The sequence below is a fragment of the Achromobacter xylosoxidans genome, assembly GCF_014490035.1.
GTDB classification, from domain to species: Bacteria; Pseudomonadota; Gammaproteobacteria; order Burkholderiales; family Burkholderiaceae_B; genus Achromobacter; species Achromobacter bronchisepticus_A.
The window spans coordinates 6,648,867-6,703,426 of record NZ_CP061008.1 but is presented as its reverse complement, the minus strand read 5'-3'; the positions used below and the strand labels follow the sequence as shown (position 1 = coordinate 6,703,426).

Sequence of the window (54,560 nt, the reverse complement as noted above, 5' to 3'; positions counted from 1 at the left end):
ATCAAGGCGGGCGCTCTGCCCAACAGCCTGCTGAACCAAGACGGCGTGAAGGCCCTGGCCACCATGCCCTCGCGCGAAGAGTTGCTGTCGAAGCTGCTGGGCACCATGCAAGCCCCCATCGCGCAATTCGTGCGTACGCTCAACGAAGTTCCGACCAAGTTCGCCCGTGGCCTCGCCGCCGTGCGCGACCAGAAGGCTGCGGCTTAATCGCCTGCCTTCACGGAATTCGCTGAACGACCGAGCGACACCCAAACCCTGGCATTACCAAATTATTTGGAGTTCTGAAAAATGGCACTTAACAAAGCTGAAATCCTTGACGCCATCGCTGGCATGACCGTGCTCGAGCTGTCCGAGCTGATCAAGGAAATGGAAGAGAAGTTCGGCGTGTCGGCTGCTGCCGCCGCTGTCGCTGTCGCTGCTCCCGCCGCTGGTGGCGCTGCCGCCGCCGCTGAAGAGCAAACCGAGTTCACCGTCGTCCTGACCGACGCCGGCGCCAACAAGGTCAGCGTCATCAAGGCCGTGCGCGAGCTGACCGGTCTGGGTCTGAAGGAAGCCAAGGACCTGGTCGACGGCGCTCCGAAGCCCGTCAAGGAAGCTGTGGCCAAGGCTGACGCCGAAGCCGCCAAGAAGAAGCTGGAAGAAGCTGGCGCCAAGGTCGAAGTCAAGTAAGACCTGCGTCAATTTGCCCGGGGACAGCGCAGTTTGCAGTCCCCGGGCTTTTGCGTTTCCAGGAAACCCCTACTGGGGGTATGCCCTTTACAGGGGGGTTTCCTGGAGTCGTATCACCTGGGGCCGTGGTTGACGGCCCATGCAACCTCGAGTCGGAGTGCTCATGCCTTACTCGTACACCGAAAAAAAGCGCATCCGCAAAAGCTTCGCCAAGCGTGAAGACGTTCAAAACGTTCCCTTCCTGTTGGCGACACAGCTTCAATCCTACCTAACTTTCCTGCAGGCGGATACCGCCCCGTCCGATCGCGTAGCCGACGGTTTGCAGGCGGCGTTCTCGTCGATTTTCCCGATCGTTAGTCACAACGGTATGGCGCGCTTGGAGTTCGTGAGCTATGTGCTCGGCGAACCGGTGTTCGATGTCAAGGAATGTCAGCAACGTGGCCTGACCTATGCCTCGCCCCTGCGAGCCAAGGTCCGCCTGGTGCTGCTTGACCGCGAAGTCAGCAAGCCCACCGTGAAGGAAGTGAAGGAACAGGAAGTCTACATGGGCGAAATTCCGCTCATGACGGGCACGGGTTCCTTCGTCATCAACGGCACCGAGCGTGTCATCGTTTCGCAGCTGCACCGCTCGCCTGGCGTGTTCTTCGAGCACGACCGCGGCAAGACCCACAGCTCCGGCAAGCTCCTGTTCTCGGCCCGCGTGATTCCTTACCGCGGCTCGTGGCTGGACTTCGAATTCGATCCGAAGGACGTCCTGTTCTTCCGCGTCGACCGTCGCCGCAAGATGCCCGTCACGATTCTGTGCAAGGCCATCGGCATGACGCCGGAATCGATCCTGGCCAACTTCTTCGACTTCGACAACTTCGAATTGAAGAGCGAAGGCGCGATGATGGAATTCGTGCCTGAGCGTTGGAAGGGCGAAATGGCCCGTTTCGACATCAGCGACCGCAGCGGCAAGGTCATTGTCGAAAAAGACAAGCGCATCAACGCCAAGCATCTGCGCGACCTGGCTGCCGGCGGCATCCAGCGCATCTCCGTGCCGGAAGACTTCCTGTACGGCCGCGTGCTGGCCAAGAACATCGTCGACCCGGACACCGGCGAAGTCATCGCCAACGCCAACGACGAGATCACGGAAAGCGTGCTGGGCGCCCTGCGCGCCGCCAACGTGCACGACATCCAGGCCCTCTACACGAACGACCTGGACCGCGGCCCGTACATCTCGCAAACGCTGCGCACCGATGAAACCGCCGACCAGATGGCCGCGCGAGTTGCCATCTACCGCATGATGCGTCCTGGCGAACCGCCCACCGAAGAAGCGGTGGAAGCGCTGTTCCAGCGTCTGTTCTACAGCGAAGAAACGTACGATCTGTCGCGCGTCGGCCGCATGAAGGTCAACAGCCGTCTGGGCCGTGGTGAAGACATCACGGGTCCGATGACGCTGACCAACGAAGACATCCTTGAAACCATCAAGGTGCTGGTCGAGCTGCGTAACGGCCGTGGCCAGATCGACGACATCGATCACCTGGGCAACCGCCGCGTGCGTTGCGTCGGCGAACTGGCCGAGAACCAGTTCCGCGCCGGCCTGGTGCGCGTCGAGCGCGCCGTCAAGGAACGTCTGGGCCAGGCCGAGACGGAAAACCTGATGCCGCACGACCTGATCAACTCCAAGCCGATCTCGGCTGCCATCAAGGAGTTCTTCGGTTCGAGCCAGCTGTCGCAGTTCATGGACCAAACCAACCCGCTGTCGGAAATCACGCACAAGCGTCGCGTTTCCGCACTGGGCCCGGGCGGTCTGACCCGCGAGCGCGCCGGCTTCGAAGTCCGCGACGTGCACCCGACCCACTACGGCCGCGTGTGCCCGATCGAAACGCCGGAAGGCCCGAACATCGGCCTGATCAACTCCATGGCGCTGTACGCTCGCCTGAACGAGTACGGCTTCCTGGAAACGCCTTACCGCAAGATCATTGACGGCAAGGTCAGCGAGCAGATCGACTACCTGTCGGCCATCGAAGAAAGCCACTACGTCATCGCGCAGGCCAACGCCGCGCTGGACGAGGAAGGCCGTTTCGTGGACGACCTGGTGGCTTGCCGCGAAGCTGGCGAAACCATGCTGACCGCCCCGGCCAACGTGCACTACATGGACGTTGCCCCGTCGCAGATCGTGTCGGTCGCCGCCTCGCTGATTCCGTTCCTGGAACACGACGACGCGAACCGCGCGCTGATGGGCGCCAACATGCAACGCCAGGCCGTGCCTTGCCTGCGTCCGGAAAAGCCGGTCGTGGGTACGGGCATCGAGCGCACCGTGGCCGTTGACTCGGGTACGACCGTGCAAGCCCTGCGTGGCGGCCTGGTCGACCACGTCGACGCCGAGCGCGTCGTGATCCGCGTGAACGATGAAGAAAACGTCGCTGGCGAAGTCGGCGTCGACATCTACAACCTGATCAAGTACACCCGTTCCAACCAGAACACGAACATCAACCAGCGTCCCATCGTCAAGCGTGGCGACAAGGTCGCCAAGGGTGACGTGCTGGCTGACGGCGCATCGACCGACCTGGGCGAACTCGCCCTGGGTCAGAACATGCTGATCGCGTTCATGCCCTGGAACGGCTACAACTTCGAAGACTCGATCCTGATCTCCGAAAAGGTTGTTGCCGATGACCGCTACACCTCGGTCCACATCGAGGAACTGACGGTCGTTGCTCGCGATACCAAGCTGGGTCCGGAAGAAATCACGCGCGACATCAGCAACCTGGCCGAGACGCAACTGAACCGCCTGGACGATTCGGGCATCACGTACATCGGCGCCGAAGTCAGCGCCGACGACGTGCTGGTCGGCAAGGTCACGCCCAAGGGCGAAACCCAGCTGACGCCCGAAGAAAAGCTGCTGCGCGCCATCTTCGGTGAAAAGGCGTCCGACGTTAAGGACACCTCGCTGCGCGTGCCCTCGGGCATGACCGGCACCGTGATCGACGTGCAAGTGTTCACGCGCGAAGGCATCGTGCGCGACAAGCGCGCCCAGTCCATCATCGACGATGAACTGCGCCGCTATCGCCAGGACCTGAACGACCAGCTGCGCATCGTTGAAAACGACCAGTTCGACCGTATCGAAAAGATGCTGGTCAACAAGACCGTCAACGGCGGCCCGCGCAAGCTGGCCAAGGGCGCCACGATCACCAAGGCATACCTGGCTGATCTGGACCGCTGGCAGTGGTTCGACATCCGCCTGGCCGACGAGCCGCATGCCGTCGTGCTGGAGCAGGCCAAGGAATCGCTGGAGCAGAAGCGCCACCAGTTCGACCTGGCTTTCGAAGAAAAGCGCAAGAAGCTGACGCAAGGCGACGAGCTGCCCCCGGGCGTGCTGAAGATGATCAAGGTCTACCTGGCCGTGAAGCGTCGTCTGCAGCCTGGCGACAAGATGGCAGGCCGTCACGGCAACAAGGGTGTGGTCTCGCGCATCACCCCGGTGGAAGACATGCCGCACATGGCTGACGGCACGCCGGCCGACATCGTTCTGAACCCGCTGGGCGTGCCCTCGCGGATGAACGTCGGCCAGGTGCTGGAAGTGCACTTGGGCTGGGCTGCCAAGGGCGTGGGCCATCGCATCGCCGACATGCTGCGCGACGAGCGCACTGCGCAGGTCAAGAACGTCCGCGCCTATCTGGACAAGGTCTACAACACGACCGGCACCGGCGCGCGCATCGACGAGCTGACCGACGAAGAAGTCATGGAAATGGCCCAGAACCTCAAGAACGGCGTGCCGTTCGCGACGCCCGTCTTCGACGGCGCGACCGAAGAGGAAATCACCACGATGCTGGAACTGGCCTATCCGGACGACGTCGCCAAGCGCATGGCGCTGACGCCTTCGCGTACGCAGGCGTGGCTGTACGACGGCCGCACCGGCGAGCAGTTCGAGCGCCCCGTCACGGTCGGCTACATGCACTACCTGAAGCTGCACCACTTGGTCGACGACAAGATGCACGCGCGTTCGACCGGCCCGTACTCGCTGGTTACCCAGCAGCCTCTGGGCGGCAAGGCGCAGTTCGGCGGTCAGCGTTTCGGGGAAATGGAAGTGTGGGCGCTGGAAGCATACGGCGCCGCCTACACCCTGCAGGAAATGCTGACGGTGAAGTCCGACGACATCACCGGCCGTACCAAGGTATACGAAAACATCGTCAAGGGCGATCACGTCATCGACGCCGGCATGCCGGAATCGTTCAACGTGCTGGTCAAGGAAATCCGCTCGTTGGCCCTGGACATGGATTTGGAGCGTAACTAATGAAAGCGCTACTCGACCTCTTTAAGCAAGTCTCGCAAGACGAGCAGTTCGATGCCATCAAGATCGGCATCGCCTCGCCCGAGAAGATCCGTTCGTGGTCCTACGGCGAAGTTCGCAAGCCCGAGACCATCAACTACCGTACGTTCAAGCCCGAGCGCGACGGCCTGTTCTGCTCCAAGATCTTTGGCCCGATCAAAGACTACGAGTGCTTGTGCGGTAAGTACAAGCGCCTGAAGCATCGTGGCGTGATCTGCGAAAAGTGCGGCGTGGAAGTCACCGTCGCCAAGGTTCGCCGTGAACGCATGGGCCACATCGAGCTGGCCAGCCCCGTCGCGCACATCTGGTTCCTGAAGAGCCTGCCGTCGCGTCTGGGCATGGTGCTCGACATGACCCTGCGCGACATCGAACGCGTGCTGTACTTCGAAGCCTGGTGCGTGATCGAACCCGGCATGACGCCGCTCAAGCGCGGCCAGATCATGTCGGATGACGATTTCCTCGCCAAGACCGAAGAGTACGGCGACGACTTCCGTGCCCTGATGGGCGCGGAAGCCGTGCGCGAACTGCTGCGCACCATCGACATCGACCGCGAAGTGGAAACGCTGCGCGGCGAACTGAAGGCCACCAGCTCGGAAGCCAAGATCAAGAAGATCTCCAAGCGCCTGAAGGTGCTGGAAGGCTTCCAGAAGTCCGGCATCAAGGCCGAGTGGATGGTCATGGAAGTGCTGCCCGTGCTGCCGCCGGACCTGCGTCCGCTGGTGCCGCTGGACGGCGGCCGCTTCGCGACCTCCGACCTGAACGACCTGTACCGCCGCGTCATCAACCGCAACAACCGCTTGAAGCGCCTGCTGGAGCTGAAGGCTCCGGAAATCATCCTGCGCAACGAAAAGCGGATGCTGCAGGAAGCCGTCGACTCGCTGCTGGACAACGGTCGCCGCGGCAAGGCCATGACGGGCGCCAACAAGCGCCAGCTCAAGTCCCTGGCCGACATGATCAAGGGCAAGAGCGGTCGTTTCCGTCAGAACCTGCTGGGCAAGCGCGTCGACTACTCGGGCCGTTCGGTCATCGTGGTGGGTCCGCAGCTCAAGCTGCATCAGTGCGGCCTGCCCAAGCTGATGGCCCTGGAACTGTTCAAGCCGTTCATCTTCAATCGTCTGGAGATGATGGGCCTGGCCACGACCATCAAGGCTGCCAAGAAGCTGGTGGAAAGCCAGGAACCGGTGGTCTGGGACATCCTGGAAGAAGTCATCCGCGAACACCCGGTCATGCTGAACCGTGCGCCCACGCTGCACCGTTTGGGCATCCAGGCGTTCGAGCCGGTCCTGATCGAAGGCAAGGCCATCCAGCTGCACCCGCTGGTTTGCGCGGCGTTCAACGCAGACTTCGACGGTGACCAGATGGCCGTGCACGTGCCGCTGTCGCTGGAAGCCCAGCTGGAAGCGCGCACGCTGATGCTGGCCTCCAACAACGTGCTGTTCCCGGCCAACGGCGAACCGTCGATCGTGCCGTCCCAGGACATCGTGCTGGGTCTGTACTACACGACGCGCGAGCGCATCAACGGCCGCGGCGAAGGCATCTTCTTCACCGACGTCGCTGAAGTGCAGCGCGCCTACGACAACGGCGAAGTCGAACTGCAGTCGCGCATCACCGTGCGCCTGAAGGAACACGAGCGCGATGAGAACGGCGAATGGCAGCCGGTGATCCGCCGTCACGAGACGACGGTCGGCCGCGCGCTGCTGTCCGAAATCCTGCCCAAGGGCCTGCCCTTCACGGTGCTGAACAAGGCGCTGAAGAAGAAGGAAATCTCGCGCCTGATCAACCAGTCGTTCCGCCGCTGCGGCCTGCGCGACACGGTGATCTTCGCTGACAAGCTGATGCAGTCGGGCTTCCGCCTGGCCACGCGCGGCGGTATCTCCATCGCCATGGGCGACATGCTGATCCCGACCGCCAAGGAAGGCATCCTGGCCGAAGCCAGCCGCGAAGTGAAGGAAATCGACAAGCAGTACTCGTCGGGTCTGGTCACGTCCCAGGAACGCTACAACAACGTGGTGGACATCTGGGGCAAGGCCGGCGACAAGGTCGGCAAGGCGATGATGGAACAACTGGCCACCGAGCCCGTGATCAACCGTCACGGCGAAGAAGTGCGCCAGGAATCGTTCAACTCCATCTACATGATGGCTGACTCGGGCGCCCGCGGTTCGGCCGCCCAGATCCGCCAGCTGGCCGGTATGCGCGGCCTGATGGCCAAGCCGGACGGCTCGATTATCGAAACGCCGATTACCGCGAACTTCCGTGAAGGCCTGAACGTACTCCAGTACTTCATCTCGACTCACGGCGCGCGTAAGGGTCTGGCCGATACGGCACTGAAGACCGCCAACTCGGGTTACCTGACTCGTCGTCTGGTCGACGTGACGCAAGACTTGGTGATTACCGAGGACGATTGCGGCACCTCGCAGGGCTACAACATGAAGGCCCTGGTCGAAGGCGGTGAAGTCATTGAACCGTTGCGCGATCGCATCCTGGGTCGTGTGGCTGCCGTTGATATCGTCAACCCGGACACGCAGGAAACGGCCATCGTCGCCGGCACCCTGCTGGACGAAGACATGGTCGACACCATCGACCGCATCGGCGTGGACGAAGTCAAGGTCCGCACGCCGCTGACTTGCGAAACGCGCCACGGTCTGTGCGCGCACTGCTACGGCCGCGACCTCGGCCGCGGCTCGCCGGTCAACCAGGGCGAAGCGGTTGGCGTCATCGCCGCTCAGTCCATCGGTGAACCGGGCACGCAGCTGACGATGCGTACGTTCCACATCGGTGGCGCGGCGTCGCGTTCGGCCCTGGCCAGCGCGGTGGAAACCAAGTCCAGCGGTACCGTCGGCTTTGCCAGCACGATGCGCTACGTCACCAACGCCAAGGGCGAACGCGTGGCGATCTCGCGCTCCGGCGAACTGGCGATCTTCGACGACAACGGCCGCGAACGCGAACGCCACAAGATCCCGTACGGCGCGACCGTGCTGGTTGGCGATGGCGAAGCCGTGAAGGCTGGCGCGCGTCTGGCGACGTGGGATCCGCTGACCCGTCCGATCGTGTCGGAATACGGCGGCGCCGTCCGCTTCGAGAACATCGAAGAAGGCGTGACCGTTGCCAAGCAGGTGGACGAAGTCACCGGCCTGTCGACGCTCGTCGTCATCACGCCGAAGACCCGTGGCGGCAAGATCGTCATGCGTCCGCAGATCAAGCTGGTCAACGAGAACGGCGAAGACGTTAAGATCGCCGGCACCGATCACTCGGTGAACATCTCGTTCCCGGTGGGCGCGCTGATCACGGTGCGTGACGGCCAGCAGGTTGCCGTGGGTGAAGTTCTGGCGCGTATTCCGCAAGAATCGCAAAAGACCCGCGACATTACCGGCGGTCTGCCGCGCGTGGCCGAGCTGTTCGAAGCCCGTTCGCCGAAGGATGCCGGCATGCTCGCCGACGTCACCGGCACGGTCTCGTTCGGCAAGGACACCAAGGGCAAGCAGCGTCTGGTCATCACCGACCTGGAAGGCGTGAGCCACGAGTTCCTGATTCCGAAGGAAAAGCAGGTTCTGGTGCACGACGGCCAAGTGGTGAACAAGGGCGAAATGATCGTGGACGGCCCGGCCGATCCCCACGACATCCTGCGCCTGCAAGGCATCGAGAAGCTGGCGACGTACATCGTCGACGAAGTGCAGGACGTGTACCGTCTGCAGGGCGTGAAGATCAACGACAAGCATATTGAAGTGATCGTCCGCCAGATGCTGCGCCGCGTGAACATCGTCGACGCCGGCGATACCGAGTTCATCCCGGGCGAGCAGGTCGAGCGCTCCGAGCTGTTGAACGAGAACGACCGCGTCACGGCTGAAGACCGCCGTCCGGCCAGCTACGACAACGTGCTGCTGGGTATCACCAAGGCCTCGCTGTCGACCGACTCGTTCATCTCGGCCGCTTCGTTCCAGGAAACCACCCGGGTCCTGACCGAAGCCGCCATCATGGGCAAGCGCGACGACCTGCGCGGCTTGAAGGAAAACGTCATCGTCGGCCGCCTGATCCCGGCCGGTACCGGCCTGGCTTACCACCATGCCCGCAGGGACAAGGAAGCGCTGGAGGCTGCGGAACGCGAAGCCGCCCGCCAGCTGGCCAACCCGTTCGAAGACTCGCCGGTCACGGTGGGCTCGGATGCGGAAACGCCGGCTTCCGACCTGGGCGCCGAGGATTCCGCCGAATAAGCGGAAACACCCGGCAGGGATGCCGCGCGCAGTCCGGCGCGGCATGCCCGGAATCAAAAAGGCCGCTGATGCAAATCAGCGGCCTTTTTTTTGTCTGGCGCAGGGGAAGTTACTTTGGAACCTGTGCCTGCGCGTGCCGGAAGACGGGTCCCCAGACCGGATGGCCGGCTTCGTTGGGCGCCAGTTCAAAGGCGGGGTCCAGGGCCAGAATGCGGGCGAAACTGTCTTCGCACAGCCGCGGATACTTGCTCACGCAGTAGCTGAACGCCTGCAGCTTGTAGGCCTCGATGCGTACGGCCTTGGTGGAAGTGGCCAGGGCGTCGGAGGTGGCGACGCCGCGGATGACTTCTCCGTAGCGGCCGGCGCTATATTTGTCGCGTACCTGCTGCAGCTGGTCCAGGGCTTCCGCGGTGGGAGGCGCTTCCGGCTTTTGGGATGAGACGCCGGCGCAGCCCGCCAGCAGGGCCGATAAGCCGAGCAGACTACTCAGAACGCGAATTTTCATGGCTTCCAAAGGTGTAGAGAGGTTTAGCGGTACGCTATCGTGCCACAGCCTGATGCGCTCGGACATTTTCGGCAATGTCCTTGCGGTGCGGATTGGATAATATTCGCCTTATTCCATAGTTAATTCAGCTGTCGCGCGACAGCGCAGTCCCGATCATGTCTTCTTCCGCCGGCCTCCTGACGCCGCGTGGCCCTTTTTCCGGCGCCGCGCCGCTTGCACTGCGTCCGCTGAGCGCCATCGCCGCCAGCACGGCGGGGGGCGTGCCGGAAACCCGCATCAAGCGGCTTTTGTCCGATCTGCTGCCATCCTTGATGGCGCTGCATGCCCAAGGTGAAATCTGCGGCGATATTTCGCTGGACACGGTGGGCATGGACGAAAACGCCCGTGCCCATCTGGTGCCCGAACTAGTCGTGGCGCGGTCGCGCCGCGCCACCCGCACGCCGACCCCGGGGTTTGCGCCGTTCGAACTCTACACGGATTCGATGGAATGGCCGCGCGGCCCTTGGAGCGATATCTACGCCTTGTGCGCGGTGATGCACGCCCTGATCATTGGCAGCAAGCCCGTCCCGGCGCCCGAACGCCGGGCTGAAGATAGCTACGAACCGCTCGCGTCCCTGGGTTTGCCGAAATACAGCCCGCACTTCCTGTCAGTGATCGACGCCGGCCTGGCCATGGCGCCCGCCGACCGCCCGCAGACGCTGGCCGATCTGGCCGGCATGCTGGGCATCGCCGCGCAGGTCGAAACGGCGCCGGATCCGGTGATTCCGGCACCGGCTTCGCGCGCGGCGCCGGCGGCTGCTGCCGCAGTGCATCAACCCGCCCGCGGGCGCCATCCGCTGCTGGTGCTGCTGCTCATCGTGGCGTTGATCGGCGCGGGCGTATATGCCTGGTTCGAGTCTGGCATGGGCGCGCCCAATGCGCTGATCACCCGGTCCGAAGTGGTCCAGCCGAACCCGCCGGCGGTGCATCCCCTGCCGCCGCCATCGGCGCCGGGCGCCACGTCTGTGGCGCCGCCATCGCTGCCCGAGGTTCGAACCCCGCAGGAATCCGCGCCTCAACCCCCAGTCGCGGGAAGCGCGCCAGCTCAGGGTGACACTCCGGCTCAGCCGGCGCTGCCTGCCGAGGCGTCTGGGACTGCGCCAACTTCACCCGCGACCGCGCCGGCGGAGACTCCCGCCGTGGCCGAAGAGGCTCCCAAACCCAAACCGGTTCCCGTGCAGGTGCGATTGGACATCCGCCCATGGGGCGAGGTCTGGATCAATGGCGTGGCGCGTGGCATCAGTCCGCCGGTCAAGGAACTGCGGCTGATTCCCGGCAAGTACCAGGTGGTGCTGCGCAACGCCGATCTGCCGCCCTACCGCATGACGCTGGAGGTCAAGGCGGGTAAGCCCGCCGTGATCTCGCACGTCTTCCAATAGGGAACGCCGCGGCTACGCCGCGGGCATTTCCTCCGGCGCCATCGGCAGGCGCAGCGTGAAGACCGAACCCACGCCCAGCTCGCTGCTGACCTCGACCGATCCACCGTGGCGTTCGGCCACCGTGCGCACGAATGCCAGGCCCAGGCCCGCGCCGCCAACATCGCCGCGGGTTTCCACACCCACGCGCGAGAACGGCTCGAACAAGCGGGCCAGGTCCTGCGCTGCGATACCCTGTCCCTGATCGCGGATGTTGACGCGCCAGAAGCCAGGTTCCTCGTCGATGCCGCATTCGATCCGCGTGTCCGCCGGGCTGTATTTGATGGCGTTGTCGATCAGATTGCACAGCGTGCGCATGAGCAGGGTCTGATCGCCGCGGACGTAGGCGCCGGGCAGCGGTAGCGCGAGGGTGAGTTCGATGCCGCGTTTCTGTGCCGAGGCCCAGAATTCGTCCACGGCGTCCTGCAGCAGGCTACCCAGATCCAGCTCCACCGCGCTGATCGTCATCGACTCGGCGCGCGTGAGGTGCACGAAATCGTCGACCAGGCGCAGCGTGCGGTTGGCCAGCGCGGCGATGCGGCCCAGGGTTTCACCCTGGCCTTCGGTCGAACCGCTTTCCTGTTTCATTTCGACCAGCGCGAGGATCGAGCTTTGGGGCGCGCGCATGTCGTGCGAGATGAAGCGCAGGGTTTCCTCGCGTTGGCGTTCCGCCTGGCGGATGCGCGAGATGTCCGTCAGCGTGGTGACGGTGCCGGCGAAGTTGCCTTCGGCGGTATGGATGGGGGCGCATTTCAGGATCAGGTCGCGCCCGGCGTGGTCGCGTATTTCCAGGTCGGCGCTCCAGGGCGATGACGCGGCGACCGGGCCTTGGCCGCTGAGCGCTTCGGCGACGCGTTGGCGGGTGGCGGGATCGGAGATGGTCTTCTCGAGCAGGTGCGCGGCCGGACGGCCGACGCGGGGAGGGCGCATGCCCAGCCGCTGGAAATACATGACAGCAGCCTGGTTGCGGAATTGCATGCGGCCGTCCTGATCGAAAACCAGCGTGGCGTCCGGCATGCCGTCCAGGCCGTCAGCGAGGAAGCGGCGCAGGTTGCGCACGCGGGCCAGCGCCCGGCGCAGCTCCCCGACGCGGCTCTCCAGCGACACGCTGGGTCCCGCGCCCTGGGCGCCGGCCTCGTTCAGCACCTGCGGGTACTCGCGCTGCAGGCGGCGCAGTTCGTTGTCCATGTAGCGCAGCGCGGCCTCCTGGCTGCGCCAGCTCCAGAGCGGATAGCACAGCGTCACGCCCAGCAGCGCCGCAGCGGGCGCGAACCACACATAGGCGTAGGCCAGCAGCAGCAGCGCGGTCAGCAGGATGAGGGCGAACAGCGCCAGGCTGACCAGCAGGGCCCGCTTGGGCGACAGCCGCCACAGGGCCAGGCAGGCCAGCAGCACGGGCAGCGCCGCAAACAGCGCGTTGCACCAGGCGGGCGGCAGCCTATAGGCGATGTCGTCGCGCGCGGCGTGCAGCAGGTTGGCGATGATCTCCACCCCCGACATGCCGCTGACGTCATGCGAAACCGGTGTCGGGTAGGCGTCGCCCAGGCCGGTGGCCCAGGCGCCGACCAGCACGTACTTGTCGCGCAGTTCCTCCGGCGACAGATCTCCACGCAACACGGACAGGTAGGACACGGTCCGCGTATGCGCGGTGGGGCCGGCGTAGGGAATCAGGATGCTGCCGTCAGGCGCGGCACGTTGCAACAGCTTTTGCGCGGAATCCGGTTCGCCGCCGACGTCGAGCATGGCCAAGGCCAGATGGTTCCAGCGGCGGTCTCCAAGCCGCGCGGTCAGGGTGGCTTCGCGCACCACGCCATCGGGGTCGATGCGCGCGTTGATGAAGCCTTTCGCGGCGGCGGCCTGCGACACGCCGGGGATGGGTTCGTTGACGGCGGCAGGGCGGTCGAGCCGGTCCAGCACGACCGGCAGGACGGTACGGCCGTGGCGCCGGATGCTGTCGGCCAGGATGCGGTCGTCGTTCGGATTGGCCATGTCCGGCTCGGCGAAGATCAGGTCCAGCGCGACGGCGCGAGCGCCCTGGAGCCGGTCCAGCAGCGCCGCGTGGACCGCGCGCCGCCAGGGCCAGTGGCCCAGCGCCTTGACGCTGTCATCGTCTATCGCGACGATCAGGATATCGGGATCGGCACCGCGTCCGGTCATCGACAAGGCGCGGTCATAAAGAATCTGGTCGAAACGGCCCAGGCCGTTGAAAGCGCCCAGGATGGCGGCAAGCGCCGCCAAAGCCACAGTCAGCCACAGCCCTGAGCGCGAGGTCCGGTCCTGCGGATCGGCATCGGCCATGGGGCGGGCTCTAGTAATCGGTCAGCGTGATCAGGCCGCCCGTGCCGCTGGCCACGCCAGAGCCGTCGGAGGTCAGGAGCATGTTCGCGCCCTCGAAGGTGGCGATCGCGTCGCGCCCGTTCAGGCCCAGGTCATCCACTGCGCGCACCGACACGTAGTAGGTGCCGGGACCGGGCGCCGTAAAGCGGATGTCGTTGCTGGGGAAGCTCGTCGACGATACCGGCAACGCGCCTTCGGCATCGCGCGAAACGCGCACCAGATAGCTCTGTGCGCCGGACACGGGCGAGACGTCGGCGGTCCAGGCGCCGCCGCCCGCCCGCGTGGGCGTGCCCAGCTGCGGCGCATCCAGCAGCGCACGCATGCCCGAGACCACGCCGTCCGAGCCGACCGCCGCGCCGTAGCCCGTGGCCACCGCCACGGGCTTGGCCGGAGCCGATCCGGGGGCGTGGGGCTGCAGCCGCACGCTGCCTTCCAGCACTTCGCTGTGCACGCCTTGTGCGCCGCTTTGCACGCGGAAGCGCGTGCCGCGTACGCCGGTGACTGCGACCGGCGTGCGGATTTCGAAACGGCCCACGCCTTGTCCCGCAGGTGCCACGGACGATTCCACGCCGCCCTTTTGCACCTGGACGACGGAATCCGTCAGCGCGGTGCCTTCGAACTGGCGCAGGCGCGTCAGCTCGACCGAACCGCCAGCCGGCAGCGTCAGCTTGGAACCATCGGCCAGCTCCAGCGTCACGAAGCCGTTGGCGGCGGTGCCGACCGTACTGCCTTCGGCCACGGTGTCGCCAGCCCGCAGGGCCTTGCCGTCGACGTTCGCCTGGCCGCTGACGTGCACGACACGGGCATCGGCGGGCCGCACGGGAATCATGGACAGGGGAATGCGCAACTCCAGCCCGATGGGCAGGGCTTCGGGCGTGACGACCTTGTTCAGGGTCTGCAACTGGTTCCAGTTGGCCGGCTTGTGCGTATAGCGGGTCGCCAGGTCGATCAGCGTATCGCCTTGGCGGATGCGGTAGATGAAATCATCCCCCAGCGCGCCGGCGGGCTGGCTGTGCGCCGGCGCCATCAGCGTGAGGCAGGAAATCAGGCCAAGCAAAGAAAGCGCGCGGCAGCGGCTCATGACTCTCGTTTCTCCAGGGATGCGCGCAGGCGCTTACTGCGGATTGACTGCGATGTCTTCCGGCGAGCTGATCAGCTCGAGCCGGTAGCCCAGCGCATAGGAAGACGTGAGGCGCACGCCATTTTCCGGACGCAGCTGGAGCTTTTGCCGGATGTTCGACAAATGAGTGTCCAGGGTGCGCGAGGTGGCCGGAATTTCCCGGTTCCATACGCATTCGGCCAGCACGTCGCGGGACATGAGGCGGCCGACATTGCGGAAAAACAGCAGCGCCAGTTCGAATTCCTTGGGGGCGAGCGGCACAACCGCGGAATCCAGTGTGATGCTGCGGGCGGCGGGCTCGATGCGATAACGCGCCACGTCGAAGGCATCGTCCGCAGGTTCGGCGATCTGGCTGCGGCGCAGCAAGGCCGCCACCCGCGCCAGCAGCTCCAGGGGGCGCAACGGTTTGACGATGTAGTCGTCCGCGCCGGCGCGCAGGCCTTCCACCAGATCGTCCTCGCTGGACCGATTGGTCAGGAAGATGACTGGGATGCGCGGACCGATATTGGCACGCAGCCACCGCACCACATCATCACCATCGATGTCGGGCAGATGCCAGTCCAGCAGCACCAGGTCGAAATGCTCAGTGCGCAGCGCGGCCAGCAGATCGCGGCTTTGCTGATAACTGGTGCAGTCGTATCCGGCAGTGGTCAGAACTTGCTGGATGCGGCGTGCTTGATCCAGGTCGTCTTCCAGCGACGCGATTTTCATCAGACGTGTTCTCGCGAAGGTTTGCTACGCAAGCGCGCGCTATGGCGCCCTACTGCAAGATGAGAAAGGAATATATAGGTGTAAACGAATGATAACTCGGGAGAGGCCCCGGCTGGCTACGTTATGGCAAGAACTGTCAAACATTGCAAAGTTGACGAATCTTGACTGGAGTTGTTGCGTAACAACGCGCCACACTGTCTCAATCGTTCTCCCCCTCCCTCAGTATGGCGAGGGCGGAGCCGGTCGAGGTTGTTGGTCGGATGGAACAGATATGAATCAATTGCGCATACTTATGATGTCACCGGACGAGGCCGCTCGCGGCATTGCCGTGTCCGCATTGTTGCAAGCTGGTATTTCTGCACGCGGTTGCTCGACGTCTCTCGAATTGTTTGGATTGCTCAACGGCGGCGGCTATGACGTCGTGGTCCTGGATGTCGGGACCTTGGGCGAAATCGGCTACGCCCTGGTGGCGCGTCTGCACGGCTCGTCGTCGATGGGCATCGTGGTCACGGGGCGCGGCATGTCGGTGGATAGCCGCCTGCGCTGCCTGCAAAGCGGCGCGGACGCCTGTCTGCCAGATCCGCAGGATCCGCGCGAACTGGCCTGCATCCTGTTGTCCCTGGCCCGTCGCCTGCCCGCGGGGCAGGAAGCGGCGTCCGTGGGCGAGGCCGCCCAGAACGGACAGTGGGAACTGCGCGACCAGGGCTGGACTCTGGCGGCGCCCTCGGGGGCGACCATCTCCCTGTCCGCCAATGAACGCCTGATCGTGCGCTCGTTGCTGGAAGTCGCGGGCAAGGCCGTGGGCCGCACCGAGCTGGGTGACGAGCTGCAGGTCGAGGGCGGTTCGGTGCGCGCCAGCGGTTCGCGCAGCATCGACGTGATCGTCAGCCGCTTGCGCCGCAAGGCCGAGCTGGCCGGAGTGATGTTGCCGATACGCACGGTCTACGGCAGCGGCTACCTGTTCGCCGACCAGTAGCGCGGGCGGGTACACTGGCCGCCGCGCCAGGCGCCGGCCGCCGCCGGAAAGTCTGCTATCGTTTTCCCGCAGTCGGCCGCGCTCAGTGGCCCCGGTTTTCGGTTCCGCTTTTTGGTGTATGTGGCCCTAATTTCCGCGAGCGCCGCCGAACTGGCGTTCTTCTGCCGGCAATATGCCACGTCGCCTGACTTACAATTTTCTTTGACAGCAAGCCTTTATCTCAGTTATGCTAAAGGGCTTACTGCTTTATTTCGCGCGCAAAAACTGGCCGCGGTAGGGCTCAGAAGTACGGTGTCTGGGAACGGGGTGCGTCACGAGCCTTTCGTCTTCCAAACCACACGGCTTCGCGGCATCGGGTCTTTCCGGCGTCGTCGCTCCACGGCATCCAGCTTTGTGCGTTTTGTCATAGTTTGTTGGCAAGCCCGCTCTTTTACGTATACGAACGTTTGAGGCGGTTTTGCGCGAACTGCCTTCTCCGAAAGTTCACTGCTTGAGGAGACGAGTACGTAAGTACTTACCCAGTGGTACGTAAAAGGGATTTCAAAGGTCATGCCTACCATTAGCCAACTCGTGCGCAAGCCGCGCGAAGTCAGCATCATCAAAAGCAAGAGCCCCGCGCTCGAAAACTGCCCGCAACGCCGCGGCGTGTGCACTCGCGTGTACACCACCACCCCCAAGAAGCCGAACTCCGCTCTGCGTAAGGTTGCCAAAGTGCGTCTGACCAACGGTTACGAAGTCATTTCGTACATCGGCGGTGAAGGCCACAACCTGCAAGAGCACTCGGTGGTTCTGGTGCGTGGCGGTCGTGTGAAGGACTTGCCCGGTGTGCGTTATCACATCGTGCGCGGTTCCCTCGACCTGCAAGGCGTCAAGGATCGTAAGCAAGCCCGCTCGAAGTACGGCGCCAAGCGCCCGAAGAAGGCTTAATAACGAGTCAGCAGTACCCCCGCGTGGCGGAAGTCCGTCACTAGGGAAGTGCGACCGCGCCATCCAGATGATGGGAATGTGCGCGGCACGTAAGGGGTCGTCTCCATGGACGGCCATGGCCGTGTAATGAAACACGGTTCAACTGAACAGACACAAGGAAGCAACAATGCCCCGTCGTCGCGAAGTACCCAAGCGCGAGATTCTGCCCGATCCCAAGTTCGGCAGCGTCGAACTCGCCAAGTTCATGAACGTCGTCATGCTGGACGGCAAGAAGGCCGTCGCCGAGCGCATCGTCTACGGTGCCCTCGAGCAAGTGCAAACCAAGACCGGCAAGGAGCCGATCGAAGTTTTCAGCCTGGCGATCAACAACATCAAGCCGATCGTCGAAGTGAAGAGCCGCCGCGTTGGCGGTGCCAACTACCAAGTGCCGGTTGAAGTGCGCCCCGTGCGCCGCCTGGCCCTGGCTATGCGTTGGCTCCGTGAAGCCGCCAAGAAGCGTGGCGAGAAGTCGATGGATCTGCGTCTTGCTGGCGAACTGATCGACGCCTCCGAAGGTCGTGGCGCCGCGATGAAGAAGCGCGAAGACACGCACAAGATGGCAGAGGCCAACAAGGCCTTCAGCCATTTCCGCTGGTAATTTAAGGACTAACCCACCATGGCCCGCAAAACCCCGATCGAGCGCTATCGCAACATTGGTATCTCTGCGCACATCGATGCAGGGAAAACCACCACGACCGAACGTATCCTGTTCTACACCGGCGTCAATCACAAGATTGGCGAAGTGCATGATGGCGCAGCCACCATGGACTGGATGGAACAAGAGCAAGAGCGTGGCATCACCATTACGTCGGCTGCTACGACGGCGTTTTGGCGTGGCATGGCCAAGAACTATCCCGAACACCGCATCAACATCATCGACACCCCGGGACACGTGGACTTCACCATTGAGGTGGAACGTTCCATGCGCGTCCTGGACGGTGCTTGCATGGTCTACTGCGCGGTGGGCGGTGTTCAGCCCCAGTCCGAAACCGTGTGGCGCCAAGCCAACAAGTACGGCGTGCCGCGTCTGGCCTTCGTCAACAAGATGGACCGCACCGGTGCCAACTTCTTCAAGGTCTATGACCAGCTGAAGAACCGCCTGCGCGCGAACCCCGTCCCCGTCGTGATCCCCATCGGCGCCGAAGACACGTTCAAGGGCGTGATCGACCTGGTCAAGATGAAGGCGATCATCTGGGACGAAGCCAGCCAAGGCATCAAGTTCGACTACGAAGACATTCCGGCCGAACTGCAAGGCGCGGCTGAAGAATGGCGCGAAAAGCTGGTCGAAGCTGCCGCCGAGTCGTCCGAGGAACTGATGAACAAGTACCTCGAGACCGGTTCGCTGGAAGAAGCCGAGATCAACCTGGCCATCCGTCAGCGCACCATCGCCGGCGAAATCCAGCCGATGCTGTGCGGCACCGCCTTCAAGAACAAGGGCGTGCAGCGCATGCTCGACGCCGTCATCGACTACCTGCCGTCGCCTGTGGATATTCCGCCGGTCGAAGGCACCGATGACAACGGCAACGAAGTCCTGCGTCAAGCCGACGACGGCGAGAAGTTCTCGTCGCTGGCGTTCAAGCTGATGACCGACCCGTTCGTCGGCCAATTGACCTTTGTCCGCGTGTACTCGGGCGTCCTGAAGTCGGGCGACACCGTGTTCAACCCGATCAAGGGCAAGAAGGAGCGTATCGGCCGCATTCTGCAGATGCACGCGAACAACCGCGAGGAAATCAAGGAAGTTCTGGCTGGCGACATCGCCGCCGTCGTGGGCCTGAAGGACGTGACCACCGGCGAAACGCTGTGCGATGTCGATTCGCACGTGACGCTGGAGCGCATGGAGTTCCCCGAGCCCGTGATTTCGCAGGCCGTGGAACCCAAGTCCAAGGCTGACCAGGAAAAGATGGGCCTGGCGCTGTCGCGCCTGGCGCAGGAAGATCCGTCGTTCCGCGTGCGCAGCGACGAAGAATCCGGCCAGACCATCATTTCCGGCATGGGCGAACTGCACCTGGAAATTCTGGTTGACCGCATGAAGCGCGAATTCGGCGTGGAAGCGAACGTCGGCAAGCCGCAAGTGGCTTACCGCGAAACCATCCGCAAGACCTGCGACGAAGTTGAAGGCAAGTTCGTCAAGCAGTCGGGCGGTCGCGGCCAGTACGGTCACGTGGTTCTGAAGGTCGAGCCGTTGGCTCCTGGCGGTGGCTACGAATTCGTGGACGCCATCAAGGGCGGCGTGGTTCCTCGCGAGTACATCCCTGCGGTGGACAAGGGCATCCAGGAAACGCTGCCTTCGGGCGTGTTGGCTGGCTACCCGATCGTCGACGTCAAGGTCACGCTGTTCTTCGGTTCGTACCACGACGTGGACTCGAACGAAAACGCGTTCAAGATGGCCGGCTCCATGGCATTCAAGGAAGGTCTGCGCAAGGCCAGCCCCGTGCTGCTGGAACCGATGATGGCCGTTGAAGTCGAAACGCCTGAAGACTACGCTGGCACCGTGATGGGCGATCTGTCCTCGCGTCGCGGCATGGTTCAGGGCATGGACGACATGGTTGGCGGCGGCAAGACCATCAAGGCCGAAGTTCCGCTGGCCGAGATGTTCGGTTACGCCACGAACCTGCGTTCGCTGACGCAAGGTCGTGCCACGTACACGATGGAATTCAAGCATTACTCCGAAGCTCCCAAGAACGTCGCTGACGAAGTCATCGCCGCTCGGGCCAAGTAAATAACCCTCGCCGCGTCCGCCCAAAAGGCGGCGCGGCAAATATCGAAATTTCCTTGAAAGTCAAAGGATAGAGATCATGGCAAAAGGCAAGTTTGAACGCACCAAGCCGCACGTGAACGTCGGCACCATCGGCCACGTTGACCACGGCAAGACCACCCTGACGGCGGCCATCACGACCGTTCTGTCGAACAAGTTCGGCGGCGAAGCCAAGGGCTACGACCAGATCGACGCGACTCCTGAAGAAAAGGCTCGCGGCATCACGATCAACACGGCTCACGTCGAGTACGAAACGGAAGCGCGTCACTACGCGCACGTTGACTGCCCGGGCCACGCTGACTATGTGAAGAACATGATCACGGGCGCCGCGCAAATGGACGGCGCGATCCTGGTCGTGTCGGCCGCTGACGGCCCGATGCCGCAAACCCGCGAACACATCCTGCTGTCGCGCCAGGTTGGCGTGCCGTACATCATCGTCTTCCTGAACAAGGCTGACATGGTTGACGACGCCGAGCTGCTCGAGCTGGTGGAAATGGAAGTCCGCGAACTGCTGTCGAAGTACGACTTCCCGGGCGACGACACCCCGATCGTGAAGGGTTCGGCCAAGCTGGCGCTGGAAGGCGACAAGGGCGAACTGGGCGAGCAAGCCATCATGGCTCTGGCCGCTGCGCTGGACTCGTACATCCCGACGCCTGAGCGCGCCGTGGACGGCACGTTCCTGATGCCGGTTGAAGACGTGTTCTCGATCTCGGGTCGCGGCACCGTGGTGACCGGCCGTATCGAACGCGGCGTGATCAAGGTCGGCGAAGAACTCGAAATCGTCGGTATCGTTCCGACGGTCAAGACGACCTGCACGGGCGTGGAAATGTTCCGCAAGCTGCTGGACCAAGGTCAAGCCGGCGACAACGTGGGCATCCTGCTGCGCGGCACCAAGCGTGAAGACGTCCAGCGCGGCCAAGTTCTGGCCAAGCCGGGCTCGATCACCCCGCACACGGACTTCACGTCCGAGGTGTACATCCTGTCCAAGGAAGAAGGCGGCCGTCACACCCCGTTCTTCCAAGGCTATCGTCCCCAGTTCTACTTCCGCACGACGGACGTGACGGGCACGATCGAACTGCCGGCCGACAAGGAAATGGTTCTGCCGGGCGACAACGTGGCCATGACGGTCAAGCTGTTGGCTCCGATCGCCATGGAAGAAGGTCTGCGTTTCGCCATCCGTGAAGGCGGTCGTACCGTCGGCGCCGGCGTCGTCGCCAAGATCCTGAAGTAATTCGGATCACTTAAGCAGCACACAACCAGCGAGGGCGGCCTCGTCGCCTTCGCCTCTCGTTCTTTAGGAAACGCCATGAAAAACCAAAAGATCCGTATCCGCTTGAAAGCCTTCGATTACAAGCTGATCGATCAATCGGCCGCTGAAATCGTCGATACCGCCAAGCGTACCGGCGCTGTTGTCCGCGGTCCGGTGCCGCTGCCCACGCGTATCCGTCGCTACGACGTCCTGCGTTCGCCGCACGTCAACAAGACCTCGCGCGACCAGTTCGAAATCCGTACGCACCAGCGTCTGATGGACATCGTTGATCCCACCGACAAGACCGTTGACGCCCTGATGCGTCTGGACCTGCCGGCCGGCGTCGACGTCGAAATCGCGCTGCAGTAAAGCGCTTCGAGCCTGCTACCTTCGCCGGCAGGCACGAAATAAAGATGGCCGCATTCCTCGGGAGTGCGGCCATTTTGTTTTGGTCGCGTTTCTGGCGCGACACCTGCCCCCTGAGCGGGCAGGGTAGTCAAACCCTTTTCCAGATTTAGTTAGCAGGCGCTCACTACCGCATTCAGCCCCGGCCAGTGCCGCCAATATCACCAAGCTACACAAGCTGTGGTGGATTTACCCTCTGCGGTGGCGCCGAAGCGCGCTAAGTGCTTGTGTCCACTGGAAAAAACGTGCTAATATGCGAAGCTTGCCATTTTGTGGCAAGAGCAACTATGGGAAAAAGAAAGGCGGCCCCCGCCGGAATTCGTACCAGGTTGAACATAGTCGTAGGGCAAAGGCCGTTACCTTTTGCCTGATTAGCCCCGACCAATCGCAGTCGGGAATGGAGAAAACGATGTCGAATTCGACACCCACGCCCGCCGCTCACCGGCTGGGGCTGGTGGGTCGCAAGGTCGGCATGACCCGCATTTTTACCGAGGAAGGTGAATCCATCCCGGTGACCGTGCTGGACGTGTCGAACAACCGCGTGACCCAAGTTAAGTCGCTGGAAACCGACGGCTACGCCGCGATCCAGGTGGCTTATGGCACTCGTCGTGCCTCGCGTGTGGCTCAGCCGCAAACGGGCCACTACGCCAAAGCCGGCGCTGAAGCCGGTAGCATCCTCAAAGAATTCCGCCTTGATCCCGCTCGCGCCGCTGAATTTGCGGCCGGTTCCGTGATCGCCGTGGAATCGGTGTTCGAAGCCGGCCAACAGGTCGACGTCACGGGCACCACCATTGGTAAAGGCTTCGCCGGTACCATCAAGCGTCACAACTTCGGTTCGCAACGCGCGTCGCACGGTAACTCCCGTTCGCACCGCGTCCCGGGCTCGATTGGTCAAGCTCAAGATCCGGGCCGTATTTTCCCGGGTAAGCGCATGGCCGGTCACCTGGGTGATGTCACCCGCACCGTTCAAAACCTCGACGTCGTTCGCGTTGACGTTGAGCGCGGCCTGCTGCTGGTCAAGGGCGCTGTCCCCGGCCACGCTGGCGCCGACATCGTCGTGCGCCCGGCCATCAAGGCCCCGGCCAAGAAGGGAGCGTAAGTAAATGGATCTCAAGCTCCTGAACGACCAAGGTCAGGCCGCTGCTACGTTCAGCGCACCCGACACCATCTTCGGCCGTGACTTCAACGAAGCGCTGATTCATCAGATCGTGGTGGCTTTCCAAGCCAACGCCCGTTCGGGTAACCGCGCTCAGAAGGATCGCACTGAAGTCAAGCACTCGACCAAGAAGCCCTGGCGCCAGAAGGGTACCGGCCGCGCACGCGCTGGTATGACTTCGTCGCCGCTGTGGCGTGGCGGTGGTCGGATTTTCCCGAACTCGCCCGAAGAGAACTTCAGCCAGAAGGTCAACAAGAAGATGTACCGCGCCGGGATCCGTTCGATCCTGTCGCAGCTCGCTCGCGAAGACCGCATCGCCGTCGTCGAATCGTTTGATCTGGCATCGCCCAAGACCAAGGACGCAGCTGCCAAGCTGAAGAGCCTGGGCCTGGACTCGGTCCTGATCATCACCGACAGCGTTGATGAAAATGTTTACCTCGCCACCCGCAACCTGCCGCACGTTGCTGTTGTCGAGCCCCGTTATGCCGATCCGTTGTCGCTGGTCCACTACAAGAAAGTGCTGATCACCAAGCCGGCCATCGCTCAACTCGAGGAGATGCTGGGATGAACGCTGAACGCTTGATGCAAGTCATTCTGGCCCCGATCGTGACCGAAAAGGCCACCTTCGTTGCCGAGAAGAATCAGCAAGTCGCTTTCCGTGTCGTGGCTGACGCTACCAAGCCGGAAATCAAGGCTGCCGTCGAACTGCTCTTCAAGGTGCAGGTCGAGTCCGTGCAGGTCCTCAACCGTAAGGGCAAAGTCAAGCGCTTTGGCCGATTCGTTGGCCGTCGTCGCAATGAGCGCAAGGCTTACGTGTCGCTCAAGGACGGCCAGGAAATCGACTTTGCGGAGGTGAAGTAAATGGCCCTCGTAAAAGTTAAGCCGACTTCGGCTGGCCGCCGTGGCATGGTGAAGGTTGTCAGCCCGAACCTGCACAAGGGTGAGCCCTACGCGCCGCTGCTGGAAAAGAAGACCCGTGGTTCTGGCCGTAACAACAACGGTCACATCACGATCCGTCATCGTGGCGGTGGCCACAAGCAGCACTACCGCGTCGTCGACTTCCGTCGCGACAAGGATGGCATCCCGGCAAAGGTCGAGCGTCTGGAATATGACCCCAACCGTACGGCGCACATCGCTCTGCTGTGCTACGCCGACGGCGAACGTCGTTACATCATCGCTCCGCGCGGTCTGGAAGTTGGCGCCACGCTGCTGTCGGGCGTCGAAGCCCCGATCCGCGCTGGCAACACGCTGCCGATCCGCAACATCCCGGTGGGTACGACGATTCACTGCGTCGAAATGCTGCCTGGCAAGGGTGCTCAGATGGTCCGTTCGGCCGGCGCTTCCGCCGTCCTGCTGGCTCGCGAAGGCATCTACGCTCAAGTGCGTCTGCGCTCGGGTGAAGTCCGCCGTGTGCACATCGAATGCCGCGCCACCATCGGTGAAGTCGGTAACGAAGAACACAGCCTGCGCCAAATCGGCAAGGCCGGTGCAATGCGTTGGCGCGGTGTCCGCCCGACGGTTCGTGGCGTTGCCATGAACCCGGTGGATCACCCGCACGGTGGCGGCGAAGGCCGTACCGGCGAAGCACGCGAACCGGTCAGCCCGTGGGGCACTCCGGCGAAGGGTTTCAAGACCCGTCGCAACAAGCGGACGAACAATATGATCGTCCAACGGCGCAAGCGCAAGTAAGAGGCGAACACTATGTCACGTTCGATCAAGAAAGGCCCGTTTGTCGATGCTCACCTGATCAAAAAGGTGGACACGGCCGTCGCGGGCAAAGACAAGAAGCCGATCAAGACCTGGTCGCGTCGCTCCACGATCCTGCCCGAGTTCATCGGTCTGACGATCGCTGTGCACAACGGCAAGCAGCACGTTCCCGTTTACATCAACGAGAACATGGTCGGTCACAAGCTGGGCGAGTTCGCGCTGACCCGTACGTTCAAGGGTCACGCCGCGGACAAGAAGGCGAAGAGGTAAGCGATGGAAACTACTGCCATTATCCGTGGGGTTCACATCTCCGCTCAAAAGACCCGACTGGTTGCGGACCTGATCCGCGGCAAGTCCGTCTCGCAAGCGCTGAACATCCTCACCTTCTCGCCGAAGAAGGCGGCCGCCATCCTGAAGAAGGCTGTCGAATCCGCCATCGCCAACGCCGAGCACAATGACGGCGCCGACATCGACGAACTGAAAGTCACCACGATCTTCGTGGACAAGGCTCAGTCGATGAAGCGCTTCTCCGCTCGCGCCAAGGGCCGCGGCAACCGTATCGAGAAGCAGACCTGCCACATCACGGTCAAGGTCGGAGCTTAAGGAGTCACGATGGGTCAGAAAATTCACCCCACTGGGTTCCGTCTCGCGGTCACCCGTAATTGGTCCTCGCGTTGGTTCGCCGACGACAAGGCCTTCGGCTCGATGCTGGCCGAAGACATTCGCGTTCGCGAGTACCTGAAGAAGAAGCTCAAGAGCGCCTCCGTCGGTCGCGTGATCATCGAGCGTCCCGCCAAGAATGCCCGCATCACCGTCTACTCGGCTCGTCCGGGCGTGGTGATCGGCAAGCGCGGCGAAGACATCGAAAGCCTGAAGGCTGATCTGCAGCGCCTGATGGGCGTGCCCGTGCACGTCAACATCGAAGAAATCCGCAAGCCGGAAACCGATGCTCAACTGATCGCCGACTCGATCTCGCAACAGCTCGAGAAGCGCATCATGTTCCGTCGCGCCATGAAGCGCGCGATGCAGAACGCCATGCGTCTGGGTGCCCAAGGCATCAAGATCATGAGCTCGGGCCGTCTGAACGGTATCGAAATTGCTCGCACCGAGTGGTATCGCGAAGGCCGTGTGCCGCTGCACACCCTGAAGGCCAACATCGACTACGGCACCTCCGAAGCCCACACGACCTATGGCGTGATCGGCATCAAGGTCTGGGTCTACAAGGGCGACATGCTGGCCAACGGCGAATTGCCGCCGGAAACCGCTGCCCCGCGCGAAGAAGAACGTCGTCCGCGCCGCGCTCCGCGTGGTGATCGTCCGGACGGTGCTCGCACCGGTCGTCCGGGTGGTCGTGGTCGTGGTGGTCCCCGCAAGGCGGACGCTGCTCCGGCGCCTGAAGGAGAATAACCATGCTGCAACCCTCTCGCAGAAAGTATCGCAAAGAGCAGAAGGGCCGCAACACCGGTCTGGCGACCCGTGGTACCCACGTGTCGTTCGGCGAATTCGGTCTGAAGGCCACCGGCCGTGGCCGTCTGACCGCTCGCCAGATCGAAGCTGCTCGTCGTGCCATCAATCGTCACATCAAGCGTGGCGGCCGCATCTGGATTCGCATTTTCCCGGATAAGCCCATCTCGCAGAAGCCTGCCGAAGTCCGTATGGGTAACGGTAAGGGCAACCCGGAGTACTGGGTCGCTGAAATTCAGCCCGGCAAGGTGCTCTACGAAATGGAAGGGGTTAGCGAAGAGCTCGCGCGTGAAGCTTTCCGCCTGGCCGCTGCCAAGCTGCCGATTTCGACTACGTTCGTCGCGCGTCATATCGGTGCTTAAGGAGTACTAACATGAAAGCTAGCGAACTCCGTTCGAAAGATGCCGCCGAGCTCGGCAAAGAGCTCGAAAGCCTGCTGAAGGCACAATTCGGTCTGCGTATGCAGAAGGCCACGCAGCAACTGGCCAACACCAGCCAGCTGCGCAACGTGCGTCGCGACATCGCGCGCGTTCGTACCTTGCTGACCGAGAAGGCAGGGAAATAAAGATGAGCGAAACTCAAAACACCCAAGTGGCCAAGCGCCAGCGCACGCTGGTTGGCAAGGTCGTCAGCAACAAGATGGACAAGACTGTCGTCGTGCTCGTTGAGCGCCGCGTCAAGCACCCCATCTTCGGCAAGATCATCATGCGTTCCGCGAAGTACAAGGCGCACGATGAATCGAACCAGTACAACGAAGGCGATACGGTTGAAATCGCTGAAGGCCGTCCCATCTCGCGCTCGAAGTCGTGGCGCGTGGTGCGTCTGGTTGAAGCCGCACGTATCATCTAAGTAAAGCAGTACATCGGAACGGCGCGCCGTTCTGATATAAGACGGCAAGGGATCAAACCCTTGCCGTTTTTTTTCGTCCAGCGCGTCCTCTCCGACGCCCGCAACCACGTACTTCGGGATAGATGACAAAGACATGAAGTATGTTCCGAGATCCGCGCTGATGGGCGCCGTGGCCTGCTGCCTGGGCCTGTTCGTGTTTCCTGCCTTGGCGCAACCGGCCGTGGGGCCCGCCGCGCCTGCCGCTGTGGTGCCCGAAGTCCGAGGCCGCGACGTCCTCACCGCTGGCCCCGATCAGCGCGTGGGGCTACCGTCGGAATCACGCGACCATGCGCTCATCTTTGGCACTCAGGACGCAGATGAATTGGCGCTCGCGAGACAGGAGCGCGCGCTCGATGAGCAGCGGTTGCAACTGCAGGCGCTGGAGCGGTTGCTAGGTCAGCCGCCGAAAGATCGTTCAGAGCCTTCGGGCAGAATTCCGCTGAATCGAAATTCGGTCGACCTTCCAGTCCCGGCCATGCCCAAACTGGCGCCAGCGCCGGCGGGTTCTAGGTCGGACGGCACCGCAGATGCGCGGCGCCAGGTCGACGATATGCAGCGGCGGGTTGATGGATTGCTGCGCAACGCCGACGCGCTTCGCGAACCGGCCCGCTGATCGATCGCGCCATCCACCATTTCTTCTGAAACGCAGCGTAGCAACTGTCCGCGCGCGGGGGATTCCCCGCTCCTGATGTGCCTGTTACAACTCTCGCGGGTACGCATTTCGCGTTTCCGAGTTTCCGTCAGCTGGAGCACGAAACATGGGTGGATCTGTGGGCAAGTTCATGGCCGCTTGCGGTTGCGCATCGGTGCTGGCGCTATCGGCTACGCCGGCGGCGCGGGCCGATCGCAACAACGTGCAATTGAAGGACTTCGTCGTGGAGAGGCCGTTTAGCGAGAGCATGCTTGTTGTCGGCCATAACGGTCGGGTAAGCACCGGCATGGAAGTCGACAAGCTGACCCGCCAGCTGAGCGAACAGGCCGACGCGCTGACTGAGTTGCGACGCAAGAACGAGGAGCTCAACCGCAAGCTGGAGGAGCAGGCGCAGAAGCTCTCCGCGCTAGAGCGTAAACAAGGCGATGGCGGTCGTAGCAGCGATGGTCAGCGCAGCGATCTGGACAAGCTGGCTCGCAGCGCCGACAGTCAGAAGAATGAGTTGGAAAAACTGTCGCGCAGCGTATCGCAGCTCAACAGCAATTCGGATTCCAGCAGCCGCAACATCGAAGATCTGCAACGGCGCCTGGATGATGTGAAGCGCAGTCTGGATGATGTGCGCAGCCGTGTGAAATAGCACTCCGCAGTGACAGGGCAACCAGGCGTAGGCGTATTGCCACACTGCTTTCGCCTGGCCCCGCCGCGGGGATGTAGCGCTTTGACGGGAGATCGGGAAACCGCGCGACTAGCGCCGCGCCGCCAGTTCCCGCAGCCGGCCCGCAATCCCGGTAGGGAAGTAATACACCGACACCACGAACAAGATCCCCAGCCATAGCAGCCACCGGTCCGGCTCGAACAGCAGCGCCAACGGCGCCACGCCCGACACCGCGTCGTGGATCACGTGCAGGCCATCTTGCAGATAGCTCTGCGCGAACACGAACAGGCTGGCGCCCACCACGGCGCCGTACATGGTGCCCATGCCGCCGATCACCAGCATCAGCAGGATGTTGAGCATGATCTCGAACGACAGCGAGGTATCCGGTCCGTTGTAGCGCAGCCAGAGCGCGTACATGGCGCCCGCCAGCGTGGCGAAGGCTGCGGCCAGCAGATTTGACAGGCTGCGGTACAGCACCGTGCGGTAGCCGACGGCTTCGGCGCGGAACGGGTTCTCGCGTATGGCCTGCAGCACCCGGCCGAACGGCGAATTGACGATGCGCAGCAACAGCAGGAACAGCACCACGCAGACCACGGCGATCAGGTAATAGGTGATGACGCGGCCGTCCACCGTCACGCCGAAGATCTGCTCCGAGAAAGGCCGGAAGGCCGGCCGCAGCATCTGCGGCACCTTGAAGTTCAGGCCATCCTCGCCACCCGTCAGATCGGACAATTGCGACACCAGCGTCTGGAACGCCGCGGCGACGGCCAGCGTGATCATGGCGTAGAAGATCGCGCGCACGCGCAGGCTGGCCAGGCCGATCAGCAGGGCGAAGGCCAGTGAAACCACCAGGCCGCCGCCCAAGCCTGCGAACACCGCGGTCCAACCCGGTTCCATGCGGATGCTGGCGATCGCCACGCCATACGCGCCGATGCCGAAGAACATGGTGTGCGCGAAGCTGACGATGCCGGTGTAGCCCAGCAGCAGGTCATAGCTGGCGACCAGGATCACGAACACCAGGATCTTCGCGGCCACCGCCAGCGATTTGGGGCCGGGAAACAGAAAGGGCGCGGCGGCCAGCAGGGCCACGATGGCGATCAGCGCCATGGCCAGCAGCGTGCTGCGCGGAGGGTCGCCGGAAAGCAGGCGTACGGACATGTCGGCGGTTCCTAGCGATTCGTGACCGGATACACGCCCTGCGGACGCCACAGCAATATGGCGACCATCAGCGCGATGTTCGAAAACAGGGCGGCCTTGGGCAGGAGGAAGCCGGTGTAGTTGGCCATCAGTCCGACCAGCAGCGCGCCGATCAGGCAGCCCACGGTGGAGCCCAGGCCGCCGATCATGATGACGATGAAGATCAGCACGTTGACCTGCGCGCCCAGCTGAGGCACGACCGATTGTTGGTACATGCCCCACAGCACGCCGCCCAGTCCCGCCAGCATCGAGCCGGCCACGAACACGCCGACGAACAGATGACGGATGCGGTAGCCCAGGCTTTCCACCATCTCGCGGTCCTCGACGCCGGCGCGGATCAGGAGGCCCAGTTTTGTGCGGTTGAGCAGCCACAGCATGCCGCCTAGTACCAGCAGGCCCGTCAGCAGGGCGACGATGCGGAACTTCTCGATGGCGGCATCGCCCAGCAGGAACGCGCCGCGCAGCGCCTCGGGCAGCGGCAGCGAAATCGTCTGGGGACCCCACAGCATCTTGATGATCTCTTCGCCGATGATCATGCCGCCCATGGTGATGAGGATCTGCTTCAGATGCTGGCCATAGACGGGCCGCACGATGATGCGTTCGAACGCCAGGCCCACGGCGCCCGCGACCAGCATGCCGACGATCATGGCGGGCAGTACCGCGCCCAGGTTGATCCACAGGCTGCCCGACTGCGTCCAGTCGGCCATGGCGCCCAGCACGGTCGCGGCCATGTACGCGCCGATGGCGATGAAGAGGCCGTGGCCGAAGTTCAGCACGTCCATCAGGCCGAACACCAGCGTCATGCCCGAGGCCACGATGAAGATGATCATGCCCATGGCCAGCCCCGCCAGGGTCAGGGTGACCCAGGTGGAGAAGGATCCGACCAGGGGTAGGGCCAGCGCGGCCAGGGCCAGCACCAGGAGGACAGGGCGCAGGTCCGCGCGTACGCGCGGCAGCGGGGTATCGAGTTCGAGCGTGCTCATTGGTGGCTTCCCAGCGACAGGCCCAAGAGGCGCGTCTGTAGTTCGTCGTCCGCGGCCAGTTCGGCCATGCCGCCCGCGTGGACGACGCGGCCGTTGTCCATCACGGCGACGTGATCGCCGACCAGGCGCGCGAAGTTGAAGTTCTGCTCGACCAGCAGAATGGTGGTGGACGCCTGCTTCAGTTCGATGAAGGCGTCGATCATGTTCTGGATGATGGCGGGCGCCAGGCCTTTGCTCGGCTCATCCACCAGCAGCAGCCGGCGCGGCTCGATGATGGCGCGCGCCACGGCCAGCATCTGCTTCTGTCCGCCCGACAACTTGCCGGCGGGATGCAGCCAGAACTTCTTCAATGCAGGAAAGAAACCGAAGATCCATTCCAGCCGCGCCGTATCCAACTGGCTGGCATTCCTGGCCTGGCGCGCCGCCAGCAGGATGTTCTCCTTCACGGACAGGTCGGCGAAGATGCCCATGTTCTCCGGCACGTAAGCCATGCCCATGCGCGCCATGTCGGGCGGCGAGGTGCGCGTGCCGGGGCCGCCGACGGGCGCGCCGTCAAAGCTCACCTGGCCTTGCGACGCCCGCCACAACCCCATGATGGTGCGCAGCGTGGTGGTCTTGCCGGCGCCGTTGCGGCCCAGCAGCATGGTCACGGCCGCCGGCGCGACGGCCAGATCCACGCCGTGCAGGATGTGGTACGCGCCGATATGCGTATGCACGTCCTTCAATTCCAGCAGCGCTTGCGTCATGCCGCCTTCTCCACTGGACTCACGCCCAGATAGGCCTGCTGCACGATGGGCGAGGCGATCACCGTCGCCGGGTCGCCGTCGGCCATCAGCTGGCCGTTGTGCAGCACCACGATGCGGTCCGCCAGTTCCCGCACCACGTCCATCTTGTGCTCCACGAGCAAGATCGTCTTCGACGGATCATTCTTGAGTTCGCGGATCAGTTCCAGCACGACGGGCACGTCGTCCACGCTCATGCCTGCCGTGGGTTCGTCGAACATGAAGACCTGCGGTTCCAGCGCGATCAGCATGGCGATCTCCAGCTTGCGCTGGTCGCCGTGCGGCAAGTCGGCGGCAGACTGGTCACGGCGCGCAGACAGGCGGGTGCGTTCCAGCAGCGCGTCGGCGCGTTCGATCAGGCCGCGGTCGTCGCTCCAGGTGCGCCAGAACCGGATCTGGCGCCAGCCCATGCCTTGCTGGCGCGATTGCAGGGCCAGGCGTACGTTCTCATGCACGCTCAGGCGCGGAAACAGCTGGGTCAGCTGGAAGGCTCGGCCCAGCCCCGCATGCATGCGCGCGGGCGCGGCCAGCGGCGTCAGGTCGCGCCCGTTCAGGCGCACCGTGCCGGCGCTGGCGCGCAGCTGGCCGGAGATCAGGTTGAAGTAGGTGGTCTTGCCCGCGCCGTTCGGGCCGACGATGGCGGTCAAGGTGCCAGGCGCAAAGCTGCAGCTGACTTCATTGACCGCCACGTGTCCGCCGAAACGGATCGTGAGCGATTGGGTTTCCAGCATGGATGGGCAGCGCGCTCAGCGTTTGTTCTGAATCGGCACCGACATCTGGTCCGGCGTGATTTCCTTGACCAGGTCCTGCACGGCCCACGGCACCGACGGATCATTCTTGATGCGGAAGTGGTACATGGACTGCATGGCCTGGTGGTCTTCGGGACGGAAGGTCATCTTGCCCTTGGGCGTCTCGAAGCTCATGCCTTCCATGGCCTTGATCATCGTGTCGGTATCGGAATTGCCGTTGGTCTTGGCCAGCGCGGTGGCGATCGCGATGCCCGAGGCCATGCCGCCCGCGGTGAAGAAGTCCGGCGGCTGGCCGTAACGCTTCTGGTGTTCGGCCACCAGCCAGTCGTTGATCGGATTCTTGGGAATGCCGTAGTAGTAATAGGTGGCGCCTTCCATGCCGGCCAGCGATTTCAGCGGCGTCATCGCGGCCAGCGTGTTGCCGCCGGTGGCGATCTCGATGCCGAAGCGCTTGGGATCCAGATCGGCGATCTTGAACGGATTGCCCGCGCCCGCCCACAGGATGAAGATGATCTTGCGGCCCGGCTTGTCCTTGAGCGCATCGAACAGGCGCTGCGCGCCAGCCGTGAAGTCGGTGGCGTTGGCCGGCAGGTATTCCTCGTGCACGATCTTGGCGTTCTTCAAGGCGCCCTTGAACGCCTTCACGCCGTCGCGGCCGAAGGCATAGTCCTGCGCCAGCATGGCGATCGACGTGCCGGCCTGGTCGAAGGCGACCGCATTGGCGATGGCGTCCTGCGACGAGTTGCGGCCGGTGCGGAAGATGTACTTGTTCCACTTGTCGCCGGTGATCGAATCCGCCACGGCAGGCTCGACCAGCAGGATCTTTTCGTATTCCTCGGCGATGGGCAGCATGGCCAGCGCGACGCCGGACGAGGTGGGGCCGACGGCGATGTCGGCGTTGTCGTCCGCATAGGCCGAGGCCAGCTGGGCGCGCGCCACGTCGGGCTTGCCCTGGTTGTCCTTTTCGATCACGCGGATCTTGCGCCCGGCGACCGTCATGGTGCCTTGCGTCGCATATTCCAGCCCCAGCATCAGGCCGTTCTGAGTTTGCTTGGCGTAGGCCTCCAGCGGACCGGTCTTGTCGTAGACGTGGGCCACGACGAAGTCTTTCGCCGCGATGGCGGAATTCATGCAGAGGCCGGCGAGCGCGGCGAGCAGGACGCGTTTCATGGGAGTCTCCTGTTATTGGGGGCGGTCAGCCGCCGTGTGATCCGGCGTGGCAAGGAATAGGCGGATGGCGTCGATCTGGGGAGCGACGTTCAGGGCGGGGGCGTGGCCGCAATCGGGGAAGTCGATGCGTTGCGCGCGCGGCCCGCGGCGGGTCATGGCGTCGGCGACCTCGGGCAGCAGCAGGTCCGAATCAGCGCCACGCAGCAGCAGTAGCGGCATGCGCAGCGAGTCGTAGCCGCTCCAGCGGTCGTAATCGGCGGGATGGTCGTTGAACTGGCCGACGATGGCCGGGTCATAGTGCAGTGTGATCCGGCCGTCCGGCAGCCGGCGTACGGATGTTTCGGCCATCCGGCGCCATTGTTCGTCGCTTTGCCAGCCGTAGGGCTTGTAGGCGACGCGCAGCCAGGCTTCCAGCTCCGTGACCGTATCGAAGGCCGGCGGCGCGCCGACATAGGCCACGATGCGGTCGATGGCGGCCTGCGGCAGTTCGGGCCCGATGTCGTTGACGACCAGGTGCGAGATCCGGTCGCGCAAGGTGGTGGCGGCAGCGTGCATGCCGGTGGCGCCGCCCATGGACGTCCCCACCCAGCGCACGCGGTCCAGCGACAGCCCGTCCGCCAGGGCGCGGGCCAGCGTTGCATAGAAGTCCAGCTGGTACTCGGCGACCGGGTCGGGGCTCCATTGCGACAGGCCCCGGCCGATCGCGTCCGGACAGATGATGCGGTAGTCGCCGGCGAGCGCTTGCGCCAGATCGTCGAAGTCGCGGCCGGTGCGTGCCAGCCCATGCCACATGATGATGGGGGGCGCGTCCGCCGCGCCCCATTCGGTGTAATGCAGCTCGCGGCCTGCGCAGCGCAAATAGCGCGAAGCCGGCGCGTGGCGGCCGGCTGGTGCGGGCGCTGGTGCCATGAGTCTCCTCCCGGGTTGTCCAGGTTGTGTGCTTATCGGGCTGAATATAGACTTGCGCCAAGCGCGCCTTCAAGGCGCCAGACGCCCCGCAGCAGGGTGAGTCAAGAATATGTAGACGCAGGATCACGAGCGCCCGGCCGCGGCGCAGGCGTCCAAGGAGACCGAACCATGTCCGATACGGAATTCGCCATTTCGGCCAGCGCTGGCGCTGACCGGCGCGACGAATGGCGCGCGGCGTTGTCGCACGCGTTCGGTCCCTTCGAGGTGCATGGCGGCGGGCCCGACAGCTTCGCCGGACATGTGCGCTATGCGCGGCGGGGCAGCCTGCAGTTCAACGATCTCCATTACCAGGGGCAGAAGCTGGAGCGCACCGCCGGCAACGTGTCGCGCCTGGATCAGGAGTTCTATACCTTTGGTCTGCCGCTGGCGGGACCCCTGGCAGTGCAGCAGCAGGGGCGAGAGTTCCAGGTCGAACCCGGCTGCGTCTATCTGATGAACCAGAGCCTGCCCTACCAGGCCACGGCGCAGGGCGCGGCGGGCTACCGCAGCCTGAGCGTGTCCTTTCCGCGCAGTGCGCTCTTGCAGCGCGATTCCCGCGTCGGCGCCTTCTACAAGCTGCGCGTCGATGACGGTTCGCCGCGAGGCGCCTTGCTGGCCAGCTACATGGACCACTTGTTCAAAGGGGTGGACGGCTGGTCGGATGTCGAAGCGGCGGAACTGGGCGAACGCCTGATCGACCTGATCGTGCTGTTCCTGGTGCAGTCAGGCCAGGGGCAGGTGTCGGAGTCGGACAGCAGCGTCACGCTGGCGCATCGGCAGCGCGCGCTGGCCTACATCCGCCAGCATCTGGCGGATCCGGCCCTGTCGCCGCAGCAGGTGGCGCAGGGCTGCGGCTTGTCGGTGGCCTATCTGCACCGCATCGCGCGTGCGGGTGGCCTGTCGGTGGAATCCTTCATCTTCGACCAGCGGCTCGACAAGTGCCGCGAACTGTTGTTGAACCCGCAGCACAGCCACCGCAGCATTGCCGAACTGGCCTATCAGGTGGGCTTCTCGCACCCCTCGCATTTCAGCCGCCTGTTCAAGCGCCGCTTCGGCATGACGCCGCGCGACCTGCGGGCAAGTTCCTGAGCGGCCTTTTGCCGCGAACTGCCCGGCCCGGTTCCCCCGGCGTGAGGCATAAAAAAAGCCCCGCAAAATCCTGCGGGGCTTTTTTGTCACTGCCAGGTCAGATGTGCGTAATGAATTTCGTGACCAGGTAGCCGTCGAACGTTTCCAGGCCGCCTTCGCTGCCGATGCCGCTGTCCTTGATGCCGCCGAAGGGCGTCTCGGCCAGGGCGCTGCCGAAGTGGTTGATGTTGACCATGCCGGCTTCCAGGCCGTTGGAGACCTTGGTGGCCGTCTGCAGCGAGTTCGTGAACACGTAGGACGACAGGCCGAAGGGCAGGCTGTTGGCGCGGCGCAGCACTTCATCGGTATCCGTGAAGCGGACCACCGGCGCGACCGGGCCGAAGGGTTCCTCGGTCATCAGCATGGAGTTGTCGGGCACTTCGGTCACGACCGTGGGGGCGAAGAAGAAGCCCTTGCGGTCCAGCGGGCCGCCGCCGACCACCACCTTGCCGCCGTGCTTCTTGGCGTCGTCGATGAAGGCGCTCATGGCGGGGACGCGGCGCTCGTGCGCCAGCGGACCCATGTCGGTGCCGGCTTCCAGGCCGTCGCCGACCTTGATGTTCTTCAGCACTTCCGAGAAGCGCGCGAGGAACTGCTCGTAGGCGCCGTTCTGGACATAGAAGCGGGTCGGCGACACGCACACCTGGCCGGCGTTGCGGATCTTGAACTTGGCCAGCATGGTGGCGGCGCGGTCGATGTCGGCGTCGTCGAACACCAGCACGGGCGAGTGGCCGCCCAGTTCCATGGTGACGCGCTTCATGTGGGCGCCGGCCAGCGCGGCCAGCTGCTTGCCCACCGGCACGGAGCCGGTGAACGACACCTTGCGCACGATGGGCGAGCGGATCAGGTAGTCGGAGATCTTGGCGGGTTCGCCCCAGACGATGTTCAGGCAGCCCTTGGGCAGGCCGGCGTCGTGGAACATGCGGGCAATGGCCATGACGGCGCTGGGCGAGTCCTCGGGGCCCTTCAGCACCACCGTGCAGCCGGCGCCGATGGCGGCGGCGATCTTGCGGATGGCCTGGTTGTACGGGAAGTTCCAGGGCGTGAAGGCAGCGCAGACGCCGATCGGTTCGCGCACCACGATCTGGCGCACGTCAGGATTGCGCGGCGGGACCACGCGGCCGTAGATGCGGCGGCATTCCTCGGCGTGCCAGTCGGCGTGTTCGGCGCAGGAGGTGACTTCGCCCACGGCTTCCGCCAGCGGCTTGCCCTGGTCCAGCGTCATGTTGCGGCCGATTTCCTGGGCGCGTTCGCGCGACAGCGTCGCGACCTTGCGCAGGATGGCCGAGCGGTCCATGGGAGAGGATTTCTTCCACGACTCGAACGCGCGCTGGGCGGCGGCTAGCGCCCGATCCAGATCCGCTTCGGTGGCGTGGGGCAGCTGGCCGAGAACTTCCAGCGTGGCCGGGTTGATGACGTCCTGGGTGCGCCTGCCCTCTCCGGCGACGAATTCGCCGTCGATATACAGCGCCAACTGTTCATACATGCCTGTCTTCCCTTGCGAAATAGGAGTGGATAGCGATCACTGTCGCCCACGCCAGTCTAAACCAGCTTGTCGGCGGCGGGGAGGGCCAATGCCCGGCCGCGCATTGGAGCCAATATGTCGGCGCAAGTCTTGCATGCGCGCGCCGGCATGGACAAAATGGTGCATCTTTGGCTGTCTATCGGGCTAATTATTGTGCAACCCGTCGATGCGCGTCCGCCCAGCAAGCCCAGTTTCTACTCGCGCGTCTTTTTCCGCTTCATAGACTGGTTGCGCAACCGCATCGCCCAGGCCTCGCTGGTCGGCGACCGTCCCATTTTCGACAACAGCCAGTTCCCCTGGGTCGCCGCGCTCGAGGCAGAAGCGCCCGCCATCCGCGCCGAGCTGGCCGGCCTGCTCTCCGAGCGCCAGCATCTGCCCGCCTTCCATGAGATCTCCCCCGACGTGGGCCAGATCACCTCGGACGATCAATGGAAGACCTTCGTCTTCATGGGCTACGGCCTGCGCTCCGAGCGCAATCTGGCGCGCTGCCCGGCGACTGCCCGGGCGCTGCAGGGAATCCCTGGTATCCGTACGGCGTTCTTCTCCATCCTGGAGGCCGGCAAGCGCATCCCCCTGCACACGGGTCCGTACAACGGCGTCCTGCGCCTGCACTTGGGACTGGTGGTGCCGGAACCGGCCGAGCAATGCTGGATCGAGGTCGGAGGTGAGCGTTACAGTTGGCGGGAAGGGCGGGCGGTGGTGTTCGACGACCTCTACCCGCATCAGGTCCACAACGACACCGCCGGACTGCGCGCCGTGCTCTTCGTGGACTTCGAGCGCCCCTGCCGCGTTCCGGTAAAATGGCTTAACCGCCTGGTGCTCATGGCCGCCCCGTTCACGGACGAGATCCGTCGCGGCAAGGCCAACCACGATGCCTGGGAAAAGGGCTACTACCGCCAGAAATAGGGGGCAGATAGCCTAGGTCCACCCCGGTCACGGGGAAAGCGTGGCTTTTGTGGGTTATCCACACAAAGTGCTTGCGCTCAAAAATTAACCACGTTAGAATTATCAGCTTTCCCAGATTGTCGATCGAGTTGGCCCGCGCCTATGCAGGTTAGCCCGACGTGTTGGGGGAATACCCGCAGGATTTCAACCCAGGGTCGTTGCGTTGCCAACCAGTTGCGTGAGTAGGGCGAAAGCTCCAGACATGCCAACACTAAAGCAGGGCGGCAGACCTGACGGGACCAAAACTGGCAGGAATTGCAGTGTTCCCTTGTTGGGAAAACCGTATTTCCAGTTAAGTTGGAACAGGAAAAATCATGATCCAAATGCAGACCACGCTGGATGTGGCCGATAACACTGGTGCGCGTCATGTCATGTGCATTAAGGTGCTCGGTGGCTCCAAGCGCCGTTATGCCGGTATCGGCGACATCATCAAGGTGAGCGTCAAAGATGCGGCTCCGCGCGGACGCGTCAAGAAAGGCGAAATTTACAATGCCGTGGTGGTTCGTACCGCCAAGGGCGTGCGCCGTAAAGACGGTTCGCTGATTCGTTTCGGTGGCAATGCCGCCGTGTTGCTCAACGCCAAGCTGGAGCCCATCGGCACCCGCATCTTCGGACCCGTTACGCGTGAACTGCGTACCGAGAAGTTCATGAAGATCGTGTCGTTGGCCCCGGAAGTGCTGTAAGGAGCCCTACGATGAACAACATTCGTAAAGGCGACGAAGTCATCGTCCTGACCGGCCGCGACAAGAAGCGTCGCGGTACCGTGCTGGCGCGCGTCGATGCCGACCACGTTCTGGTCGAAGGCGTCAACGTCGTCAAGAAGCACGTGAAAGCCAACCCGATGGCTAACAACCCGGGCGGGATTGTCGAAAAGACCATGCCGATTCACATCTCGAACGTCGCGCTGTTCAACCCGGCCACCGGCCGCGGCGACCGCGTGGGCGTGCAAGAAGTCGAAGGCCGCAAGGTTCGCGTGTTCCGTTCCAATGGTGCCGTTGTCGGCGCCAAGGCGTAAGGGGCGATAGACATGTCTCGTTTGCAAGATCTCTACAAGAGCAAGGTCGCTGCCGACCTGCAAGCCAAGTTTGGCTACAAGAGCACGATGGAAGTGCCGCGCATCACCAAGATCACCCTGAACATGGGTGTGTCGGAAGCGGTGTCGGACAAGAAAGTCATTGAGCACGCTGTTGGCGACCTGACCAAGATCGCCGGCCAGAAGCCCGTCGTGACGAAGACCAAGAAGGCTATCGCCGGGTTCAAGATCCGCGAAAACTACCCGATCGGTTGCATGGTCACGCTGCGCGGTCAACGCATGTACGAATTCCTGGATCGCCTGGTGGCGGTTGCGCTGCCTCGCGTGCGCGACTTCCGCGGCATCTCGGGTCGTGCGTTCGACGGCCGTGGCAACTACAACATCGGGGTGAAAGAGCAGATCATTTTCCCCGAAATCGAGTACGACAAGATCGACGCGCTGCGTGGGCTGAACATCAGCATCACCACCACCGCGAAGACCGACGAAGAAGCCAAGGCGCTGTTGACGGCCTTCAGCTTCCCGTTCCGTAACTAAGGGGCTGATGACGTGGCTAAACTTTCCCTCATCAATCGCGACATCAAGCGCGCCAAGCTGGCTGACAAGTTCGCCGCCAAGCGCGCTGAGTTGAAGGCGATCATCGACGACCAGTCGAAGACCGACGAAGAACGTTACCAAGCTCGGCTCAAGCTGCAACAGCTGCCGCGCAATGCCAACCCGACGCGTCAACGTAACCGTTGCGTGGTCACCGGTCGTCCGCGCGGCGTGTTCCGCAAGTTCGGCCTGACGCGCCACAAACTGCGTGAAATGGCGATGAAGGGTGAAATCCCCGGCATCACCAAGGCCAGCTGGTAGGAGAAACAATATGAGCATGAGCGATCCCATCGCCGATATGCTGACCCGCATTCGCAATGCGCAGCAAGTGGACAAAGTTACGGTGAGCATGCCCTCCTCGAAGCTGAAGGCGGCCATTGCCGCTGTGCTGAAGGACGAAGGCTACATCGACAGCTTTGAAATCAAGGGCACCCAGGCCAAGCCTGAGCTCGAGATCACCCTGAAGTACTACGCTGGCCGTCCGGTCATCGAGCGCATCGAACGCGTTTCGCGCCCCGGTCTGCGTATCTACAAGGGCCGTACCAGCATTCCTCAGGTCATGAACGGCCTGGGCGTGGCTATCGTTTCGACCTCGCGCGGCGTCATGACCGACCGTAAGGCTCGCGCCAACGGCGTCGGCGGCGAAGTGCTGTGCTACGTGGCCTAAGGAGAAATTCGAATGTCACGTATCGCTAAGTATCCGGTCGAACTGCCCAAGGGTGTTGAAGCCAACATCCAGCAGGATCAGATCACCGTCAAGGGCCCGCTGGGCTCCCTGACCCAAGCCCTGACCGGCGACGTCACGATTGCGTTGGACAATGGCAAGCTCACGTTTGCCGCCGCCAACGACAGCCGTCACGCCAACGCCATGTCGGGTACCGTGCGCGCTCTGGTGGCCAACATGGTCACGGGCGTGAGCAAGGGCTTCGAGCGCAAGCTGACCCTGGTCGGCGTGGGTTACCGCGCATCGATCCAAGGCGACGCCGTTAAGCTGCAGCTCGGTTTCTCGCACGACGTTTTGCACCAGTTGCCGGCCGGTATCAAGGCCGAGTGCCCGACCCAGACGGAAATCGTCATCAAGGGCGCCAACAAGCAAGTCGTCGGTCAGATGGCCGCTGAAATCCGCGCGTACCGCGAACCCGAACCCTACAAGGGCAAGGGCGTGCGTTACTCGGACGAACGCGTCGTCATCAAAGAAACCAAGAAGAAATAACGGCGCACGCAAGGACGAATCATGGACAAAAAAGTTTCCCGTTTGCGTCGTGCGGTTCCGACCCGCCGGAAGATCAACGAGCTGCGCGTTCATCGCCTCTCGATTTTCCGCTCGAACCAGCACATCTACGCCAACATCATTTCGCCGGAAGGCGATCGCGTTCTGGTCAGCGCCTCGACGGTCGAAGCCGAAGTGCGCGCGCAACTGGCCGGCCAAACCGGCCAGGGCGGCAACAAAGCCGCTGCGTCGCTGGTTGGCAAGCGCGTGGCCGAAAAGGCCAAGGCTGCCGGTATCGAACTGGTCGCTTTCGATCGCTCGGGCTTTCGTTACCATGGCCGCGTGAAAGCGCTGGCCGATGCCGCGCGTGAAGCCGGCCTGAAGTTCTAAGCGAGGATCTGTCAAATGGCTAAAGTACAAGGCAAGAACGCCGCGGAAAAAGAGAACGATGACGGCCTCCGCGAAAAGATGATCGCGGTCAACCGCGTGAGCAAAGTGGTCAAGGGTGGTCGCACCATGAGCTTTGCCGCGCTGACCGTGGTTGGCGATGGCGATGGCCGCATCGGCATGGGTAAGGGCAAGGCGCGTGAAGTGCCGGTGTCCGTTCAGAAGGCTATGGAACAGGCCCGTCGTGGCATGTTCAAGGTCGCTCTGAAGAACGGCACGCTGCACCACACCGTGGTTGGCAAGCATGGCGCCGCTACCGTGCTGATCTCGCCCGCTGCTGAAGGTACCGGCGTTATCGCCGGCGGCCCGATGCGCGCTATTTTTGATGTGATGGGTGTGCGTAACGTGGTTGCCAAGAGCCTGGGCTCGAGCAACCCCTACAACATGGTTCGCGCCACGTTGAACGGCCTGCGCGCCTCCATGACCCCGGCTGATGTTGCTGCCAAGCGCGGCAAGTCGGTCGAAGAAATCCTGGGGTAAATCATGGCTCAGAAGCAGATCAAAGTGACCCTCGTGCGCTCGGTGATCGGTACCAAGCAATCGCACCGTGACACGGTTCGCGGTTTGGGCTTGGGCCGTATCAACAGCAGCCGCGTGCTGGTCGATACGCCCGAGGTGCGTGGGATGATCCGTAAGGTGGATTATCTCGTTTCCGTCTCGGAAGCCTAAGGAATCACCATGTCGGATATGCAACTTAATTCGCTGAAGCCCGCCGAGGGCAGCAAGCACGCCAAGCGCCGCGTCGGCCGTGGCATCGGTTCGGGTCTGGGTAAGACCGCCGGCCGTGGTCACAAGGGTCAGAAGTCGCGTTCGGGCGGTTTCCATAAGGTTGGCTTCGAAGGCGGTCAAATGCCGCTGCAGCGTCGTCTGCCCAAGCGTGGTTTCACCCCGCTCGGCCAGCACCTGTACGCCGAAGTCCGTCTGTCGGACCTGCAAGCCCTGCCCATCGACGAAGTCGACGTGCAAGTGCTGAAGGCCGCTGGCGTGATTGGCCAGGCGGTTCGTTTCGCCAAGGTCATCAAGTCGGGTGAACTCTCGCGCAAGGTCGTGCTCAAGGGCATTACCGCGACGGCCGGCGCTCGCGCCGCCATCGAAGCCGCGGGCGGCTCGCTTGCTTGATCACGAGGTGACGAGTGGCTAACGCGCAGGCATTGGGCAAAACCGGAGCACGGTACGGCGATTTGAAGCGCCGCCTCGTGTTCCTGGTGCTCGCCCTGGTGGTTTACCGTTTGGGTACACACATCCCCGTGCCGGGCATCAACCCGGATGCGCTGGCGGACTTGTTCCGTCAGAACCAGGGCGGGATCCTGGGCCTGTTCAACATGTTCTCGGGCGGGGCGCTCTCGCGCTTCTCGATTTTTGCCCTGGGGATCATGCCGTACATTTCGGCATCCATCATCATGCAGCTGATGTCTGTGGTGGTGCCGTCGCTGGAATCGCTCAAGAAAGAGGGCGAAGCCGGCCGTCGGAAGATCACCCAATACACCCGCTACGGCACGGTCGTGCTGGCGCTGGTGCAGGCTGTGGGCATTTCGGTAGCGTTGGAGTCCCAGCAGGGACTGGTGATCGATCCGGGCATGCTGTTCCGCTTTACGACCGTCGTGACCTTGGTCACCGGCACCATGTTCGTCATGTGGCTGGGTGAGCAAATCACGGAACGTGGTCTGGGCAACGGGATTTCCATCCTGATCTTCGCAGGTATCGTTGCGGGTCTGCCCGCGGCGCTGGCTGCACTGTTGGACCTGGTCCGCACCAACTCGATGTCCGTGCTTTCGGCACTGTTCATCGTGGCTCTGGTGGTGCTGGTTACCGCTTTTGTGGTGTTCGTGGAACGCGGACAGCGCAAGATCACGGTGAACTACGCCAAGCGTCAGGTCGGCAACAAGGTCTACGGTGGTCAAAGCTCGCATTTGCCGCTGAAGCTGAACATGGCAGGGGTGATTCCGCCGATCTTCGCATCGTCGATCATTCTGTTCCCGGCCACGATCACGAGCTGGTTCTCCAGCAGTGAGAACATGCGCTGGCTTAGCGACCTGGCTGCGGCCCTGTCGCCTCGTCAACCGCTCTACATCACGCTGTACTCGGTCGCGATTATTTTCTTCTGCTTTTTCTACACGGCTCTGGTGTTCAACAGCCGCGAAACGGCGGACAACCTGAAGAAGAGTGGTGCGTTTGTTCCGGGCATCCGTCCGGGCGAACAAACAGCGCGCTACATCGACAAGATCCTGATGCGTCTGACGCTCGCAGGTGCCATCTACATCACGTTGGTGTGCCTGTTGCCGGAATTCTTGGTGATGCGCTGGAACGTTCCCTTCTACTTCGGTGGTACGTCCCTGTTGATTATTGTGGTGGTGACGATGGATTTCATGGCGCAGGTTCAGGCCTACATGATGTCTCACCAGTACGACTCGTTGCTCAAGAAGGCTAACTTCAAGGGCGCGGGTTTGCCGATGCGGTAAGCAAAAGAATGTCCAAGGACGACGTCATTCAGATGCAAGGCGAGGTTCTTGAGAACCTCCCGAACGCGACATTTCGCGTCAAGCTCGAAAACGGCCACGTGGTGTTGGGCCATATTTCCGGCAAGATGCGTATGCATTACATCCGGATCCTGCCGGGTGACAAGGTCACAGTGGAGCTCACGCCCTATGATCTGACGCGAGCCAGGATAGTTTTCCGCTCCAAATGAGCGGAACCGGATTACGGAAAATTAGGAGTCAACCATGAAAGTAATGGCATCGGTTAAGCGGATCTGCCGCAACTGCAAAGTTATCAAACGTCACGGCGTGGTGCGCGTTATCTGCACCGACCCGCGTCACAAGCAGCGTCAAGGCTAACTCGGGTTAGCGACTACGCAACAGATTTATTCAAGGAATAGTCATGGCCCGTATTGCTGGCATTAACATCCCGCCGCAACAGCACGCCGAGATCGGACTGACCGCCATTTTTGGCATCGGTCGTACGCGCGCTCGCAAGATTTGCGAAGCGGCAAACGTACCCTTTGACAAGAAGGTCAAGGATCTGAACGACGCTGAATTGGAACGCGTCCGCGAACATGTTGGTCTGTTCACGGTTGAAGGCGACCTGCGTCGTGAAGTACAGCTCTCGATCAAGCGTTTGATCGACCTGGGAACCTACCGCGGTATGCGTCACAAGCGCGGTTTGCCCGTGCGCGGCCAGCGCACTCGCACCAACGCCCGGACCCGCAAGGGCCCGCGTCGTGCTGCTGCGTCCCTGAAGAAATAATCGAGGAACTGGATTATGGCGAAAGCTTCCACCAGCGGCGCTTCGCGCGTGCGCAAAAAGGTCAAGAAGAACGTCTCGGACGGCATCGCGCACGTTCACGCTTCGTTCAACAACACCATCATCACCATCACCGATCGTCAGGGCAACGCGCTGTCGTGGGCCACGTCGGGCGGTGCTGGTTTCAAGGGCTCGCGCAAGTCGACCCCGTTCGCCGCGCAGGTCGCTGCTGAAACGGCTGGCCGCGTCGCGCTGGAGTACGGCATCAAGACGCTGGAAGTGCGTATCAAGGGCCCCGGTCCTGGTCGCGAATCGTCGGTCCGCGCTCTGAACGCGCTGGGCATCAAGATTTCGTCCATCGCCGACATCACGCCCGTTCCGCACAACGGCTGCCGTCCGCCGAAGCGTCGTCGTATCTAAAGGGAATCCACATGGCTCGTTATACTGGACCCAAATGCAAGCTCTCGCGTCGCGAGGGTACTGATCTGTTCCTGAAGAGCGCCCGCCGCTCGCTGGATTCCAAGTGCAAGCTGGATTCCAAGCCTGGCCAACACGGCCGCACTTCGGGTGCCCGCACTTCCGACTACGGTCTGCAACTGCGCGAAAAGCAAAAGCTCAAGCGCATGTACGGCGTGCTGGAAAAGCAATTCCGCAAGTACTTCGCTGAAGCCGAGCGTCGCCGTGGCAACACCGGCGAAACGCTGATCCAGCTGCTGGAATCGCGCCTGGACAACGTCGTCTACCGCATGGGTTTCGGCTCGACCCGCGCCGAAGCTCGCCAGCTGGTGAGCCACCGCGCCATCGAACTGAACGGCCACACGGCTGACATCGCTTCGATGCTGGTCAAGGCTGGCGACGTCGTGTCGGTCCGCGAAAAGGCCAAGAAGCAAGGCCGCATCAAGGAATCGCTCGACCTGGCCACCAGCATCGGCATCCCCCAGTGGGTGGAAGTCGATACGACCAAGTTGACCGGTACGTTCAAGTCGGCCCCCGATCGCGCTGACGTCGCTCGCGACATCAACGAATCGATGGTCGTCGAACTGTACTCGCGTTAATCAGGCCTGCCGGCGCTACCTTCGCAAGGCGCCGGCGAGCTGGTCTCGCGACCCGTTTGCACGTCCCGCAGCAGCCCGCTTTTCGCCTTCAGGCGGAGCGGGCTTTGCGGTAAGTATCGGCCGGTGTTTTTCGCATCGTCCGCGTTTCAAGTTTCACCCTGTCCATCAGCCTTATCGGTGTAACGAGCCGAGGGTATTGAAAAGGAACACAGTAAATGTCCACTCAAGGTTTCCTGAAGCCGCGCTCCATTGAAGTCGAACCGGTCGGCACGCACCATGCCAAGATCGTGATGGAGCCGTTCGAGCGTGGCTACGGTCACACGCTGGGCAACGCCCTGCGCCGCATCCTGCTGTCTTCGATGACCGGCTACGCGCCGACCGAAGTCCAGATGACGGGCGTGGTGCACGAATACTCGACCATCCCGGGCGTTCGCGAAGATGTCGTCGACATCCTGCTGAACCTGAAGGGCGTGGTCTTCAAGCTGCACAATCGCGACGAAGTGACCCTGGTTCTGCGCAAGACCGGCGCGGGCACCGTGCTGGCCAGCGACATCGAGCTGCCGCACGACGTCGAGATCATCAACCCCGGCCATGCCATCTGCAACCTGACGGACGCAGGCAAGCTGGAAATGCAGATCAAGGTTGAAAAGGGCCGTGGCTACGTGCCGGGCAACGTGCGCGCGCTGTCGGAAGACCGCACCCACACCATCGGCCGCATCGTTCTGGACGCTTCGTTCAGCCCGGTCCGCCGCGTGAGCTACGCGGTTGAAAGCGCCCGTGTGGAACAGCGTACCGACCTGGACAAGCTGGTCCTGGACATCGAAACCAACGGCGTGATCTCGCCCGAGGAAGCGGTGCGCCAGTCGGCCCGCATCCTGATGGACCAGATCTCGGTCTTCGCCGCCCTGGAAGGCGCTGGCGACTCGTACGAAGCCCCGGTCCGCGGCACGCCGCAGATCGATCCGGTGCTGCTGCGCCCGGTCGACGACCTGGAACTGACCGTGCGTTCGGCCAACTGCCTGAAGGCCGAAAACATCTACTACATCGGCGACCTGATCCAGCGTACCGAAAACGAGCTGCTCAAGACCCCGAACCTGGGTCGCAAGTCGCTCAACGAGATCAAGGAAGTCCTGGCCGCACGCGGCCTGACGCTGGGCATGAAGCTCGAAAACTGGCCCCCCCTGGGCCTGGAGCGTCCCTAAGTCTTGAAAGGGTGCCGCCTCTGAAAAGAGGCGGTTCCCGCAGGCAGCCGGCCTTGCGCCGGCCAGTTTGCGAAACCGTCGTAAAATGCACCGTTTTCTACCGGACCGCGGCCTGATTGCAGGTTGATAGAAGAGCCGGCAACCCGATGGCTGACGCCATCTTTAGATTCAAAGGAAACTTATCATGCGTCACGGTAATGGCTTGCGTAAGCTCAACCGCACCAGCAGTCACCGTCTTGCCATGTTCCGCAACATGGCCGTTTCGTTGATCACCCACGAAGCCATCAAGACCACGCTGCCGAAGGCGAAAGAATTGCGCCGCGTCATCGAACCCCTGATCACGCTGGGCAAGGAGCCCACGCTCGCGAACAAGCGTCTGGCTTTTGCCCGTCTGCGCGATCGCGATGCGGTGGTGAAGCTGTTCGCCGAAATCGGCCCGCGCTACGCGGCTCGTAACGGCGGCTACACCCGCGTGCTGAAGATGGGCTTCCGTCAAGGCGACAACGCTCCCATGGCTTTCATGGAACTGGTTGACCGTCCGGAAGTCGATGAAGCCGCTGAGGACAGCGCCGAATAATTTCGGCAGCTCGATAAGCGACAAGGGCGGGTCTTCGGACCCGCCCTTGTTTTTTTTGTGCGGCCGCCGCGCGTTACGAGGCGTGCAGCTCGCCGCGCAGTTGCGCGGCTGTCGCGGCCAGCGCCTCGGCTGCGGGCTGGGGCGGCATCTTGAAGGTCAGGTCCTGCTGCTCGATGTACTGGGTGGACGTGACGTCCTGCGGATGATGCATGGGGATGACGTGGGCGTGCGCATGCGCCACGTGGATGCCGGTGAAGGCGAAGCCCACGCGCTCGACGTCATACAGGCGCTTCATGTGGCGTCCGAGCTTCTGGCCCAGGTTGAGGATGCTGCCCGCCAGGTCGGCCGGCATGTCCTCGTAATAGGGATAGTGCTGCTTGGGGATGATGAGCACGTGCCCGGGGCGCACCGGGTGGATATCGAGAAAGGCCAGCAGGCGTTCGTCTTCGTGGATCACGTGCGCGGGGATTTCGTGACGGGCAATGCGGCAGAACAGGCAGTTATCGGACATGCGTGCCTCGGTGGGTGCGGGTGGCATGGCGGCGCGTTCTGGCCCGGCGGATCCGGACGATGGCCGCAATACCGATAAAATACCCCGAGTTACATCCCATACGGGTATTCCGAGGAGCCTCCATGTTGCGAGATGACGACGTTGTGCTGGTCATCAGCAATGCGCCCGACCTGCTGCTGGCCAAGCGGATTGCGCATGTTCTGGTCGAAGACGGATTGGCCGCCTGCGTGAACCTTGGCGCGCCGGGCCTGTCCATCTACATGTGGAAAGGAGAGGTCGAAGGGGCGGAAGAAATCCCCATCCACATCAAGACCACATACGCGCGCCACGAGGCTGTAGTGCAGGCCCTGGCGCAGATGCATCCCTACGATGTGCCCGAGATCATCGTGCTGCCAGTCATCGGCGGCGCGGCGCCCTATCTGGATTGGGTGCGTGAACAGACGGCCGTCACGCAGAACAAGAGAGACTGATGTTGCAACTAGTCGGTATCGGCGCGCTCCGGCGCGAGTCCCGCGCGTCGCGCGCCTTCTTCAGGCAGTGGTTGGCCCTGTTGGCCATGATGCTGCTGTTGTTGGGCTGGCAGGCTGCCGCGCGCGCCGAGGCCGAGTTCCTGGAGCCCGAGAAGGCCTTCGTATTCAGCGCCGAGATGGTGGCGCCTGAAATGCTGGAACTGCGCTACCGCGTCGCACCCGGCTACTACATGTACCGCGAGCGCTTTGGCATCACCATCAGTCCCATCGGCGCGGCCAAGCTGGGCGAGGCCGTCTATCCCAAGGGCGAGGTCAAGTACGACCCGACCTTCGAGAAGGACATGGAGGTCTTCCACCAGGACGTGGCGATCCGCGTGCCGGTGGCCGCGGGCGGACAGCCCTTCACCCTGACCCTGACCGCGCAAGGCTGCGCCGATGCGGGGCTGTGCTATCCGCCCATGGATAGCAGCGTGAAGCTCACGCCAGTGGCCGGCGGCTATGCGCTGGCCGGACCGGGAGGTATTTCCGCAGCCGCATCCGGCGCATCCGGCGGCCTTGGCGCGCTGGTCAATGCCGGCGACACCGGCCTGGCCGACGCCTTGGGCGGCCTGGGTTGGGTGAAGACCGCCGGCGTGTTCCTGGTGCTGGGGTTGCTGCTGGCTTTCACGCCCTGCGTGTTGCCCATGATCCCCATCCTGTCCTCGATCGTGTTGGGCGGCGCCGCGCAGGCCAGGCCGTCGCGCGGTCGCGGTCTGGCCCTGGCCGCGACTTACGTGCTGGGCATGTCCGTGGTCTATACCGCGCTGGGCGTGGCGGCCGGACTGAGCGGAGCGGGACTCGCGGCCTGGCTGCAGACGCCTTGGATCCTGACGCTGTTCGCCATCCTGTTGGCCGTGTTGGCGCTGGCCATGTTCGATGCCTTTACGTTCCAGATGCCTGCAGGCATCCAGGGCTGGCTGTCGCAACGCTCTGCGCGCATTCCGGGCGGGCGCTACACCGGCGCGCTGGTGATGGGCGCGCTGTCGGCGCTGATCGTCGGCCCTTGCGTGGCCGCGCCGTTGGCGGGCGCACTGCTGTACATCTCGCAGACCGGGGACGTGGTGCTGGGCGGGTCGGCGCTCTTCGCAATGGCCTGGGGCATGGGCGTGCCGCTCTTGATCGTGGGCGCGTCCTCGGGCGCCTTGCTGCCCAAGGCGGGTCCCTGGATGGACGGCGTGAAGCGATTGTTCGGCATGCTCTTGCTGGGGACCGCCTGGTGGATGCTGATCCCTGTGGTGCCGACCTGGGTGCAGATGACGGGCTGGGCTTTCCTGGCTGTGGTTGCCGCGGTGATGCTGCGGGCGTTCGATGCCTTGCCCGATGGCGCGGGCGCCGCGCGCATGTTCGGCAAGGGCGTAGGCCTGTTGCTGGCGCTGGCGGCTGCGGCCTGGCTGATCGGCGCGGCCAGCGGCGGACGCGACGTGCTGCAGCCGCTGTCGCACTTTGCGGCGCGCGCCGATGCACCCGCAGGCGTGGCGGCCAGCAGCGGCGAAGTGCATTTCCAGCGCGTGCGCAACAACGCCGAACTGGATGCCTTGCTGGCGCAAAGCCGTCAACCGGTGATGCTGGATTTCTACGCCGACTGGTGCGTGTCGTGCCGCGAGATGGAGCGCTTCACCTTTACCGATCCGGGCGTCGCGCAGCGCATGTCGGGCATGCTGCTGGTGCAGGCCGACGTGACCGCGAACAACGCCGATGACCGTGCGCTGCTCAAGCGCTTCCGCCTGTTCGGTCCACCCGGCATCATGTTCTTCGAGCCGGGCGGCAAGGAGCTGCCCGAGGCGCGCGTGGTGGGCTTCCAGGATGCCAAGCGCTTCACCGAATCGCTGGACAAGGTGTTGCTGCATTGAGCATCGCAGCCTTGCCGCAAGGCTGACTCGAAATACACAAAGGCCGCTGCACGGATGCATCCATGCAGCGGCCTTTTGCCGCGTGGCGATATCGCGTTGCCGGTCCTAGCTCTGGCGCGTCGCGCGCACGTCGCGGTTCTGCCAGCCCAGTTCAGCCGAGATGGCGTCGGCACAGCGTTTGATGTCATCGATCAGCGGACTGGTCCAGCGTACGTCGAACACGCCGGCGGCGCCGATGGCGGTGATCACCAGCACCACGTTGCCGTTCGAGTCGAACACCGGCGCGCTCAGGCCGTTGATGCCGGGAATGGGATCGCCCATGGCGCGCGCGACGCCGCGCTGGCGGACTTCGCGCAGGGTCCGTTCAAACTTCTCCGTCTTGCCCAATGAAGGCACTGCGCCCAGGCGCAGATGGTCTTCGTGCAGCAGGCTTTCTATCTTCTTGGGCGGCAGCAGCGCCGCGAACACCTTGCCCGTTGCCGTGTTGGTCAGCGACATGACCGTGCCGGTGCGCATGTTGACGTGAATGGGGTAGTTGGATTCGTGCAGATGCACGATGACTGGCCCCAGGTTGCCCAGCACTGCGATGGCGATGGTCTGTCCGGTTCTTTCGGCGAACTCGCGCGTCATCGGGATGGCGATCTTGATGGGATCGAGCCGGTGCAACGCCGCCAGCCCCAGCTGCAGCGCGAGCGGCCCCAACTCGTATTCGCCGGTGTTTGGGTCCTGCCTGACCAGGCCCAGATTGCCGTAGCTGACGAGATAGGCGTGGGCGTTGGCGCCCGACATGCCGGCGGCCTTCGCCAGCGCGCCCAGCGGTAGCGAAGACGAGTGTTCCAGCAGCGCCAGCAGGATCTTGCCGCCGACTTCGATGGACTGGATGCCGCGTCTGCGCGGCGGCGAGGCGGGAGCGTGATCGGCATTGCGCTTGCCGGAGCTGGGTCTGGTGGCCATTTTCTTTTATCGAATGAGGTTGCCTATGTTAGTACTTTCGCTAATCGTGAACCATATTGACATTATCAAATGCGTTCTCTACAGTCCAAAGAATAAGAAGGCTGCCCTGGTTTCGCGATCGGGAGCAAGCCGCCCCAAGGGTATGGAGACAACGTGGAAGATTCTCGTCAATACGACTGCGACGTGTTGGTGGTCGGGTCGGGCGCGTCGGGCATGGCAGCTGCAATCACCGCGGCAACGTCAGGCCTGAAGGTCCTTATCGTTGAAAAAGAGCCGCGCTTTGGCGGCTCCACCGCGCGTTCCGGCGGCTGGCTGTGGATACCGGGCACCTCGCTGGCCAAGGTGCAGGGCATCCATGAAACACCGGACGAAGGCCGCGCCTATCTGCGTCACGAAGCCGGCGACAGCTACAACGCCGAACGCGTGGATGCCTTTCTGGAGCAGGGGCCGCGCGCTGTCGACTTCTTCACGTCGAACACCGAAGTGCAGTTCGACATGCCGCTGGTGTTCCCCGACTATCACGCGGAAGCCCCCGGCGGAAAGCAGGGCGGACGTTCAATGGTGGCGCGGCCCTACGATGGCCGCAAGCTCGGCGCCCACGTCAGGGACCTGGCGCCCGCGCTGCCCGAGTTGACCGTGTTCGGCATGATGCTAGGCTCGGGCAAGGAGATCGTGCATTTCATGCGAGTCACGCGCTCGCTGGCCTCGGCCTGGTACGTGGCCAAGCGCCTGAGCCGGCATTTCCTGGATGTGGCCAAGCATGGCCGCGGCATGACGCTGACCAACGGCAATGCGTTGGCCGGCCGGCTGGCCGCCTCCGCGTTCAAGCTGGGCGTGCCCCTGTGGCTGAACGCGCCGGCCAGGTCGCTCATCATCGAAGATGGCGCCGTGCGCGGCGCGGTGGTGCAGCGCGATGGCGCGACCGTGCGCGTGCGCGCCGCGCGCGCCGTGGTACTGGCTTCCGGCGGCTTTCCCTATGACATCGAACGCCGCAAGCAGCTGTATGCGCACGCACCCAACGGCACGGAACACTATTCGCCATCGCCCACGGGCAACAGCGGCGACGGGCTGCGCCTGGCCGAGAGCGCGGGCGGGCAGGTCAATACCGCCCTGCCCAATGCCGCGGCATGGGTGCCGGTGTCCGTGGTGACCCGCAAGGACGGCAGCCCGGGTTACATGCCGCACTTCATCGACCGCGCCAAGCCGGGCGTCATCGCCGTCACGCGTAATGGTCGCCGCTTCACCAACGAAGGCAGTTCGTACCATGACTTCGTGCAGGAGATGGTGCGCGCATGCGAGGGACAGGGCGAGACCTGCGCCTGGCTGATCTGCGACCACAAGACCCTGCGCAAATATGGCCTGGGCAGCGTGGCGCCGTTCCCGTTGCCCATCAAGCGCTACCTGGACACAGGCTATCTGACTCGCGGTGCATCGGTGGCGGAGCTGGCGCAGAAGACCGGCATCGATGCCGGCAGCCTGCGCCAGACGGTCGAAGCGTACAACCGCGAGGCCGCGCTGGGCCGTGATCCGCAATTCGGCAAGGGCAGCAAGGCCTACAACCGCTATCAAGGCGATGCGCTGCATGGCCCGAATCCCTGCGTGGCGCCCATCGTGAAAGGGCCGTATTACGCGATCAAGGTCATGATCGGCGATATCGGCACCTTCGCCGGCCTGAAGGTCGATGGCCAGGGCCGCGCATTGAACGAGCTGGGCGCGGTCATACCCGGCCTGTACGCCGTGGGCAACGACGCCTGCAGCATCATGGGAGGCAACTACCCTGGCGCGGGCATCACCTTGGGTCCGGCGCTGACCTTCGGCTACGTCGCGGGCCAGAGCATTGCAGCCGCCGGCAAGGCCGCTGCGCGCGAGCAAGCCGCGGACGCTTCCGCGCAGGCGGCCGCATGAGCGCCGCGACGGCGGGGCTGCTGCAGGGCAAGCTTGCCCTGGTGACGGGAGCGGGGCAAGGCAACGGACGGGCATTGGCGCTGGGCCTGGCGGCTGCGGGCGCGCGCGTGGTGGCGACCGATGTGCAGGCCGATAACGCCATGCAGACGGCACGCGCCATCATCGCCGCGGGCGGAGAGGCCTGGAGCCACGCGCTCGACGTGACGGACCCCGAGGCATGCACGGCGATCGCGGCGCAGGTGCAGCTGGAAGTGGGGCCGATCGACGTGCTGGTCAACAACGCCGGCATCCTGATCCGCGAAGGCATAGACAGTCCGCGCGCCGCCGAGAACTGGCGTCGCGTGCTGGACGTGAACCTGAACGGCAGCTTCAACATGATCCACGCCTTCCTGGGGGCGTTGCGCGCCACGCGCGGCGTCATCATCAACGTGGGCTCCATCGCGTCGTTTGCCGGGGTGGGCACGACCCTGGGCTATTCGCCGTCCAAGGGTGGCGTAAAGATGATGACGCAGGCCATGGCGCGCGACCTCGCGCCGGACGGCATACGGGTCAACGCCATTGCGCCGGGTGTCATCGAAACGCCGATGACGCAGTACACGCGGGACGATCCCGCCCGGCTGGCGAACTTCATGCAGCGCATTCCGCTGGGACGGGTGGGACAGCCCGAAGACCTGGTGGGCCCCGCCGTGTTCCTGGCTTCGCCGATGGCGCAGTACGTGACGGGCGTGTCCCTGCCGGTGGATGGCGGCTACCTCGCGGTATAGCGCCAGGCTCCTGGGGCGAGAGGCAGAAAGAAGAATCATCGACGTGCAGCACATCTGAAAAACACTGGAGACAACGATGAAAGCAGCGGGGATTTTTTCCACCTTGTCCAAGGCGGCCGCCTTGTGCGCGCTGGCCGTGGGCGCGCAGGCCTATGCCCAGGACATCAAGATCGGCTTCAACGGCGACCTGTCGGCTTCGCCGTCCGCGCAAAGCGGGCAGGCCGCGGTGCTGGGCCTGCGCACGGCCATCGACGACATCAATGCCAATGGCGGCTTGCTCGGACGCAAGCTGGTGCTGGTGGTTCGCGATGACTTGTCCCAGCCGCCCAAGTCGATCCAGAACATGACGGACCTGATCGACAACGAAAAGGTCGTGGCCATCGTCGGCCCCACCAACTCGGGCAACGCGCTCGCCTGGAAGCACATCCCGAACCAGAAGAAGATCCCCGTCATGGGCGCCATCGGTTCCGGCACCGACATCACCAAGCCCATGCGCGCAGGCGCCGACAACTACATGTTCCGCGTCGGCATGGTGGACCGCGAACAGGTCGATGGCGTGATCGGCTACCTGAAGAAGAATCCCAAGGTCAAGAACGTGGGCTTCATGATCGAGACGACCGGCTACGGCCAGAGCGCGCTCAAGGACCTGGAGGAAGTGGGCGCGGCGCAGGGCGTCAAGGCCGTCGCGGTCGAGAAGTTCGGCGTGGCCGATACCGACATGACCTCGCAGCTGAACAAGCTGAAGGCGGCGGGCGTGGACACGGTGGTGATCTGGGCGCAGAGCACGCCGATCGCGCACGTGTTCCGCAGCATGGAGAAGATCAACTGGTTCCCGCTGACGCTGACCTCGTGGGCGGCGGACAACATCGCGTTCTACGACACGGCGGGCAAGACGCTGTCGGAAAAGCCTTTTTTCCTGCGCACCATCACCGACAACCGCACGGCCGCGCAGCAGAAGCTGTATGACCGCGTATCGGCCAAGATGACCTCGCCCACCGCGTTCGGCTTTCTGGCGCATGCCTATGACGGCATGAATCTGCTGGGCATGGCGATCAAGCAGGCGAACTCCACCGATGGCGACAAGGTGCGCCTGGCG

The 54,560-nt window shown here is 63.3% G+C and carries 61 protein-coding genes (2 of these 61 cut by a window edge); 48 read left to right on the top strand and 13 right to left on the bottom strand.

What is annotated here, in order from left to right; all coding sequences use genetic code 11:
* The 4 genes from rplJ to rpoC all read left to right on the top strand — a co-directional run.
* Positions 1-207, top strand: partial view of a 50S ribosomal protein L10 gene (rplJ, locus tag IAG39_RS31165; protein ID WP_013397032.1) — the end only. 318 nt of this gene lie to the left of the window's left edge; only the last 207 of its 525 coding nucleotides appear in the window; the start codon falls outside the window, past its left edge; it ends in the stop codon at positions 205-207.
* Between the two features lie 81 nt (positions 208-288).
* Positions 289-669, top strand: a complete 381-nt coding sequence (gene rplL / locus IAG39_RS31160; RefSeq protein WP_042795892.1) for a 50S ribosomal protein L7/L12 — start codon at positions 289-291, stop codon at positions 667-669.
* 163 nt (positions 670-832) lie between these two features.
* Positions 833-4,945 carry a DNA-directed RNA polymerase subunit beta gene (rpoB, locus tag IAG39_RS31155; RefSeq protein ID WP_059380284.1) on the top strand — a complete coding sequence of 1,371 codons (4,113 nt, stop codon included), beginning with the start codon at positions 833-835 and terminating at the stop codon, positions 4,943-4,945.
* Positions 4,945-9,189 (top strand): DNA-directed RNA polymerase subunit beta', encoded by a 4,245-nt coding sequence (rpoC, locus tag IAG39_RS31150; protein WP_059380283.1) that lies wholly within the window; start codon positions 4,945-4,947, stop codon positions 9,187-9,189. The genes rpoB and rpoC overlap by 1 nt, the downstream gene beginning before the upstream one ends.
* 109 nt (positions 9,190-9,298) lie before the next feature.
* Here the strand turns inward: rpoC and IAG39_RS31145 are convergent, their stop codons facing one another.
* Positions 9,299-9,694: a TssQ family T6SS-associated lipoprotein gene (locus IAG39_RS31145; RefSeq protein WP_059380282.1), complete on the bottom strand. Its 396-nt coding sequence runs from the start codon at positions 9,692-9,694 to the stop codon at positions 9,299-9,301.
* Positions 9,695-9,849: 155 nt separating this feature from the next.
* Here IAG39_RS31145 and IAG39_RS31140 point away from each other — a divergent pair, with 155 nt between their 5' ends.
* Entirely contained in the window at positions 9,850-11,112 is a 1,263-nt protein-coding gene (locus tag IAG39_RS31140; RefSeq protein ID WP_118934693.1) for a serine/threonine protein kinase, read from the top strand.
* Between the two features lie 12 nt (positions 11,113-11,124).
* On the opposite strand, the gene IAG39_RS31135 is transcribed toward IAG39_RS31140, so the two are convergent.
* From IAG39_RS31135 to IAG39_RS31125, 3 genes are read right to left on the bottom strand one after another with little or no spacing between them, the layout of a single operon-like run.
* On the bottom strand, positions 11,125-13,446 hold the full coding sequence (locus IAG39_RS31135; RefSeq protein ID WP_118934695.1) for a CHASE2 domain-containing protein: 2,322 nt from the start codon (positions 13,444-13,446) through the stop codon (positions 11,125-11,127).
* 10 nt (positions 13,447-13,456) lie between these two features.
* Positions 13,457-14,566, bottom strand: coding sequence for a FecR domain-containing protein (locus IAG39_RS31130; protein ID WP_059380279.1), 1,110 nt, complete (start codon positions 14,564-14,566; stop codon positions 13,457-13,459).
* A 33-nt stretch (positions 14,567-14,599) separates the two neighbouring features.
* Positions 14,600-15,316, bottom strand: coding sequence for a response regulator transcription factor (locus tag IAG39_RS31125; RefSeq protein ID WP_118934697.1), 717 nt, complete (start codon positions 15,314-15,316; stop codon positions 14,600-14,602).
* 385 nt (positions 15,317-15,701) lie between these two features.
* Between IAG39_RS31125 and IAG39_RS31120 the strand changes: the two genes are divergently transcribed.
* From IAG39_RS31120 to IAG39_RS31035, 18 genes are all read left to right on the top strand, one after another.
* Positions 15,702-16,292: a response regulator transcription factor gene (locus IAG39_RS31120; protein WP_373429032.1), complete on the top strand. Its 591-nt coding sequence runs from the start codon at positions 15,702-15,704 to the stop codon at positions 16,290-16,292.
* Positions 16,293-16,841: 549 nt separating this feature from the next.
* On the top strand, positions 16,842-17,219 hold the full coding sequence (gene rpsL, locus IAG39_RS31115; RefSeq protein ID WP_005017264.1) for a 30S ribosomal protein S12: 378 nt from the start codon (positions 16,842-16,844) through the stop codon (positions 17,217-17,219).
* A gap of 166 nt (positions 17,220-17,385) precedes the next feature.
* Positions 17,386-17,856: a 30S ribosomal protein S7 gene (gene rpsG, locus IAG39_RS31110; RefSeq protein WP_006216561.1), complete on the top strand. Its 471-nt coding sequence runs from the start codon at positions 17,386-17,388 to the stop codon at positions 17,854-17,856.
* An 18-nt stretch (positions 17,857-17,874) separates the two neighbouring features.
* Complete coding sequence (gene fusA, locus IAG39_RS31105) at positions 17,875-19,977, top strand: elongation factor G (RefSeq protein WP_054459383.1); 2,103 nt, start codon at positions 17,875-17,877, stop codon at positions 19,975-19,977.
* Between the two features lie 76 nt (positions 19,978-20,053).
* A complete protein-coding gene (tuf, locus tag IAG39_RS31100; protein ID WP_119449751.1) occupies positions 20,054-21,244 on the top strand; it encodes an elongation factor Tu in 1,191 nt (396 codons plus the stop codon).
* A 75-nt stretch (positions 21,245-21,319) separates the two neighbouring features.
* Entirely contained in the window at positions 21,320-21,631 is a 312-nt protein-coding gene (gene rpsJ / locus IAG39_RS31095) for a 30S ribosomal protein S10 (protein ID WP_003806903.1), read from the top strand.
* Positions 21,632-22,076: 445 nt separating this feature from the next.
* The gene (rplC, locus tag IAG39_RS31090) at positions 22,077-22,766 is read left to right on the top strand and encodes a 50S ribosomal protein L3 (RefSeq protein ID WP_008168945.1); all 690 of its coding nucleotides are present in this window, start codon (positions 22,077-22,079) and stop codon (positions 22,764-22,766) included.
* 4 nt (positions 22,767-22,770) lie between these two features.
* Positions 22,771-23,391 (top strand): 50S ribosomal protein L4, encoded by a 621-nt coding sequence (gene rplD / locus IAG39_RS31085; RefSeq protein WP_013397019.1) that lies wholly within the window; start codon positions 22,771-22,773, stop codon positions 23,389-23,391.
* Positions 23,388-23,684 (top strand): 50S ribosomal protein L23, encoded by a 297-nt coding sequence (rplW, locus tag IAG39_RS31080; RefSeq protein WP_006216557.1) that lies wholly within the window; start codon positions 23,388-23,390, stop codon positions 23,682-23,684. Before rplD ends, rplW begins: the two co-directional genes overlap by 4 nt.
* Positions 23,685-24,512, top strand: coding sequence for a 50S ribosomal protein L2 (gene rplB, locus IAG39_RS31075; protein ID WP_025136344.1), 828 nt, complete (start codon positions 23,685-23,687; stop codon positions 24,510-24,512).
* A gap of 12 nt (positions 24,513-24,524) precedes the next feature.
* A complete protein-coding gene (rpsS, locus tag IAG39_RS31070) occupies positions 24,525-24,800 on the top strand; it encodes a 30S ribosomal protein S19 (protein ID WP_006216555.1) in 276 nt (91 codons plus the stop codon).
* A gap of 3 nt (positions 24,801-24,803) precedes the next feature.
* Positions 24,804-25,133 carry a 50S ribosomal protein L22 gene (gene rplV / locus IAG39_RS31065; protein ID WP_043541551.1) on the top strand — a complete coding sequence of 110 codons (330 nt, stop codon included), beginning with the start codon at positions 24,804-24,806 and terminating at the stop codon, positions 25,131-25,133.
* Between the two features lie 9 nt (positions 25,134-25,142).
* Positions 25,143-25,937: a 30S ribosomal protein S3 gene (rpsC, locus tag IAG39_RS31060; protein WP_042795906.1), complete on the top strand. Its 795-nt coding sequence runs from the start codon at positions 25,143-25,145 to the stop codon at positions 25,935-25,937.
* 2 nt (positions 25,938-25,939) lie between these two features.
* Positions 25,940-26,356, top strand: coding sequence for a 50S ribosomal protein L16 (gene rplP, locus IAG39_RS31055; protein ID WP_006389610.1), 417 nt, complete (start codon positions 25,940-25,942; stop codon positions 26,354-26,356).
* An 11-nt stretch (positions 26,357-26,367) separates the two neighbouring features.
* Positions 26,368-26,559 carry a 50S ribosomal protein L29 gene (gene rpmC / locus IAG39_RS31050; protein ID WP_003806912.1) on the top strand — a complete coding sequence of 64 codons (192 nt, stop codon included), beginning with the start codon at positions 26,368-26,370 and terminating at the stop codon, positions 26,557-26,559.
* Between the two features lie 2 nt (positions 26,560-26,561).
* Positions 26,562-26,843 carry a 30S ribosomal protein S17 gene (gene rpsQ / locus IAG39_RS31045; RefSeq protein WP_006216549.1) on the top strand — a complete coding sequence of 94 codons (282 nt, stop codon included), beginning with the start codon at positions 26,562-26,564 and terminating at the stop codon, positions 26,841-26,843.
* Between the two features lie 133 nt (positions 26,844-26,976).
* Positions 26,977-27,495, top strand: coding sequence for a hypothetical protein (locus tag IAG39_RS31040; RefSeq protein WP_223283393.1), 519 nt, complete (start codon positions 26,977-26,979; stop codon positions 27,493-27,495).
* Between the two features lie 145 nt (positions 27,496-27,640).
* Complete coding sequence (locus IAG39_RS31035; protein ID WP_124260371.1) at positions 27,641-28,171, top strand: hypothetical protein; 531 nt, start codon at positions 27,641-27,643, stop codon at positions 28,169-28,171.
* Between the two features lie 108 nt (positions 28,172-28,279).
* Here the strand turns inward: IAG39_RS31035 and IAG39_RS31030 are convergent, their stop codons facing one another.
* Genes IAG39_RS31030 through IAG39_RS31005 form a run of 6 tightly spaced genes read right to left on the bottom strand, consistent with a single transcriptional unit; the run spans position 28,280 to position 33,979 of the window.
* The gene (locus IAG39_RS31030; protein ID WP_118933130.1) at positions 28,280-29,347 is read right to left on the bottom strand and encodes a branched-chain amino acid ABC transporter permease; all 1,068 of its coding nucleotides are present in this window, start codon (positions 29,345-29,347) and stop codon (positions 28,280-28,282) included.
* Between the two features lie 11 nt (positions 29,348-29,358).
* Positions 29,359-30,369, bottom strand: coding sequence for a branched-chain amino acid ABC transporter permease (locus IAG39_RS31025; RefSeq protein WP_118933129.1), 1,011 nt, complete (start codon positions 30,367-30,369; stop codon positions 29,359-29,361).
* A complete protein-coding gene (locus tag IAG39_RS31020; RefSeq protein WP_118933128.1) occupies positions 30,366-31,115 on the bottom strand; it encodes an ABC transporter ATP-binding protein in 750 nt (249 codons plus the stop codon). Before IAG39_RS31020 ends, IAG39_RS31025 begins: the two co-directional genes overlap by 4 nt.
* Complete coding sequence (locus IAG39_RS31015; RefSeq protein WP_059379396.1) at positions 31,112-31,882, bottom strand: ABC transporter ATP-binding protein; 771 nt, start codon at positions 31,880-31,882, stop codon at positions 31,112-31,114. Before IAG39_RS31015 ends, IAG39_RS31020 begins: the two co-directional genes overlap by 4 nt.
* A 15-nt stretch (positions 31,883-31,897) precedes the next feature.
* On the bottom strand, positions 31,898-33,070 hold the full coding sequence (locus tag IAG39_RS31010) for a substrate-binding domain-containing protein (protein ID WP_118933127.1): 1,173 nt from the start codon (positions 33,068-33,070) through the stop codon (positions 31,898-31,900).
* Between the two features lie 12 nt (positions 33,071-33,082).
* Positions 33,083-33,979 carry an alpha/beta fold hydrolase gene (locus IAG39_RS31005; RefSeq protein WP_118933126.1) on the bottom strand — a complete coding sequence of 299 codons (897 nt, stop codon included), beginning with the start codon at positions 33,977-33,979 and terminating at the stop codon, positions 33,083-33,085.
* Positions 33,980-34,147: 168 nt separating this feature from the next.
* Here IAG39_RS31005 and IAG39_RS31000 point away from each other — a divergent pair, with 168 nt between their 5' ends.
* Positions 34,148-35,107 (top strand): helix-turn-helix domain-containing protein, encoded by a 960-nt coding sequence (locus IAG39_RS31000; RefSeq protein WP_059379399.1) that lies wholly within the window; start codon positions 34,148-34,150, stop codon positions 35,105-35,107.
* A gap of 97 nt (positions 35,108-35,204) precedes the next feature.
* Here IAG39_RS31000 and IAG39_RS30995 read toward each other — a convergent pair whose 3' ends face one another.
* Positions 35,205-36,632 (bottom strand): NAD-dependent succinate-semialdehyde dehydrogenase, encoded by a 1,428-nt coding sequence (locus IAG39_RS30995; RefSeq protein WP_118933125.1) that lies wholly within the window; start codon positions 36,630-36,632, stop codon positions 35,205-35,207.
* A gap of 147 nt (positions 36,633-36,779) precedes the next feature.
* Between IAG39_RS30995 and IAG39_RS30990 the strand changes: the two genes are divergently transcribed.
* From IAG39_RS30990 to rplQ, 19 genes are all read left to right on the top strand, one after another.
* On the top strand, positions 36,780-37,577 hold the full coding sequence (locus IAG39_RS30990; RefSeq protein WP_059379445.1) for an aspartyl/asparaginyl beta-hydroxylase domain-containing protein: 798 nt from the start codon (positions 36,780-36,782) through the stop codon (positions 37,575-37,577).
* A 353-nt stretch (positions 37,578-37,930) separates the two neighbouring features.
* The gene (gene rplN, locus IAG39_RS30985) at positions 37,931-38,299 is read left to right on the top strand and encodes a 50S ribosomal protein L14 (protein WP_006216531.1); all 369 of its coding nucleotides are present in this window, start codon (positions 37,931-37,933) and stop codon (positions 38,297-38,299) included.
* Between the two features lie 11 nt (positions 38,300-38,310).
* On the top strand, positions 38,311-38,631 hold the full coding sequence (gene rplX, locus IAG39_RS30980; RefSeq protein WP_006389623.1) for a 50S ribosomal protein L24: 321 nt from the start codon (positions 38,311-38,313) through the stop codon (positions 38,629-38,631).
* 12 nt (positions 38,632-38,643) lie between these two features.
* The gene (rplE, locus tag IAG39_RS30975; RefSeq protein WP_054457265.1) at positions 38,644-39,183 is read left to right on the top strand and encodes a 50S ribosomal protein L5; all 540 of its coding nucleotides are present in this window, start codon (positions 38,644-38,646) and stop codon (positions 39,181-39,183) included.
* A gap of 12 nt (positions 39,184-39,195) precedes the next feature.
* Complete coding sequence (gene rpsN / locus IAG39_RS30970; protein ID WP_006216527.1) at positions 39,196-39,501, top strand: 30S ribosomal protein S14; 306 nt, start codon at positions 39,196-39,198, stop codon at positions 39,499-39,501.
* 10 nt (positions 39,502-39,511) lie between these two features.
* The gene (rpsH, locus tag IAG39_RS30965; protein ID WP_006216525.1) at positions 39,512-39,907 is read left to right on the top strand and encodes a 30S ribosomal protein S8; all 396 of its coding nucleotides are present in this window, start codon (positions 39,512-39,514) and stop codon (positions 39,905-39,907) included.
* A 12-nt stretch (positions 39,908-39,919) separates the two neighbouring features.
* Positions 39,920-40,453 (top strand): 50S ribosomal protein L6, encoded by a 534-nt coding sequence (gene rplF, locus IAG39_RS30960; RefSeq protein WP_054457262.1) that lies wholly within the window; start codon positions 39,920-39,922, stop codon positions 40,451-40,453.
* 21 nt (positions 40,454-40,474) lie between these two features.
* Positions 40,475-40,840 carry a 50S ribosomal protein L18 gene (rplR, locus tag IAG39_RS30955; RefSeq protein WP_013397004.1) on the top strand — a complete coding sequence of 122 codons (366 nt, stop codon included), beginning with the start codon at positions 40,475-40,477 and terminating at the stop codon, positions 40,838-40,840.
* A 15-nt stretch (positions 40,841-40,855) separates the two neighbouring features.
* The gene (rpsE, locus tag IAG39_RS30950) at positions 40,856-41,377 is read left to right on the top strand and encodes a 30S ribosomal protein S5 (RefSeq protein WP_013397003.1); all 522 of its coding nucleotides are present in this window, start codon (positions 40,856-40,858) and stop codon (positions 41,375-41,377) included.
* Between the two features lie 3 nt (positions 41,378-41,380).
* A complete protein-coding gene (gene rpmD / locus IAG39_RS30945) occupies positions 41,381-41,566 on the top strand; it encodes a 50S ribosomal protein L30 (RefSeq protein WP_006216520.1) in 186 nt (61 codons plus the stop codon).
* A gap of 9 nt (positions 41,567-41,575) precedes the next feature.
* Entirely contained in the window at positions 41,576-42,016 is a 441-nt protein-coding gene (rplO, locus tag IAG39_RS30940; protein WP_059379401.1) for a 50S ribosomal protein L15, read from the top strand.
* Positions 42,017-42,030: 14 nt separating this feature from the next.
* Entirely contained in the window at positions 42,031-43,356 is a 1,326-nt protein-coding gene (gene secY, locus IAG39_RS30935; RefSeq protein WP_013397001.1) for a preprotein translocase subunit SecY, read from the top strand.
* An 8-nt stretch (positions 43,357-43,364) separates the two neighbouring features.
* Positions 43,365-43,583 (top strand): translation initiation factor IF-1, encoded by a 219-nt coding sequence (infA, locus tag IAG39_RS30930; RefSeq protein WP_003806927.1) that lies wholly within the window; start codon positions 43,365-43,367, stop codon positions 43,581-43,583.
* Between the two features lie 34 nt (positions 43,584-43,617).
* The gene (gene rpmJ / locus IAG39_RS30925) at positions 43,618-43,731 is read left to right on the top strand and encodes a 50S ribosomal protein L36 (RefSeq protein WP_003806928.1); all 114 of its coding nucleotides are present in this window, start codon (positions 43,618-43,620) and stop codon (positions 43,729-43,731) included.
* Between the two features lie 43 nt (positions 43,732-43,774).
* Positions 43,775-44,140, top strand: coding sequence for a 30S ribosomal protein S13 (gene rpsM, locus IAG39_RS30920; RefSeq protein WP_006216517.1), 366 nt, complete (start codon positions 43,775-43,777; stop codon positions 44,138-44,140).
* A 15-nt stretch (positions 44,141-44,155) separates the two neighbouring features.
* Positions 44,156-44,557, top strand: a complete 402-nt coding sequence (gene rpsK / locus IAG39_RS30915) for a 30S ribosomal protein S11 (RefSeq protein WP_006216516.1) — start codon at positions 44,156-44,158, stop codon at positions 44,555-44,557.
* Between the two features lie 11 nt (positions 44,558-44,568).
* The gene (gene rpsD / locus IAG39_RS30910) at positions 44,569-45,192 is read left to right on the top strand and encodes a 30S ribosomal protein S4 (RefSeq protein ID WP_054457258.1); all 624 of its coding nucleotides are present in this window, start codon (positions 44,569-44,571) and stop codon (positions 45,190-45,192) included.
* Between the two features lie 215 nt (positions 45,193-45,407).
* The gene (locus IAG39_RS30905) at positions 45,408-46,394 is read left to right on the top strand and encodes a DNA-directed RNA polymerase subunit alpha (RefSeq protein WP_006216514.1); all 987 of its coding nucleotides are present in this window, start codon (positions 45,408-45,410) and stop codon (positions 46,392-46,394) included.
* Positions 46,395-46,578: 184 nt separating this feature from the next.
* Complete coding sequence (rplQ, locus tag IAG39_RS30900) at positions 46,579-46,971, top strand: 50S ribosomal protein L17 (RefSeq protein WP_006389635.1); 393 nt, start codon at positions 46,579-46,581, stop codon at positions 46,969-46,971.
* A gap of 73 nt (positions 46,972-47,044) precedes the next feature.
* Here rplQ and IAG39_RS30895 read toward each other — a convergent pair whose 3' ends face one another.
* On the bottom strand, positions 47,045-47,482 hold the full coding sequence (locus IAG39_RS30895) for an HIT family protein (RefSeq protein ID WP_059379403.1): 438 nt from the start codon (positions 47,480-47,482) through the stop codon (positions 47,045-47,047).
* A 122-nt stretch (positions 47,483-47,604) separates the two neighbouring features.
* Between IAG39_RS30895 and cutA the strand changes: the two genes are divergently transcribed.
* Positions 47,605-47,952 (top strand): divalent-cation tolerance protein CutA, encoded by a 348-nt coding sequence (gene cutA / locus IAG39_RS30890; RefSeq protein WP_059379404.1) that lies wholly within the window; start codon positions 47,605-47,607, stop codon positions 47,950-47,952.
* Complete coding sequence (gene dsbD, locus IAG39_RS30885) at positions 47,952-49,841, top strand: protein-disulfide reductase DsbD (protein WP_118933124.1); 1,890 nt, start codon at positions 47,952-47,954, stop codon at positions 49,839-49,841. The genes cutA and dsbD overlap by 1 nt, the downstream gene beginning before the upstream one ends.
* A 105-nt stretch (positions 49,842-49,946) precedes the next feature.
* Here the strand turns inward: dsbD and IAG39_RS30880 are convergent, their stop codons facing one another.
* A complete protein-coding gene (locus IAG39_RS30880) occupies positions 49,947-50,795 on the bottom strand; it encodes an IclR family transcriptional regulator (RefSeq protein ID WP_118933123.1) in 849 nt (282 codons plus the stop codon).
* A gap of 213 nt (positions 50,796-51,008) precedes the next feature.
* Here IAG39_RS30880 and IAG39_RS30875 point away from each other — a divergent pair, with 213 nt between their 5' ends.
* The 3 genes from IAG39_RS30875 to IAG39_RS30865 form a co-directional block, all read left to right on the top strand.
* On the top strand, positions 51,009-52,700 hold the full coding sequence (locus IAG39_RS30875) for an FAD-dependent oxidoreductase (protein ID WP_240633312.1): 1,692 nt from the start codon (positions 51,009-51,011) through the stop codon (positions 52,698-52,700).
* Positions 52,697-53,464 (top strand): SDR family NAD(P)-dependent oxidoreductase, encoded by a 768-nt coding sequence (locus IAG39_RS30870; protein WP_118933121.1) that lies wholly within the window; start codon positions 52,697-52,699, stop codon positions 53,462-53,464. The genes IAG39_RS30875 and IAG39_RS30870 overlap by 4 nt, the downstream gene beginning before the upstream one ends.
* A gap of 76 nt (positions 53,465-53,540) precedes the next feature.
* Positions 53,541-54,560, top strand: the 5' portion of a protein-coding gene (locus IAG39_RS30865; RefSeq protein ID WP_059379408.1) for an ABC transporter substrate-binding protein. The gene runs 168 nt beyond the window's last position; 1,020 of the gene's 1,188 nt are visible here — the first part of the coding sequence; it begins with the start codon at positions 53,541-53,543; the stop codon falls past the right edge of the window.

Bases quoted from the DNA above. Each gene is read 5' to 3' on its own strand.
- rplL (WP_042795892.1), top strand. From the start codon at position 289: ATGGCACTTAACAAAGCTGAAATCCTTGACGCCATCGCTGGCATGACC.
- rpoB (WP_059380284.1), top strand. From the start codon at position 833: ATGCCTTACTCGTACACCGAAAAAAAGCGCATCCGCAAAAGCTTCGCC.
- rpoC (WP_059380283.1), top strand. From the start codon at position 4,945: ATGAAAGCGCTACTCGACCTCTTTAAGCAAGTCTCGCAAGACGAGCAG.
- IAG39_RS31145 (WP_059380282.1), bottom strand. From the start codon at position 9,694: ATGAAAATTCGCGTTCTGAGTAGTCTGCTCGGCTTATCGGCCCTGCTG.
- IAG39_RS31140 (WP_118934693.1), top strand. From the start codon at position 9,850: ATGTCTTCTTCCGCCGGCCTCCTGACGCCGCGTGGCCCTTTTTCCGGC.
- IAG39_RS31135 (WP_118934695.1), bottom strand. From the start codon at position 13,446: ATGGCCGATGCCGATCCGCAGGACCGGACCTCGCGCTCAGGGCTGTGG.
- IAG39_RS31130 (WP_059380279.1), bottom strand. From the start codon at position 14,566: ATGAGCCGCTGCCGCGCGCTTTCTTTGCTTGGCCTGATTTCCTGCCTC.
- IAG39_RS31125 (WP_118934697.1), bottom strand. From the start codon at position 15,316: ATGAAAATCGCGTCGCTGGAAGACGACCTGGATCAAGCACGCCGCATC.
- rpsL (WP_005017264.1), top strand. From the start codon at position 16,842: ATGCCTACCATTAGCCAACTCGTGCGCAAGCCGCGCGAAGTCAGCATC.
- rpsG (WP_006216561.1), top strand. From the start codon at position 17,386: ATGCCCCGTCGTCGCGAAGTACCCAAGCGCGAGATTCTGCCCGATCCC.
- fusA (WP_054459383.1), top strand. From the start codon at position 17,875: ATGGCCCGCAAAACCCCGATCGAGCGCTATCGCAACATTGGTATCTCT.
- tuf (WP_119449751.1), top strand. From the start codon at position 20,054: ATGGCAAAAGGCAAGTTTGAACGCACCAAGCCGCACGTGAACGTCGGC.
- rpsJ (WP_003806903.1), top strand. From the start codon at position 21,320: ATGAAAAACCAAAAGATCCGTATCCGCTTGAAAGCCTTCGATTACAAG.
- rplC (WP_008168945.1), top strand. From the start codon at position 22,077: ATGTCGAATTCGACACCCACGCCCGCCGCTCACCGGCTGGGGCTGGTG.
- rplD (WP_013397019.1), top strand. From the start codon at position 22,771: ATGGATCTCAAGCTCCTGAACGACCAAGGTCAGGCCGCTGCTACGTTC.
- rplW (WP_006216557.1), top strand. From the start codon at position 23,388: ATGAACGCTGAACGCTTGATGCAAGTCATTCTGGCCCCGATCGTGACC.
- rplB (WP_025136344.1), top strand. From the start codon at position 23,685: ATGGCCCTCGTAAAAGTTAAGCCGACTTCGGCTGGCCGCCGTGGCATG.
- rpsS (WP_006216555.1), top strand. From the start codon at position 24,525: ATGTCACGTTCGATCAAGAAAGGCCCGTTTGTCGATGCTCACCTGATC.
- rplV (WP_043541551.1), top strand. From the start codon at position 24,804: ATGGAAACTACTGCCATTATCCGTGGGGTTCACATCTCCGCTCAAAAG.
- rpsC (WP_042795906.1), top strand. From the start codon at position 25,143: ATGGGTCAGAAAATTCACCCCACTGGGTTCCGTCTCGCGGTCACCCGT.
- rplP (WP_006389610.1), top strand. From the start codon at position 25,940: ATGCTGCAACCCTCTCGCAGAAAGTATCGCAAAGAGCAGAAGGGCCGC.
- rpmC (WP_003806912.1), top strand. From the start codon at position 26,368: ATGAAAGCTAGCGAACTCCGTTCGAAAGATGCCGCCGAGCTCGGCAAA.
- rpsQ (WP_006216549.1), top strand. From the start codon at position 26,562: ATGAGCGAAACTCAAAACACCCAAGTGGCCAAGCGCCAGCGCACGCTG.
- IAG39_RS31040 (WP_223283393.1), top strand. From the start codon at position 26,977: ATGAAGTATGTTCCGAGATCCGCGCTGATGGGCGCCGTGGCCTGCTGC.
- IAG39_RS31035 (WP_124260371.1), top strand. From the start codon at position 27,641: ATGGGTGGATCTGTGGGCAAGTTCATGGCCGCTTGCGGTTGCGCATCG.
- IAG39_RS31030 (WP_118933130.1), bottom strand. From the start codon at position 29,347: ATGTCCGTACGCCTGCTTTCCGGCGACCCTCCGCGCAGCACGCTGCTG.
- IAG39_RS31025 (WP_118933129.1), bottom strand. From the start codon at position 30,369: ATGAGCACGCTCGAACTCGATACCCCGCTGCCGCGCGTACGCGCGGAC.
- IAG39_RS31020 (WP_118933128.1), bottom strand. From the start codon at position 31,115: ATGACGCAAGCGCTGCTGGAATTGAAGGACGTGCATACGCATATCGGC.
- IAG39_RS31015 (WP_059379396.1), bottom strand. From the start codon at position 31,882: ATGCTGGAAACCCAATCGCTCACGATCCGTTTCGGCGGACACGTGGCG.
- IAG39_RS31010 (WP_118933127.1), bottom strand. From the start codon at position 33,070: ATGAAACGCGTCCTGCTCGCCGCGCTCGCCGGCCTCTGCATGAATTCC.
- IAG39_RS31005 (WP_118933126.1), bottom strand. From the start codon at position 33,979: ATGGCACCAGCGCCCGCACCAGCCGGCCGCCACGCGCCGGCTTCGCGC.
- IAG39_RS31000 (WP_059379399.1), top strand. From the start codon at position 34,148: ATGTCCGATACGGAATTCGCCATTTCGGCCAGCGCTGGCGCTGACCGG.
- IAG39_RS30995 (WP_118933125.1), bottom strand. From the start codon at position 36,632: ATGTATGAACAGTTGGCGCTGTATATCGACGGCGAATTCGTCGCCGGA.
- IAG39_RS30990 (WP_059379445.1), top strand. From the start codon at position 36,780: ATGGACAAAATGGTGCATCTTTGGCTGTCTATCGGGCTAATTATTGTG.
- rplN (WP_006216531.1), top strand. From the start codon at position 37,931: ATGATCCAAATGCAGACCACGCTGGATGTGGCCGATAACACTGGTGCG.
- rplX (WP_006389623.1), top strand. From the start codon at position 38,311: ATGAACAACATTCGTAAAGGCGACGAAGTCATCGTCCTGACCGGCCGC.
- rplE (WP_054457265.1), top strand. From the start codon at position 38,644: ATGTCTCGTTTGCAAGATCTCTACAAGAGCAAGGTCGCTGCCGACCTG.
- rpsH (WP_006216525.1), top strand. From the start codon at position 39,512: ATGAGCATGAGCGATCCCATCGCCGATATGCTGACCCGCATTCGCAAT.
- rplF (WP_054457262.1), top strand. From the start codon at position 39,920: ATGTCACGTATCGCTAAGTATCCGGTCGAACTGCCCAAGGGTGTTGAA.
- rplR (WP_013397004.1), top strand. From the start codon at position 40,475: ATGGACAAAAAAGTTTCCCGTTTGCGTCGTGCGGTTCCGACCCGCCGG.
- rpsE (WP_013397003.1), top strand. From the start codon at position 40,856: ATGGCTAAAGTACAAGGCAAGAACGCCGCGGAAAAAGAGAACGATGAC.
- rpmD (WP_006216520.1), top strand. From the start codon at position 41,381: ATGGCTCAGAAGCAGATCAAAGTGACCCTCGTGCGCTCGGTGATCGGT.
- rplO (WP_059379401.1), top strand. From the start codon at position 41,576: ATGTCGGATATGCAACTTAATTCGCTGAAGCCCGCCGAGGGCAGCAAG.
- infA (WP_003806927.1), top strand. From the start codon at position 43,365: ATGTCCAAGGACGACGTCATTCAGATGCAAGGCGAGGTTCTTGAGAAC.
- rpmJ (WP_003806928.1), top strand. From the start codon at position 43,618: ATGAAAGTAATGGCATCGGTTAAGCGGATCTGCCGCAACTGCAAAGTT.
- rpsM (WP_006216517.1), top strand. From the start codon at position 43,775: ATGGCCCGTATTGCTGGCATTAACATCCCGCCGCAACAGCACGCCGAG.
- rpsK (WP_006216516.1), top strand. From the start codon at position 44,156: ATGGCGAAAGCTTCCACCAGCGGCGCTTCGCGCGTGCGCAAAAAGGTC.
- rpsD (WP_054457258.1), top strand. From the start codon at position 44,569: ATGGCTCGTTATACTGGACCCAAATGCAAGCTCTCGCGTCGCGAGGGT.
- IAG39_RS30905 (WP_006216514.1), top strand. From the start codon at position 45,408: ATGTCCACTCAAGGTTTCCTGAAGCCGCGCTCCATTGAAGTCGAACCG.
- rplQ (WP_006389635.1), top strand. From the start codon at position 46,579: ATGCGTCACGGTAATGGCTTGCGTAAGCTCAACCGCACCAGCAGTCAC.
- IAG39_RS30895 (WP_059379403.1), bottom strand. From the start codon at position 47,482: ATGTCCGATAACTGCCTGTTCTGCCGCATTGCCCGTCACGAAATCCCC.
- cutA (WP_059379404.1), top strand. From the start codon at position 47,605: ATGTTGCGAGATGACGACGTTGTGCTGGTCATCAGCAATGCGCCCGAC.
- dsbD (WP_118933124.1), top strand. From the start codon at position 47,952: ATGTTGCAACTAGTCGGTATCGGCGCGCTCCGGCGCGAGTCCCGCGCG.
- IAG39_RS30880 (WP_118933123.1), bottom strand. From the start codon at position 50,795: ATGGCCACCAGACCCAGCTCCGGCAAGCGCAATGCCGATCACGCTCCC.
- IAG39_RS30875 (WP_240633312.1), top strand. From the start codon at position 51,009: ATGGCAGCTGCAATCACCGCGGCAACGTCAGGCCTGAAGGTCCTTATC.
- IAG39_RS30870 (WP_118933121.1), top strand. From the start codon at position 52,697: ATGAGCGCCGCGACGGCGGGGCTGCTGCAGGGCAAGCTTGCCCTGGTG.